Genomic DNA, 53,883 nt, shown 5'->3' with positions numbered 1-53,883 from the left:
TTCTGGTTGCCGCTGGCAAGGACGGTGTAGACAGTGGCCGCCGTTCCCAGTGCGCTCGCCCACGCCTCGCTCTGCGCGGCGAGGACGGCGGCCACCACTGCCAGGATCAGCGCGGACAGAGAGGGCCGGTCGCCTCCTCCGGGCATGAGCGGGTCGTTGACGTTCATCGGCTGGGCTTCCTTCCCTGGGGCGGCCTCCTGCCGGGCACCCCGGCAGGGCAGACGCGTACATCCGGGACCCCGGGGTCGGCCTGCACACCTATCTCGCCACACCTCGTCCGGCGAAATGAGGGAAACCTCGCGGGGTACCGGCTCCCCGAACTGGGAGAAGCGGGGCCCGCTGTGCTGTAGGTCCTCGTATTCCTGGGCCTCGGGTGGGTGATCCCGGGTGTCAGGCCGTGACGTACCTGTGCCGGGTCGGTTCTTCGAATATGAACAGATTCATGACGATGATGGCCGTGCTCGGGGTGACCCTGCTTGCGGGGGCCTGCGTGGCGCCGGAGGCCTCGGCCAGCGCGCTCGCGCCTCCCGGACCGGTTGCTGCGGGCAAGGCACCGAGGTGTACGACGAAGTGGGAGGTGACGGCCGGGAGGGTGGCCGTGCGCAGGCCTGCGTGGAATGACGGGCCGGCGGCCAAGCCCGGTTCTCCCGTCGATCACTGGCTTCGTCGTAGGGACGTCGTCACCTCGTGCGTTGTGGCGGTCGGCCGGACGGAGAGCGGCAACGCGTACCAGGAGTGCAGCGGTGGGCACTTGTGGCGCGTGGTCCGCGGTGGTCAGGTTCCCCAGGGCTGCATGGGGAGGGTCTGACGTGCGCGGACGGATTCTGACGGCGGCTGTTACGGCTGCCTTGCTGGCTGCCGGGCCTGTCGCGCATGCGTCGGGCGGCGGAGACGACGGCCCTGTACACATCGGTGTAATTGGGCAGGGCCTACGCGTGAAGGAGGTCCGCGCGATGCTCGACGGCCAGGAGGCGGGCGCCAGGGCTCGCGTCTCGCTGTGGCAGAAACGCGATGGCGAGTGGATGTGGACGCGTCAGGTTCAAGGCTGGAAGTACACCGATGCCCGTGACGTGCAGGGATACAAGTTCGAGTACGCGTCGTGGAGGGTGAACCGCTCGTTCCCGCACGGGGCCCGGCTCTGTGTGGAGTTCGACGGCTACAAGGACCGGTTGGCCTGCGCAACGATTCACCGGTGATCGTGCAACGGCACCCCGCCACAGGGGGGTGCGGGGTGCCGTCGGTCGTGGCCGGGGCTACGGCCCGGAGATCACGAACAGTACCGTCACGCGGCCGGGGCTGTCGGGACCCTCGGGGTCGGTCACCCGGTAGAGGACGGTGATCCGGTCGCCGGTGTCCGGGGCGGGCGGTCGGGTGGTATCCGCCGACGGTCCCTGACCTCAATGTGGCCTTTTCGAGGGCGGTCTCGGCCTCTCGGAGTTGGCATTTCGCGTCGAGATCGCTGTCGGCTCGGCGTCCCGATTCCCGGGACCCGATGCCGGTCACGCCGTGTCCGGCCCCCCTGCGCGGGCGGACGGGGTCCGCGCAAGGGGGCTGGGGTCCTACAGCTGGTCACGGTCCAGGAGTCCCGTCACCAGCTTGGGGTGTCCCTCCATGGGCGGGTAGATGGCCGTGACTTTGTCATGTCGTGAACTGCCTTTTCCTGTAGGGGTGTTGGTGTGCGGGACGAGGTGGTGCCCGCCCGGGAGAACGTGGGCCGGGCACCGTCCGCAGGGTCTAGGTCGCCTGCGGAGTCTGCGAATGTGGTCCCGGCCCCCGCGGGTACCACCCGCGGAGACCGGGACGGGGTCCGGACCCGTCAGGAATTCAGACCCCCCCGGCCGGATCAGAGGCCGGGAGCTGGACCCTTGCTCCCCGCGCCGCCGTCCGGTGCAGGGAACAAGGGCGTTCAACCCTCCGCCGACGGGGGAAAAATCTCCCGGCGGCAGAGAGATCAGCGAATTCCGCGAAGCCGTTCCGTGTCGGTGACGTGACGGCGATGCCATTCGAGCTCGGTGTGTGCGGCATGGGCGTAGTGCTCCACGACGTTCTTGCCGAGCAGGCTGGTCGCGGCGGGGCTGTGTTCGAAGTGCTGGAGTGCTTCGGCCAGGTCGGCGTGGACGGGAATCGCGCTGGTGTCCTGGTAGGCGTCGCCTTCGCAGGCCGGCTGCAGCGGCAGCCTCTTCTCGATGCCGTGGGTCATCGCAGCGATGTAGGCGGTGAGGGCGAGGTAGGCGTTGGCATCGGCGCCAGCGAGGCGGACCTCCAGGTGGGCGCCCTTGCCGTCACCGGTGACGCGGACGGCGCAGCCGCGGTGATCGATGCCCCAGTTGTAGCGGGTGGGGGCGAAGCTGTGCGGCTGGAGGCGCTTGTAGGAGTTGGGGTTGGGCCAGTACAGCGGGGCCAGGTTCGGCAGAACGGTGATGAGGCCCGCGATGGCGTGCGTCATCAGCGGCGGCAGGTCGTCCCCGCGGTGGTGGGCGAATCCCGGATCGTCGTGGTCGGTCCACAGCGACAGGTGCAGGTGGAGTCCGCTGCCGATACCGGTGTGCGGGGCTGCCATGAAGGCCGGGACCAGGCCGTCCCGCCGGGCGACATCACGGGTGATCAGCTGGAAGACGGTGTAGTCGTCGCAGGCTTCAAGGGCATCGCCGTATTCGAACGTGACCTCGGCCTGTCCCGGCGCCCCCTCCGTCTTGAACGCCTCGTAGAGGACGGCGTCGGCCATGGCGTCGGTGAGATGCCGGGCGAAGCCGCCGACGACGGGCGGGAAATCCAGGGCGTAGTCGAGGTTCTCGCTCCACGCCGGCACCAGGCCCGATCCGCCGTCCGCGAGGAGGACGAATTCGCTCTCCACACCGGCCTTCACCTCGTATCCCAGCTCACGCATCCGGTCGAGCTGGGCACAGAGCATGTGACGGGGGCTCACCTGGACCGGTGTGCCGTCGTGGTGGAAAGGAGAGCCGATCACGACGGCGGTACGGGGCCGGGTGGAGAGCATCCGGCCGGCGTGCGTGCGCAGGTCCGGCTTGACGAGAAAATCACCGAATCCCTGTTCCCAGCCGGTGAGTTCGAACCCCTCCAAGGGGGTCATCAAGATGTCGGTCGCCAGGACGTAAGAGCACGTCTCCACCCCTCCTGTCATCTGTTCCAGGAACACCGGCGCCTTGAAGACCTTGCCCTTCAGGCGTCCCCGCATGTCCGGTGTACCGAGCAAGATCTCGGTGATACGCCCGTCGTCGACGGCGTCCCGAAGCCCCTTCCCGTCGACCGCCCCGGACAGCCAGGGCCCGCTGGGACGGACGATTTTCCCCGTGGTCATCAGAAACCCCCCTCGGCGAACGTTGCCTCTTCCCCGCGGAGGGCGGTGCCTGCGGCGGCGAGCTGGTAGTCCCGCTTGCCGCGGGTCATCCAGGTGACCGTGGCGAACAGCAGCGCGACCAGCAGGGTCACGCCGGCGTAGTTGAAGGACTCCGTGGTGATGGGTTTCGACTGCGGCAGGCAGAAAACGACGGTGATGGTGATCACGTAGACGACGGCGATCACGCCGACCGGCCGCCGCCAGCGCCCCAGCGTCCAGGGACCGGGCTGGTAGTCGCGTCCCTTGCGCAGGGCCAGGAAGACGGGGATGCCGTAGGCGGGAATCATGCCGACCGCGTTGATCGCTGTGATCGCGCCGTAGGCGGCGGGCGACCACAGGGCAGGCAGGGCGAGCACGAATGGGACGACGACGGCGAACCACACGGCCCGCGTGGGTGTCTTGGTCCGGGAGTTGACGCGCCGCCAGCTCTTCCAGCCGGGCAGGGCACGGCTGCGGGAGAACGCGTAGATCATGCGGCTGGCCGCGGCGACCTCGGCGTTGCCGCAGAACAGCATCGCCACGATGACGATCAGCAGCAACGCTTTGGCCCCGGAGGCACCCAGGACGTCGAGGAAGATCTGTGCGGGGGCCACCCCTGTCGGCGTGTTCTGGGTGGCCGTGTAGTCCTGCATGGCAAACAGCAGACCGGCGAGGAGCACGAACCCGGCCAGCAGGGACACCCAGATGGAGCGGACCATGCCCGTCGGCGCGGAGATCTGCGCGTCCTTGGTCTCCTCGGCCACGTGCGCGGAGGCGTCATAGCCGCAGAAGGTGTAGCCGGGGAGGAGGCAGCCGATGAGTACGACGTAGAAGGGGGAGGAGAAGCCGGTGTCGTTGTGGAAGTGCGTGAACACGAAACTGGCCGACTGGTGCTGGGCCGGGGCGAAGGTGAGCGTGCCGACGATGATGGCGACACCTAGGAGCTGCCACCACACCGAGACCGAGTTCAGGATGGTGACCAGGCGCACGCCCGCGGAGTTGATCAGCCCGTGCAGCAGCAGAATGGCGCCGAATATCAGCATGGTGGCGGCCGGCGTGGGGGCGATGTCCCACTGGAGCTGTGCGAAGGCGCCGATGAACGTGGCGGCGCCGTAGTCGATGCCCGCGATGGCGCCGAGCAGGCCGAGCAGGTTCAGCCAGCCGGTGGTCCAGCCCGCGAGCTTGCCGCCGAGCTTCTCGGCCATGAAGTACGGCCCGCCGGAGGTCGGGTAGGCGGAGACCACGTCGGCCAGCGACATGCCGACCAGCAGCGTCAGGCCGCCGATCACGACCCAGCTGCCGAGCATGACGACGGGTCCGCCATGACCGAGGCCGAACCCGAACAGGGACATGCCGCCGGCCAGGACACAGATGACCGTGAGGCTGATCGCGTAGTTCCCGGACGTGCCCATTTTGCGGGACAGTTCGGGCTTGATCCCGAGGGCTTGCAGGACGGCATCGTCATCCGGCGACGTCGGTGTGACGGTTCTGTGGGACACGTAATCCACTTTCAGGAGAGGCGAAGGCGCGGGGACGGTGGAAGAGAGGCGCAGGCGCAGGCGCACGGCGCGGAGGGCGGGGCGCGGGCGTTCACCGGGCGGGCCCTACTTCAGGACGGCGGCACGGATGCGGAGGAATTCGTCCGTCCAGTGCTGGCTACGGCCGAGGCTGGTGTTGACGTCCTTCCACGGCTGAGGCGTGACATAGGGGCCCAGAGCGTGGAACACCTGCCGGGCCGGGCCGTTCTCGCCGCAGGACACCAGGGCGTGCGCCAGATGGTTCAGGTCCCAGGGCGAGAGCCATCGGTGCTCGGCGACGGGAACCTGGGCGAGCCACTCCGTGTAGGCCCGCATCGCGACGTGGTGTGCCTGTTCCGTCTGCCAGAACCCGAGAGCGCCGCTCTGACCGCGGCCGTGCCGTTCCCGGTACACGTCCATGCGGGCGTACAGCGGCAGCAGCTGTAGTTCGGGATTCGGCCGACGGGCCGAGACTGTCCACTGCGAGTACTGGAGGGAAGCAACAGCCCCGCCGTGCTGCAGGAAATATTCGCGCATCCGGTGGTGCGCATCCCGGCTGCCGGGGTGACGCCGGTTCGCCTCGGCCAGCAGGGGCCACGGCCCGGGGAAATGCATGTCGACGGACTTCAGCCGGTCCCACGGCGCTTCGCGGATTCGCCAGTTGGGGTCGAGGAGCTTCGGATCGTACGGAAGCCGGGCCAGCTGAAGACGGCCGTTCCACGGCTCCGGAGACCCCGGCCACAGGGATCCCGCCCGGTTCCACTCCGCGTGGGCCATCTCCCCGGCACGGCGCACCACCTTGTCAGCCCTGCCCTCATGGTGGAGCTGCAGCGCCCCCTGGGTCAGGGCCCGAGCCCACAGCAGGGACGCGTGATGGCTGTGCGGTTCTTCATCCCGCCACATCCTGATGGCACCGCGTACGCCGGGGTCGGACACGAGCAACTGGCAACGGCGCCCGAGCAGGGCCCAGTTCACCCCCGTCCGGACGAGCAGGTCGCGGGCAGCTAAGTAGCGCCCCATTTTCAGGTCTTCCAGCGCGGCCCGCAGGTCAGAGTCGGGACCGACAGGACTGACGATCAGGTCCATGCCATCGGGGGGAGTCGCGGGGCCTCCGCGGCGGACACTGCGGGTGGCACCGGTCAATGATGAATAGGACATGACGGCCTCAGGATTGGGGGTGGGGGCAAGGTGCGGCGGCAGTCCCTGCTGGGGGGGGCAGGTGGCCGACCCGGTTCCGGCAGCCTCTGCTCAGAACCTCAAGGCAGGCGGGATAAACCCCGGTCCCGCATTCGCGAAATGGGCACAGAGCACCACGTAGTCCGATATCGCCAATGGATGTTGTCGTGCTGCGTGGTGTCACAGAGTGTGGAGGTGGCGCAGATCGGCCTGCATCGCTCCGGCGATATCGCTACAGCGATATCGATCTGTCATAGCCTGTATTGAGGCGTGAGTTCGGACTAACCCAGACGGCAGGTGCTGCCATGAAGATGCCGGTCCGCGCGTGCGGCGAGTGCGGAAGCACGCTGAGCAAGTACAACCCCGATCCCGTGTGCGCACTCTGCTCACGCACCGGCACCGCGCCCGTGATCCCCGACCGCGCATGGCGCGACGAGCGGATACAACGGGCCCTGGCCGCTTGGGACTTCGGGGAGCTGATTCGCTTACTGCGCCGCCGGTCTGGGTTGTCCCAGATGGGCATACGCGCCCTCACCGGGCTCACACAGTCGCATATTTCGGACCTTGAGAACGGGCGCAAGCAGCTCGGCGGCCGGGAATCCATCGTCGATCTCCTCAACGGCCTGGGCATTCCTTCGGACTTGCGACCGCTCCTCCTTACTCCGCTCGCGGACCGGGACGAGATGGTTGTTTTGGACACGCTCGACCCCGCGATGCCGTGGACAGCGGACCGTATGGTGACGTCACTTGAAGTTGCTGTCGGAGGTTCAGGTCCTATGAAGCGTCGAAGCGTGATGACCTTGAGTGGAGTCGGCGTCGCCCAATACGTCCTGCAGTCGGCCATCGCCCCCACCGAGGCACTGGCCGCGGACCGCAGAGACGGGACCCGGGTGACCGCCCCGCTGCTCACCTCCCTGCAGACCACCACAGACGCGCTGCGGCACCTGGACGCGACCAGCGGCAGCGGAACCCTGGCCGGCACGGCCCGGCTGCACCTGAGGGTCCTGCTCGGGCTGCTGAAGAGCGGGACCTACGACGAGCGAACGGGTCGGCACCTCGCGGCGGTCACCGCAGACACCGCCATCCAAACCGGGTGGTACACGTTCGACAGCGGCAGGCACGAAGAGGCCCAGCGGCTGCTCGTGGGCGCGCTGCGCGCAGCTCACGCATCAGCGGACTCCCGCCTCCGCGCGGGCGCCCTGTCCTTCCTGGCCATCCACGGATACTCGGTCGGCGACCCCCGCCAGGCCGTCACCGCCGCCAGGACCGCGCGCCAGAGCATCCACGACCAGGACGCGCCCGCGCTGCACGCCATGCTCCTCACCCGGCAGGCCCGAGGCCATGCCCGGCTCCGCGAGGAACGGCACGCGCTGGCAGCCCTCGACGAAGCGGAAGCGCTGTGCGCCGACGGCCCCGGCGAGAACGATCCGCACTGGCTGTACTGGATCAACCCCGGCGAGATCCTCGGCCAACGGGGCAGTTGTTTCCTCGACCTGGACCGCCCGGCCGAAGCCGCCGCCGCCTTCGCCGACGCCAGGGCCACATTGAGCCACCAGGAAACGCGCACGAAGGCCCAGTTCCTCTCCCGCGCGGCAACAGCACAGATGCGGGCGGGTGACGCCGATGCAGGCTTCGCCACCGCACAGGACGTACTCACCATGGTGAACGGCATCCAGTCCGCCCGCCTCGACGAACACCTCCGGGCGATGCTGGCCGAGGCCCGCCAGTTCCACCGCGCCGCGCCCGCCCGCCCGCTCCTCGACCGCGGCGAGGCGGTCCTCGAAGAGCGGGCCCTCACATGATCCTGGTCCTCTGGGACATCGACCGGACGCTGCTGTACGCCGGAGAGACCGACCGCCAGGTGTACCGCGAGGTGTTCCGCGACGTCGTCGGACGCGAGGCACAGCAGCTTCCCGCCCGAGGGACCGGCGTCACGATGCCGCTCGCTGTGCGCGAACTCCTCTCGGCCAACGGCGTCCCCGGGACGCAGACCGACGACCTCGCACGCCTCATGGTCGACCGCCTGCCCGGACAGCTGTACCGGCACCGCGAGGCAGTGCGCCGCGACGGTCACCTGATGCCCGGCGCCGTCGAGGCCCTGTCAGCAGTCCGCGAGTCCCCGCTCCTTGTCCCGACGATCGTCACCGGCAATCTCAGAGCAAGCGCCGAGATCAAACTGTCCGCGTTCTCCCTCACGAAGTACGTCGACACGACGGTCGGCGGCTACGCCTCCGACGACTCCCACCGCCCCGCCCTGGTACGGATCGCCCAGAACAGAGCCACGACGGCATACGGCCATACGTTCACCTGCGAGAACACCGTCATCGTCGGCGACTCGCTCCAGGACGTGAGAACCGGCCAGGAGGGAGGCGCGCAAGTCGTCGGCGTCGCCTCGGGAACCACGTCGGCGGAGCGTCTGGCATCCGCAGGAGCCGATCACGTCATACCGGACCTCACCGACCCACGACACATAGTGGAGCTGATCCACAAGGCCGCGCGCAACTGCCCTTAGCGGGAAACTCACCTCGGATGCTCACCGTGACCGGCGCGCTCCTGCTGGGACATGTCGCGGCGCCATTCTCGACAGCCGGTTCCCCGGCACGGCGGGCGGTGTGCCAGGCCTTTTTCGTTGCCCCGGTATCCACTGGCCGTGCTGCACTGAGGGTGGTCCTGTCCCAGCACGCACAGGGACCATCCGGCCTCGTCCAGCTCCTCGGCGAACTCGGCGTCCCAGTTCGCGCGGCCGTAGACCTGGTGCAGCGTCACCCTGGCCTCCTCCGCCGCCTCGGCAACGGACGTCTGTGCCTCGACCAAATCCAAGACGCGCTTGCGTTGTTCGGCGGTGAATGCTTCTTCGGCAAGGGCCCGCCGACGCTCCAGGCTCTCGGCGCTGTGGGCGGCCACGCACGCGTGGCAGCGGCAGCCGACCCGGTACAGGGTCGCCGGGGCGAACCTCTCGTGGTCGTATTGCACGCGCACGGGCCGCTTGGCGATGCGGAGCAGCTGGGTGCCAGTCCAGACATGCTGACGGCCCCCGCGGGCGTGGGGGCGCATCCTGCTGCCGGGCAGGAGGCCGTAAGTCGCCATGCCGCTGACGCCGGCGCGTGCCATGCCCAGTAGGGCTGCGATCCCGCGGACCGTATAGACCCCCTGAGGATCAATCCGGTTGGCGTACGGGGCCAAGGGATGGGGCTGAGTGGGTGTGCGGGACACGTCGGCTCACCTTTCGAGTCGCCCCCGCAGGCGCGGGGAGCACACAAGATCGTCACTGCCGTTGAGGCACGGTGGATCCTCCCTGCGCGGCAGGGAGCAGACGGCACTTCAGCCCCGCAGCGGCGGGGAGCACTTCCCCGTGGGGAAGGTTCTGCACGTCTTTGAAGGACCACCCCCGCGTCGGCGGGGACAAAGGTGCGTTCGACCTACGCGACTGAACGATCACGGGCCCATCTCCGCTCGCGCGGAGAGCACGCGCCCACTGTAGCGAAAGGGAACGGTCGCCGTTATCCGTTCCCAGAACGGATAACGCACCCTCGGGCGCGGGGGCCTGCGTGGCGCCGGATGCCTCGGCCGACTCGTTCGCGCCTCCCGAGACGGTCGCTGCGGGCAAAGCGCCGGGGTGTACGACGCATTGGAAGGTGGCGGCCCGGAAGGTGGCCGTGCGTAGGCCTGCGGGGGATGACGGGCCGGTGGCCAAGCCCGGTTCTCCCGTCGATCGCTGGCTTCGTCGCGGCGATGTCGTCACCTCGTGCGTTGTGGCGGTCGGCCGGACGGAGAGCGGCAACGCGTACCAGGAGTGCGGAGGTGGGCACTTGTGGCGTGTGGTCCGCGGTGGTCAGGTTCCCCAGGGCTGCATGAGGAGGGTCTGACGTGCGCGGACGCATTCTGACGGCGGCCGTAACGGCTGTTCTCCTGGCTGCCGGGCCTGTCGCGCATGCGACGGGCGGCGGAGACGACGGCCCTGTGCACATCGGTGTGATTGGGGAGGGCCTGCGCGTGAAGGAAGTGCGGGCGATCCTCGACGGCCAGGAGGCGGGCGCCAAAGCTCGGGTCTCGCTGTGGCAGAGGCACGATGGCGAGTGGATGTGGACGCGTCAGGTACGGGGCTGGAAGTTCACCAATACCCGTGACGTGCAGGGATACAAGTTCGAGTACGCGTCGTGGAGGGTGAACCGGTCGTTCCCGAATGGGAGTCGGCTCTGTGTGGAGTTCGACGGCTACAAGGACCGGTTGGCCTGCGCGACAATTCACCGGTGATCATGCAACGGCGCCCCGCCCTGGCGCGTACGGCGGGCGCGGAGGGCGACCGTACCGGCCTGCTCGGTGCGCTCGCGGTCACCTACATGGTGAGCCCGGCGACTGAGCCGCCCGTGATCACGGTTACGACCATCCGGCCGCCCAAGAGCGCGTAGCAACGTCCGGCCCGCGGGTGTTGGTGCCCGGCACCGCACAGGAACAGCGGTTCACGGGGCAAGCTGCGGTCAGGCGGCGAGCACGGTGTGCGCGCGGTCGATGAAGTCGCGTGCGGCCGGGGTGGTGCGGTGGGTTCCGAGCCGGTCGGCGAGATCGAGCAGGGGCGCGGTCGTGCGGTGTGAGCTGATGGTCTCGGTGAGGTCCAGCGCGGTGCCGGCCGTGGAACAGGCGCGCTCCAACTCGCCCTGGGCGTACTGGGCGTCAGCCATCCGGCACAGGTAGACGGCGTGGGTGCGGACGGTGGTGGGTCCGAACAGCTCGTCGGCCTGGACGAACGCGGCCTCTGCGCGGTCGTGCTGGCCCATGTCGCGGTGGCTGGAGGCGCGGGCGCCAAGGATCTCCGCGCGGTCGAACCAGTACGCCCATTGGGGCGCCTGGTCCTGCTGCTTGTCGGCCCGGGTCAGGAGGGTTTCCGCGCGGTCGAAATCCGCCCAGCACCGGGCGTCGCCGAGGTGGGCGCGGGCGCGGCCCCGGCGGCTGTGCATCATCGCCTCGACGCGGGGGTTGCTACGGCCACGGACGGCGGCGAGTGCGGCGGTGGCCATGTGCTCGGCGTCGTGGAGGCGGCCCGTGTTGTAGGCGGAGACGCACCAGAACGACAGAACGTTGGCGCCGAGGGCGTCGTCCTGGGCGACGCGGGCCGCGCGCAGGGCGGTCATGAACGTGTCGTCGGCGCAGTCGCCCCGGGTGTCGAACAGGGCGGCGGCGCGCTGGCGGGCAAGGTCGGCGGCTGCCGCGTACAGGCGGGCGCCGTGCGCGTCGCTGTAGGTGCGGTGGTGAATGATGCCGTTGACCAGGGCCAGGGCGCTGGACGCCTCGGCGAGTACGGAGCCGCCGCCGTCCTCGTCGTCGGTCTCGCGGAGCATCTGGGCGCGGGCCTCGATCTTGGCCACCCCCGCTTCGCCGATGCGCCGGCCGGTGGTGAGCTGCCCGGCGGCGACCGGATCGGCCGTGAGCCAGTTCAACAGGGCGGCGGTCAGGGTGCCGCCGGAGATCAGAACGAGTTCTCGACGCGTGACGCCCATGGCACCCCTTGCGAGTTCGGTCAGGGACTGGGAGGCGCCGAGAAGCGTCCACGGCAGCGGAGTTGGCCGCTGGGCGGGGTCCTCGGACAACCACTCAGGCCATGGTCGCTCATCGACCGCAGTGGGCGGAACACCGAGCACGGACGCGATGACGAGTTGGGTGGGGTGGTCCGGCTCGCGGTCGTGTTCCCAGTGACAGACGCCGTCGCGGCCGGTCTGGATCGGGTGGCCGAGTTCGCGGCTGCGTTCGCGTAAGCGGCGGGCCGTCTCCGTCTGGCTCCACCCTCGCGCTTTCCGGGCCCGGGTCAGGAGGTGGCCGCGGTGGCGGCTGCCGGCCGGGGGACGGCGTGTGTGGGCCATCGCACCTCCGCTGTGTGCATCTCCGAACACGGGCGGTCAGCGCACTGTAACGGCGGCGGCGCGGGGGCGGTAGCCGCCTCGGTGTTGCTCCCTGTTGCTCGTGGCCGCAACCCGGAGCAACAGGGCAGACGCTTCCGGCACGGCTCCGGGTCGGCCAGCGTGGACACCCGGCCGCCGCGCCCGCCCACCCCGTTGAACTGCCCGTTCGTGGCTTCGGCGTGCCCCGATCCCTGCAACTGCCCTGGAAGAGAGGCCCTGTTGTGGAGTTCCTGAAGGTCCACGGAGCCGGGAACGACTTCGTGCTGCTCACCGATCCCCAGCCGTCCCGGGACTGGCGCGCGGAGGCGCCCCGGCTGTGCGCGCGGCGTACCGGCGTCGGTGCTGACGGCCTGGTCCTGAGCACGCTGGTGGACAAAGATCCGGCCCCCGTGCTGGACGTGATCTGCATCAACGCGGACGGGTCGCTCGCGACCATGTGCGGCAACGCGCTGCGCTGCGTCGCCTGGACGGCGGCCGAGGCCCACGGGTTCACCGCCATGAGTCTGATGATGGCCGGTGTCCGTCATGAGGCGACCGTGCACAACGGGCATGTGCGGGTCACCGCCGAGGCCGGGGAGGTGGCGCCGGGGCGGGTGGAAACCCGCTGGCAGGATGCGCGCTGGAGCTTCGACGCCGTACACACCGGCACCGAACACGTGGTCGCCCTGGTGGACGACGTGGACGCCGTGGACGTCGAAGGGCTCGGCCGCCTGGTGCGCCATCACCCGGACCTCGCGCCGGTCGGGACGAACGTGAACTTCGTCCACCCGGTGGACCCGCACGCGGTGCGCATCCGCACCTATGAGCGCGGGGTGGAGGCCGAGACGCTGTCGTGCGGCTCGGGGGCGGTGGCCGCTGCGGTGATCGCCGCCCGTCACGGGGTGGTCACCCCGGGGCCGGTGACCGTGCACAACCGGGCCGGAACGCCGCTGACGGTCTCGCAGAACCCGGAGCGGCCCGGGTCCTATTGGGTCGGCGGCCCCGTCGTCCATTCCTTCCGCGGAGAGTTGGAGCTGCTGTGACCACGACGTTCATCGATGCCGGCGACCGGGAAGCGGTGGACCGGGAGATCAGCGGCCTGCGCGAGTGGAGCCCCCGCGGTCTGGATGTGGCCGTGGCGTACGGGGGGCTGTCGGCCGAAGACCGGCTCTACCTGGCCAAGAGCCCCGTGGATCAGTTGTCCGTGACCGCGCTGCGGGAGGCCCTGACCGCGCTGGGCGCGAGGGTGCGGGTCCTCGACCCGACGGCACCCGGGTTCGTGGCGCAGCTCGCCGGGCCCGGGGTGGATGTGGTGCTGCCCAACCTGCACGGCCCGTTCGGGGAGGACGGCCGCCTGCAAGGGCTCCTCGACTACCTCCGTGTGCCGTACTGCGGCAGCGGTGTGCCGGCGTGCGCGGTGGCCGCCGACAAGATCCTGTGCAAGGAGTACATGCGCGGGCTGGGGGTGCCCACCCCCGACTGGCGGGAGTGGACGGGCCAGGCGCTCGGCTGGCACGGCCCGGTCATGGTCAAACCACCGCTCGGCGGCTCCAGCGTCGGCATGAACCTGGTGCGCGAAGAGGACGACTTCGCCCGCGCCCTCGCGGAGGCCGCGGAGACCGACCCGTCCCCGGCCCCCCGGGTCCTGGTGGAGGAGATCGTCACCGGCACCCCGGTGACGGTCGGTCTGCTGGAGCTGCCGGGCGGGGTGCTCGTCTTCCCGCCGCTGGCGACCGAGGTGGGCGCCGGGCAGTGGTACGACGCAGAGACCAAGCTCGACGCGGCCGGGGACGGCGACATGGTGTCGGTGTCTGCGGCCGATCTGCCTGCGCGGACGGTCACGGCGCTGACCGCCCACGCGCGCGTGCTGTGGGAACGGCTGGGCTGCCGGGGCATGGCCCGGGTCGATTTCATGGTCGACGGCGACGGGCACCCTTTCGGGCTGGAGGTCAACCCGACCCCGGGCATGTCGGCGGGCTCGAACTTCGCCGCCGGGGCCGAACTGTGCGGGATCAGCCACGCCGAGACCGTGCGGGCCGTCCTGCATGAGGCCATGACCCGGCACACATACGATGTGCCTCTCAGCCCCGATCCGCTGCTCATCGCCGGGTGAGCGAGCGTGAGGAGTCGGCCCGCATGCCGTGTCTGCACCCCGTGCCGATGTGCCGTCAGCTCATCACCGAACACGAGTGGGAGCGCGAGGGCGGCGCCGAACTCGGCGACCGGATCGAGTGGTCCAACCGGGCCTGCGGCATGGCCGGTCTGCGGATGATCCTCCTCGCCTACGGCAAACCGGCGCCGACCGTCACGGAACTGCTGAAGCTCGGCGTCGCCCACGGGGCGCTCACCGAACGGGGCTGGCTCCATGCCGGTCTCGCCGAGATCGCCGAACAGCTCGGCGTCCCGGGCCGCGCGGAACCCGTACCGGCCGCTGACCTCCTCGACCGGCTGACGGCCGCGCCGCTGATCGTCTCCGTCACGGAGAAGTTCCCCGACGACGGACGCCGCGGCGGCCACCTCGTCATCGCCCACGGCCACACCGACCCCGCCACCGGTCCGGGCGGGCCGGACGTCTTCATCCGCGACCCCTCCCGGTGGGGCCAGGACCACGACTGCGTACCGCTGTCCCGCCTGGCCGCGTCCTACACCGGACGGGCCGTCACCTTCCCCGCCCTGCACCCGTGACCCGCCCCGCCGACCGGCCGGGCCTCGTCGCCCGGCCGTACGGCACCCCCTTGCCCGCTTCCGTGCTCTGCACCCCGTCACCCTTGGAGATCCGTTGATTCCGCTGACCTTGCAGGAGATCGCCGACGCGACCGGCGGCCGTCTCGCCGACGCGCACCCGGAGACGGTCGTGTCGGGCCCGCTGTCCTTCGACAGCCGCGCCGTCCACCCGGGCGGCCTGTTCGCCTGTCTGCCCGGCACCCGTACCGATGGCCACGCCTTCGCCGCCGGGGCCGTCGCGGACGGCGCCGTTGCCGTCCTGGCCTCCTCGCCGGTCACGGTGCCCGCCGTGATGGTCCCCGACGTGACCGCCGCGCTCGGCGACATCGCCCGCGCGGTCGCCGACCGGTACACCGGCCTCGTCCTGGCGCTCACCGGCTCGGCCGGGAAGACCAGCACGAAAGACCTGCTGCTTCACGTTCTCCAGCTCGACGGGCCCACCGTCGCCAACGTGCGCTCGTTCAACAACGAGATCGGGTTCCCGACCACCATCCTGCGCACCGAGAAGTACACGCGGTACCTGGTCCTGGAGATGGGCGCCCGCGGGAAGGGGCACATCAGCTACCTGACCGGCATCGCCCGTCCCCGGGTCAGTGCGGTGCTGAACGTGGGCACCGCCCACCTGGGCGAGTTCGGCAGCCGCGAGGGCATCGCCGAGGCCAAGGCGGAGATCGTCGCCGCGCTCCCGCCGGCGGCCGAGGGCGGCATCGCGGTCCTCAACGGTGACGATCCGCTGGTGCGGGCCATGGCCGACAAGACGTCCGCCTCGGTGCTGCTCTTCGGCACCACGCCGGACTGCGACGTACGCGCCGAGGACATCACCCTGAACGGCGCCGGCCGGCTCGCCTTCACCCTGCACGCCCAAGGACAGTCCGCGACGGTGAGCCCCGACGTGTTCGGCGGCCACCACATCACCAACGCCCTGGCCGCCGCCGCGCTCGCCCTGGCCGCCGGGGTGCCCTTCGAGACGGTAGCCCGGGGGCTGGACGGGGCCCGGATCGTCTCCGGCGCCCGGATGGAGGTCACCGACCGGCCCGACGGAGTGACCATCGTCAACGACGCCTTCAATGCCTCCCCGGAGGCGACGCGGGCCGCGCTGGACAGCCTCGCCCACCTCGCCGGAGACCGGCCCGTGATCGCGGTCCTGGGCGAGATGGCGGAACTCGGCGACCAGGCCGAGGAGATCCACCGCGAAGTGGGCGCGCTCGCCGCGGCCCGCGGCGTCGGCCGCCTGATCACCGTGGGCGGCCCGAACGCCGCCACCCTGGCCGCCGCCGCCCGCGAAGCCGGTGTGAGCACCGTGGACCACGTCACCGGCCGGGACGACGTCCTCCCGCTCCTCGACGGCCCCCTGCCCCCCAAGGCGCTGATCCTGGTCAAGGGCGCGCACTCCCTCGCCCTGGACGAGATCGCCGCCGCCCTCGCCACCGCCGGGGAGTGACGCCCACCGTGCAGACCTCCGAAATCACCGCCCTCGCCCAACAGGCCTGCGAACAGGCCCGGTTACCCGCCGCCGGAATCGCACCGATCCGGTTACGCGACAACCTCATGCTGCGCGCCGCCGGGGGAACCGTGATCCGTATCCACCCGCCGGGCACCTACGACGTCGCCGTACGCGAACTGCGCGTCGCGGACTGGCTTCGCTCCCACCGCATCCCCACCGCCGAACCGCTCGTACCCGACCCGGTCACGATCGCCGGACGGCCGGTCACCTTCTGGGAAGACCTCGGGGAACAGGTGCCGGCCGAACCCGCGCACACCGCCCGCGCGCTCCTGCGGCTGCACTCCACCCGCGTCCCCTCCCACCTCGCGCTACCCCGCTTCGCCCTGCCCGACTACCCCAAGCGCATCCGCGAGGCCCAAACCTCCGACAGCGCCCGGCAGTGGCTCACCCGTCACGCCGAACAGCTCGTCGCCCGCTGGAACGCCGTGCAGTGGCCGGACGAGTGGTGCGTGATCCACGCCGACCCGAGTCCGCACAACACCATGCGGACCGCCGAGGGCACCTACCTGGTGGACCTGGAAGGCGTCGCGGTCGGGCCGCGCCAGTGGGACCAGGCCACCATCGCGTTCCAGAGCGACACCCTCGCCGAACCGCCCTCCTACTGGGAGGAGTTCCGCGACGCCTACGGCACCGACGTGACCGCCTGGGACGGATACGGACTGATCAGGGACATCAGGTCACTCGGGCTCGCCCTGTTCGCGCTCCGCCACGCCGACACCAGCGAGCACGCCCGCAGTCAGGCCGACTACCGGTTGGCGTGCCTGATGGGGCGCCACGGCGAACGCCCCTGGAAGTGGGTCGCGCCGTAACGGACGCCCCCTAGGCACTCAGCGGGTAGCAACAGGTCCCGGCACCTCTCGGTGCCGGGACCTGTGGTCGTGCGTCTTCCAGCACCTTCTTATGCCCGGATGGGCCGAAGGGCTGGAGCGCTACCAGACCCTCATGAACACGCTCCTGCCCCAGCCAGTCACCGTGTGACCGCTGTGACTGAGCGCTTCAGTTGGCCATTCTGTGCGTCATGGTTGGCCATGCTGCCTGGCCGGACAGAGTGGTTACGGGTGAACAGCCGGGGGCGTCAGTGCTGGCGCGTAGTGGCGCGTGAGGCGGGCGGCGGCATCGGCAACGCTCAAGGCGAGATTGCCCTCGTACCCAACGGGCGTGTCCGGCACCGGTTCGAGGTAGATGTCGACGGGCTGCTCCGGGTCGTCCATGACCAGGGCGACGGTGACCGGGGACCACGGCGGGCCACTTTGGCGCTCGGGGACGACGCCGTAGTTGCGCAAGACATCACCGTCCGGACCAACCACGTACACCGCGGTGGCGCTCATTCCTGGGGTGCGACGAAGCTGCACGCCGCTCCCGAGACCTCGTGTCAGCAGGGCAACGAGTTCGGCGGCATGCGGTGCAAGCGTCACGCCCTCGGAACCCCGAGGGCGTGGTGAGAGCCTGCCGGCCTCCAACGCAAGCTCCTGACGGCGACCACGCACGCGGACGGTCAGCCCCATGAAGTGCTCCTTCGTTGTCGATGCCCCTTGCAGAGACGAGTCTTCCAGGGATCGGGGGCGGGTACGCCCTTCTCGGCGGTCTGTCCGCTCGGCCAACTGAAGTGCTCAGTGGCCAACTGAAGTGCTCAGTCACAACCGCTGCCGGGCCCGGCTCCCGGGGCCTGGCCTCCAATTCGAACACGTGTTTCAATCGCCACATGGTGCAGCACACGACGTTTCCGCGCGATCTGATCCAGACCCAGCGCCAGCGGACCCGCACATACGCGGCCCTGGAGCACCACCCCTTCGAAACGGCTGCGCTGCGACAGCAGTTGCGGCGTCTCGACATCAGGCTCGCCACCCACCCGTTCTGGCAGACGGCGGCCGGGCGCTCGCCGTCGGCCAAAGTCGAGCTGCGCGACCTGGTCCGGGAGATCGAGAAGACCGAGGAACGCCTCACGGAGCAGCAGCGGCGCATCCTGACGTGCATCAGGAAATGGGCCGCCGAGCACGACGGCGAGACCCCCTCCGTACGGGAGATCGGCCGGAGCGTGGAACTGTCCAGTACCAGCAGCGTCGCGCACCAGCTCGGGCAGATGGAGCAGCTCGGCGTCCTCGACCGCAGCGTCAGCCGCGGCAAGGGCAAGGGGATCGCCCTGCCCTGGTGACCGGGACCTGCGACCCCCGGGCCGGTCAGGCCTCTTCCGGCACTGCCGTGTCGGCGAGCGCGGTCAGGTCCTCGCCGAGACCGGGGCCCGTCCGTACCGGGCCTGTCGCCGTCCGGGCCGGGACCCGTCGATGCGTTCCAGCGTGATCGTTGCATCGAGCACGGGCGCCTCGTCGGAGGTGTCGCCCGGCGTGCGGTTGATCTTCGACCTGAGGCCGCTCAGCCCGCTCTTGACGTACGGCGCGGCCTTCATCGCGGCGAAGCACACCACGAAGCCCAGCGCGACGCACACCGCACGCTCCATGACCCTGTTGTCGTGCGGGTGGTGTCCGGCGGTACGTCGCCGATCCAGTAGTAGGCCTCGGTCGACTCCCCCGTGATCTCGCTGGACATCCCGGGGAGGTGGACGGTGACGCTGCGTACCGGGTGCGTGCCGCTGTTGCGGACGAGCAGCGTGTGCGGGTGGTACGGCTGCCACTCCTCCCGCTCGCGGAACTCCCGGATGAACTCGCAGTCCACGTGATCGCCCGCCCAGGCCGTCACCTGCTCGGCCTGGAGGTGCTGCCTCCGGGTCAGGGCGTACAGCCACGCGAGCAGCGCCGGCGGGCTCAGGTTCCACACGCTCCGGGCTACGCCCACGGGATCGCGCGGGAGGTCGGGAAGATGCACGGAGCGAGCGTAAGCGAAGGCCTATCGGTCCAGGCCGCTATACGGGGGCCCTGGCGGCTGAGCCCGGCGTCCAAGACCACCGGCCGTCAACGTACTGGTCAGGAACACGGGGACCACGGGCCCGCACGACCCGTCGGGGGCATAGTCCCGGCGCCCGCCGAGCGTGCCCGCCTCGGTACGGGTGAGGTCGATACCGAGGTAGTCGGCCCAGATCCCGGCGTCCTCGTCGCTGTCGACCACGCCGCGCAGGCATGCCCCGTCATCCACGGTCCACTCAGCCCCGGGGAACTCCTCGGCGGTCGCCGTGTCGACGACCCACACCCGGAGGAGTCCCCGGGCGGCTGCCACCCGTTCTTCGACGCTGCTTGCGCCACTGTCCGTCACGACTCCGAGGCTACCGAGCCCCGCAGAGACCGGAGTTCGGAACAGGCACCCGGACGAGGGCGGGTTCACCGATGGGCCACACTCCCTCCCTTAAAGGTGTCACAATAGTTGTGACACCTTTAAGGGAGGTTCTCATGCCCGTGGTCGATGCCACCGACATCCCGGAGACCGCGACCCGCATCCGTATGCGCGGTACGTACCTGGACGCCGCCTCTGCCCGCGCCGCGCTGGAGCGCTATCCCCATCTGCGCGAGGAGGAGATCACGGTGGACTGCGGGCCGGTCCCCCTGCACATGCGGCCCGGCCCGGCGCGGTCCGTTCGCTGGACCGCATGGTCTGACGGGCTGATCATCCACGGCCCCGTGAGCCCGATTCCCGCAGACCTGCCCGTCCGGCTGTCTGCGGCCGAGGGCCTGATGCGGCACATCATCCGTGAGGCGCGTTTCGGGCAGGAGGGTGGGCGCACCGTGCCGCCCGGGATGTGGCTGCGTTGGCTGGACGCAACCGGGACGATCACCGAGGAGGTGGCCGGGAGCGTGGACGAGCGCGCCGTCGGCCCCGACCGGATCGCTACACGCATCGTGGCCCTCACCCGGCACACCGTGCACTGCGCCGACGGCAGGGACGACGCCGTATGGGTCCTGCGTGAACAGGTGCAGCTACCCGAGATGCCGGGTGCCCCCCTCCGTACGTTCGGAACCGGCGCGTTGGCCGCCGTCACCCGCGTCATGGACGACGAGGCGGCGGCCCGTGCCGCCTTCGCCGCCCGGGACGACCACCGCCCGCCCGTGGTCACCAGCACGGAGGCCGCCGCCGCTCTCGGAGCCTCGCCCGACGCTCTACGCCAGGCGATCTCTCGTGCGCGCCGGAACTCCTGGCGTCCCTTCTCCCGGAATGTGGGCCGCACGACCTGGTACGTCATGGATCACATCGCCGAGATGTGGAACGCACGCCCCGGCCACGGACCCGGACGCGGACACACCCGGCCAGCCGGATGACCAGGGTCAGGGGGCCTGTTCCCGTTTCGCCCCGGCCACCGCGCGTTCGGGCGCCTGCGGGAGCTTCACAGCGGCCGGGCGGGGTCTACAGGCTGTGGCAGTCGAGGACTCCCGCGACCAACTCGGGGTGACCCTCCGCCGGAGGGTAGATGGCCGTCACCTTGGAGTGGTCGGTAGGCGGGCGCAGCAGGGTGTGCCGTGCGGGGTCCAGCGCGGGGTGGAGCGCGGTCAGCTCCTTCGGGGTGCGCATCCGGCCCCATCTGCCGTCCGCCACACCGTCCATGGTGCGGGTGATCAGGCGTGCGGAGACCTGGGTACGTCGTCCCACGTCATGTGGTCCTCCAGCATGGGCCACTCGCCGAACGGGATGGGGGCCATGGTCAGAGTGTCCCTCACCGCCTCGTCCACGGAGCATGGTCCGCAGATCGTCACGTTCCGTTCGGTGGCGATCCGGGAGGCTCCGCCGATATCGCCCTCGAACTGGGCGAGCGGGCCGTGGCACCGGGGGCAGCGTGCGGCGGGGGTCTGCTGGTTCATGGATCGGGGCTCGCTTCTCGTGGCTGGTGCTTGTTGCTGGTTCGGCCAGCCCGCATCTGTGGTACCCGCGAGCGCCGCCACGGCGGCGGCCTGGTCGTGCTGCTCGAATGCGCGGTACAGGGTCGACCGCTTGATGCCGAGTGCTGCCGCGATGGCGGGCACGGGCTCCTCGCGGTCCCGGCGGGCGAGTGCTGCGGCGAGCTGGTCGGCGCTGACCGCTCGGGGGCGGCCTCCCCGGCGGCCCTTCGCGTGGGCGGTCTCCAATCCGTCCATGGTCCGCTCGTGGATGAACTCGCGCTCGATCTCGGCGAACATCGCGACCACGACGAACAGGATCTTCCCGGGGCCCTGGGGGTCGTAGATGCCGGCGAGAGGTCCGCTCAGGATCTCCAGCCGGTTGCCGAGGTGCTGGATGTCCTGCGCGGAGACGATCAGCTCGATCATGTTGCGGCCGATGCGGTCTAGCCGCTGGACCGTGAGGATGTCGTTCGTCCGGAGGGAGTCCCGGGCCTGTACGTACTCGGGCCGGGTCGGCTGCCGGATGCTGATCACCTCGTCGAAGATCCTCACGCACCCGGCCGCGCGGAGCGCGGTCACCTGGGCCGTGAGGTCTTGGCCGCGTCGGTTGGCCCGCGCGTACCCGATACGGTCGCCGGTCCGCTCGGCCACGGCCTCCGTGATCTCCGGGGCCGGTCCGGGCTGCCACGGCTGCCCCGGGCGCCGGTCGACGGGCACCCGGACCGCCGGGCCGGACCGCAGCTTGGGGAGTCCCGCGTACCGGCCGGTGTGGTAGACCGAGGAGACAAGCCCGGTGTGGGTCCGGCACGGCGAGCCGGCCAGTACTTCGCATCGCGGACAGGGCTGACGCTCGATCAGCTCGGCCGGTGTCACCTCGACCGGGGCGTCACTCATCGCGGCCCCATTAGCTGCCGATCCGCCAGGTAGCGACCCGATTCGGTGTAACCGAGGCGTTCCAGCTCCCACACCGTCCAGTCTCGGCGGGGTTCCCGACGCTCGGCCATTCCCGTGAAGATCATCATTTCCAGGCGGCTCAGAACATCGCCGACGTGAATGCCGGAGGCGTCCGCGCTGAACGTCAACATGCTCGCAAGCGCGTACGGGGTGAGCCTGCTGGTATGCGGGTTGACGTCCCCGGGACTGTTCGGCTGTTCCATCCGCCAGATTGCGCGTAGCGCCGCCTCACGCAACCCGGCCAGCATCGCAGCGTCTTGCGTCACCTTGACCCGTCCGTACCTGCGGACGTCCGCGCGCCGCGCCACGGCCAGGGGGTCGGTCGAGTCTTCTTTGCCCAAGCGCCAGAACATTCCGGGTCCTTCCGATAGGAACTTGGGGCCATCCCAAAAACGTATCCCATTCCGTGCGGGGCGGAGGGAGTTTTGGGACATGTTTCGGGACGGATATCGGCGAGTTCCGGCACCACTCGGCCAGCGTCCCGAAACCGACCGTTTCCGGAACGTCTTAGCGTGTACACGCTAAGCCGCTCTGTTCGTGCCTTCCCCCCGGGCGATTCGTTGTCCGGGGGTGATCACGAAAAAGGACGCGACCTTGGCGGTTGCGTGGGTGCAGTGCAGCGGGTGCCAGGGCTCGACCCAAGCCGTACTGATGGACGCTCCGGTGGCGCCGATCATGGATGCCGGTGCGGTGCACGTCCGCGAGGCGCACCCCGGCAAGAGTGCCCTCAAGCTCCTCGGGTTCATGACCGGTCGCGCCGCTCTTGTCGACGGCGCCTCGCCGGATGACCCCGCTGGCTGGCTGAGGCTGTGGAACTCGTCCTACCCGCCTGACTTCGGGCCCGGGACGTCCCCCACTGCGGCTGTGTAAGCCACGATTCCCGACCGTCAGGCGCTCGGCGGGTGCAACTTCTCAGCGGCTTCGATGCCGTGGATGCCCTGTGGTCGGGTTGGTGGATGGCTTCGGCTCGGGGGCCCGTGACGGCGGAGGCGTGCGAGATGTGACCGTGGTGGAACGGCTAAGAGCGGCCTGCACCCGGGCGGCCTGGCGGGGGACGGTCCCGTTGTCCGCTCGGCGTACGAAGCTGTCGAGCAGTTCGGCTAGCGCGGGATCGGCTGGGCGGCCGGCGAGCCATTCATGGATCTGGGGGCGCAGGACCGCGGCTCGGTCAGTGAGGGTGGCGTACCACATATCAGGGGAGTCGGCGCGTGCCTGGCGGATCTCGATCGCGCTGGTGGCCACGGTGGTGGAGATGGCGGCCAGGACGGCCTGACGGACGTAGGGGTCGCTGTAACGGGACGCGACGCGCGCCGGGTTGATCCCCGCGAGTGCGGGGGTCTGCTGGGCCAGGGCATTGATCGGGACGTCCACCCCGCGCGTGAGGTCTTCGACGGCAACGATCGCGTCGTGGTGGGCGAAGGTCAGGGCGGGGTCGTCCACGAACCTGTCCCTGATCGCACGGCCGTTGAGCGGGTTGGGCTGGCCGAGGTGAAGCGCGTAGCCCTGTTTGCGGTCGGCGTTGCGGTCGGTGTCGGAGGCGCAGAAAAAGAGGTAGTGGCCGTGGAAGCGGGTGTCCGGGTAGGCGGCGGTCAGCATCTCTTGGACGCTGCCTTTGAAGCCGGTGTCCACGAGGGCGAATTCGGCGTCGGCACGGTCGAGATAGAGGTTGCTGTCCTCGGCGTACTCGACCAGGTCACTCCAGCCTGGTGACGGCTGGTCACGGTGCGGGCCTGGCTTGCGGAAGCCGTCCGCTCCCGGCACGCTCCACGGCTGTGCTTCTTCCAAAACGGAGTCAGCGAGCACGCGCGGGATGTGGAGTTCAGCGCTGTAGCGGTTGTGGAAGACGGGATCGAGTTGGCGGATGACGTTGCCAAAGGAGTAGCCGTCACGGCCGAGGTAGATGACGCGGGCTCTGGGGTTCTCGGCGACCATGCCGTAGAGGTCGCCGAGCATGTCCACCCCGGCTTTCGCGATGAAGGGGGCAAGGTACTGGTGGGCGACGGCTGCGGCGTTTTCCACGGTCCGTAGTTTGGCGGGGGTGTCCAGATGCATCACCGAGCAGAACAGGCGGAAGTCCGCGTCCGTCATGTGTAGTGGGTTGGCCACGGGGACCACCCTTCCATGGCCGGACGCGGGCGCAGGTGGGGCCAGCTACAAACTGGCGGGATGGTCGGTCATAGCGACACGACGAGGGTCAAGACTGCCCCGATGAGCGCGATGCCCAGATGCAGTGACGTCCACAGCACGTACAGCCGTACCCGGTACATCGCGCGGTGCGTGCGCTGGTGGTCGGTCCGGGCAGTCCGCCGGTCTTCTTCGAGTCCGAGGTCGGGGTAGAGGGCATCAAGGCGCCGGCGCATCAGTTTCGCCTCGCGCATGTGCAGCGCGAACCGCTCGCGGTATTTGGCACTGCTGAGCGCGCCGTACAGCCCCAGGACCGTCAGCCCCGTGGTGACGGGCAGGTTCCCCGAGTCCGTGATGCCCTGCCGCACCACGAACCCGACCGCGGCAGCGGCCACGATCAGGACGATATTCGTCATGGCGGCCCGCTGGTTCTCCGACTGGCGGGCCTGATCACGCTGCTCGCGCCAGAACTGCAACAGCACATCGTGCTCAGTCATCGCTTCTCCTCCCCCAGATGCAGTGCATTCGTTCCGAGACGAACGCCCTTCCTGAGGAGATACCCGGTGCCTGGCCCGCACGCCCGCACGTCGACCAGGACAGGCACCCGGGCCGTACGGAGTGCCTGCCGCTGCCGAGTCGTCCCGCGTAGTCTGATAACGCACCGAACCCGGAGGCCCACATGTCCGCTGCACCCCTCGACCACTCCCCGGGGTCGATCGACCGGCCCCGCACGGTCGGCGCGATCCGCCGCGCGCTCCCGCCGGAACTGCGCGACCGCTTCCAGGGGGCCCTGGACGATGCCGCCCCCGAGGACCTGTTCGCGCTGGTCGCGCTGTGGGGGGCCGTCGCACAGACGACCGACGACGCAGGCGCGGACGCGGCGGCCGACGCCGTCCGGGCCGGAACCGCGGCCACACACGAGATCGGCGACGTTTTCCTCGCGCTGGCCGGGACCCTGTGAGCCGCAGCTATCGGGTGGTCTTCACGGACGCTGCCCGGGAGGCCCTGCTGGAGCTGGACGGCGCGGAGCGGCTGACAGCCATCGCCCCCGGCGCCCTGTCGCGGGATGCCCTGCGCGCTCTGCTCGCCGGCACCACTCTGGGCACCCTGCTGGAGGACCTTGAGACGCTGACGGCCGACCCCTACGGCGGGCCGACCCTGGCGCGTACGGCGGGCGCGGAGGACGACCGTACCGGCCTGCTCGGTGCGCTGGCGGTCACCTACATGGTCAGCCCCGCGGAACCGCCCGTGATCACGGTGACCACCATTCGCCCCCCAAAGGGCCTGTAGCAGCGTCCGGCACGCCGTTGCCCCGTCCGCAAGGCCGGTTCTACTGATCCTCGCAACACCCTGGAGTTCAGGGAGTTGCGGGGATCGTGGATTTTGAGGTGCTGAAGGCGGGGTTCTTCGAGGCACTGGACCGGGAGAAGGGCAGCGTCACCGCTGCCGCTCGCGCAGTCGGGGTGAACCGCAACACGGCGTTCACATGGGCACGTAAGGCCGGTGTCCGCGGTCGCGGCAAGCCTGGCACGTCCGGGCATCCCGGCCGGGCGGAGTACGAGCGGCTCCGTGCGGCCGGAGTGCGACGCCGTGATGCCGCCGCGCAGGCCGGCGTCCACGAGCGCACCGCCCACGACTGGGACCGCGGCATCCGGCAGATCGGCCATTCGCGACTGCGCTCTGACGGCCACTTGATCATCTATAAGACCGGTGTGACCATCATCAGGCCGTCCCTCGCGGCAGTCGACGCGCCGCTGCATCCCCGGTTCCTGAGCGTGACCGAGCGGGAGACGATCGCTGACATGCACCGGGCCGGGCACTCGCTGCGGGCGATCGGACGGGCTCTGGGGCGGCCGGCGTCCACGGTCAAGCGGGAGATCGACGCGCGGTCGGCCGACGGGCTCTACCGCCCGCACCGGGCCCAGCGGGCCTGGGCCGAGAGCCGGGCACGGCCCAGGGCCTCCAAGCTCGCTGCGGACGGGCCGCTGCGTCGATACGTTGAGGACAGGCTGCGCGAACGCTGGTCCCCTGAGCAGATCAGTCACGCTGTGGTCATCGAGTTCCCCGACGACGAGAGCATGCGGGTGAGTCCGGAGACGATCTACCAGGCCATCTACGTCCAGGCCCGGGGCGGCCTGCGCCGCCAGGTCGCGGACGCGTTGCGCACCGGTCGCACCCGCCGCAATCCCCACCGCAGCCCCGAGCAACGAACGTCCCGGTTCGTCGACGAGATGGTGATGATCTCCGAGCGGCCACCGGAGGTCGAGGACCGGGCGGTTCCCGGCCACTGGGAAGGAGATCTGATCGTCGGCCCCCGCAGCGACAGCGCGATCGTGACCCTGGTCGAGCGCTCCACCCGCTACGTCCTGCTCGGACATCTGCCCGGCGGACACACCGCCGAGGAGGTCCGCGACGTGCTGGTGCCGCTGGTCCAGACCCTGCCTGAGCACCTGCGCGGCTCGCTGACCTGGGACCAGGGCTGCGAGATGGCCGCCCACAAGCAGTTCACCGTGGCCACGGGAGTGCCGGTCTACTTCTGCGATCCGCACTCCCCATGGCAACGCGGGTCGAACGAGAACACCAACGGCCTGCTGCGGCAGTACTTCCCGAAAGGCACCGACCTGTCCACGCACACTCCCGCAGACCTCGAACACGTCGCCCAGCAGCTCAACGGCCGGCCACGCAAAACACTCGGCTGGAAAACCCCAGCCGAGCGTCTGCGTGATCTACTGACGGCCGCGTAAACCATCAGGTGTTGCGAGGACTGCGAGAATCCGCCCAACCGGGCGGGGCAACGGCGTTCGACGGCCGGACCGGCTACCGGCTACGGCCCGGACTTCTGTCCTGGCCGTCCGTGTGCGTCGGCCTCGGTCTGTCCGCTGCCGTGGACGGCGAGGCTGAAAGGCTCGTGTCCTGGGCAACGGTGGTTGACCTGCTCACAGCGGCGTTCGCGACGCTCTGCCGCTGTCCCGTACCGCCGAGCATGGGGGCGGCCAGGCGGTCGACGCTCGCCAGTCGCTCGGCCCATTCGGCGCCGGTCAGGGTGGGCCGGATCTCGTCGCGGCGGCGCGTGAAGTCTGCGCGTGTCTCGCGGTCCCATGGGCGCGAGCGGTGGTCCTCGACGGCCTGCCGGATGTCGACGGGCGGGGCCCATGTGCCGTCCGGCTGGCGTCTGGTGCTGAGGACGATGCCTGTCCGGTCGGAGACGTGCAGCGCCTCCACCCGGTTCTCGCGCTGGGCCTGAGCCATGATCAGCGGTGTGTTCTCGTAGATGCGCTGTTGCAGCTCCAGGGGCACCGCGAACGAGTAGTCGATGCCGTCGGCCAAGGCCTGGTGGTGCCGGTGCAGGACACCGAGTTGGGATCGGGCCGGGTGAACCGCCATGTAGGCGGCCTCGGGCCGGTAGCCGACGGCCGTGAACTCGGCGATGCGGCCGAACGTCGCGTTGGGGTCCGTGTACGGGCCCACGAGGATCGTGTCCCGCCGCAGGTCCCGCAGCTCTTCCAGGGTCATCCGCACAAGTTCTGTGTAGTCCTGCCCGGTCCGCTGGTAGGCCTCCATGACGCCATGGTCCCGAGCGATCGGCTCGAACTGGGGGTGCACCCGGAGGATGTCGTCACCCTCGAAGCGAAAGGCCTGGGGCATGTCGAGTTGTTGCGCGATGAGCGGCAGGGCGGATGTCTTCCCGCTGCCCTGCGAGCCGCCGAGGATGAGCACTCGCGGTTCATCGTGCGCCGGTCCGGCCAGGGTCGGGCGTATGTCGGCGTCGAAGATCTCGCGCAACTGGTCATCACTCAGCAGACGAGGGGGGCGTTCGTCAGTCACTCGGCGTCCTCCCGCACCGCGACGAGCAGAACGGGGAACCCTGCGATGATCTCGCGCACCCGGTCCCGGTCCCGCGGGTCGAGTGTCTGCTGTTCGGCCAGCAGAGGGGCCCGGCGCCCGCGCAGTTCGGCGGCCTGCTCGGCGTCGGCTGCGCCGATCCGGGCGCTGTACGCGGCAATGACAGCGGACAGTAGTTGCCGGGCACGCTCGTAAGAGTTGAGATCGTCCAAGCTGGGCACGTCGTCCACCGGTTCCGTGCCGGACGAGTTCATGATTTCTGGCATGCCCCGACCTTCTCACTTCACCAAGTCATCCAAGGTGGACGGTAGTTGCTCCTAGACTTGGCGCACTTGAGACGCGCGTGCGGCCGGCAAGCGGACGCATCGCACAACGGGAGGCTTCCAAGTGGAAAACGGGCTGCCGCTCACCGGATGGCGCAAGAGTTCGCGCTGTGGTGAGTACGACAACGCGTGTGTGGAGGTAGCTCGTCGCCGCGGTGGCGTTGCGGTACGGGACTCCAAGGAACTCACCCGTACTCCGTTGGCTGTGGGTCCCCACGCCTGGACTGCGTTCGTCAACTCGACCCGGCAGAGCTGAAGGCTTGCGCGGGCGCGATCCGTCAGGTGAAGCGTCCATTACGAAAGACAAGCGCCCGCCCGGGGAGAACACTGGGCGGGCGCCCTGCGGGCTCTTTCCCGCAGGTCTAGGGGATACCTCGGCGTCCTATGGCTGGCCGGTGACGATCAGCGCGGTTGCGAGCTGGGGATCATCAGTGTCCGTACAGATCAGCCCTGAACTCAGCTTGGGATGAAGGCACTTGACCTCTTTGGGGGTACGCAGTCGTCCCCAGATTCCGGGGGCGGCCCGGTGTATGACCCTGCCGATCCGGTCGGCCCGCTCGGCATCCGCGCACACCGACGTTGTGACGACAAGGACGCTCCCGGGCGCGAGGGCTGACAGGTCGCTCAGGAGCCGGGCGGCGGCCTCGTCGGTGAGGTGTTCCAGCAGACCGGAGGCGAGCACCACGACCGGCTCGCCCGTCACGTTGAAATGACTCTGCACGACGGGGTGGTCAAGTAGACCCGGCCCGCCCGGGTCGACGTCGATCATGCGCACCCCAGGGGCCTCCTCCATCATCATCTGTCCGTGGGCGAGCACCATCGGATCGGCCGCGCAGTACACGATCCGGGCCAGGGGCTGACGCCGCATGAGAATCCGGTGCCAGTGGGGGCGCCAGGACGGCAGTCCGCAGCGCAGGTCGAGAAGCTGGTGGGCGCCGTCGCGGGCGAGCTGGTGCAAGGTGCCCCGCACGAACTCGTGGGCGGCGATGGCCCGTTCAGCGGCGGTGGGGTCGACCCGCAGCAACATGTCAGCGGCCTGCCGGTCGGCGGGGTAGTTGTCGTAGCCCCCTATCAAGTAGTTCTCGATACGGGCGCTCGTGGGCCGGGTGGCATCGATCATCGGGTGCCCCCGGCATCGGCACCCTGCGTGATGTCCGGAATCGCCGGGCCGCCGCACCGAACCAGCGCTTTGGGGGCCCTGAGCGGCGCGTGAACAACATCGGCGAGTGCTTGCAGCGGGTTAAGACCCACGCCCGTGCGGCGCATGACCTGTTGTTGCCACTCGACAGGCAGTTTGGACAGGAGACTGCACATGGTGCCGATCGTCCGGGGCGGCGTCACCTGCGGGTCCTCACCGGCGTCGGCTCGCTCCTCGGCGTCGGACAGAACGGTCTCCAGCCGGGTGCCGGTGTCCGGCTCGGGGGCCGGCGGGACGAACTCGGGCAGCGCGCTCAGCAATCGGTTCGTCGTCGTCTGGGGCGGAGTGAGCCGCATCAGCACTGCCGTCTGCCACTGCGTGGTGAGCTGCTGGTAGCGGGTGAGGTGGGCAGCGGCCTGGGTGACGGCGCGGGCCCGGTCGGAGGGCGCGGGGCACTGTCCGGGCTCGGCGAGAGCGGCGAAGTGCGCGGACTCGCTCAGGATTGGAGCGATACGGGGGCCGCCGTCCGTCTTCAGGGCGGCCGGACCGTACCGGGCGAGCGTGTCGCCCATGAGCGCCAGTGTGCACAGGTCGGCCCGGTCGAGCGGGCTCAGCAACAACCACCGTCCGGCCAGGGCGCGGTAGAGGTGCGCGGGCACGTCCTGGGCCGCGTCGAGTACGGCGGCAGCGGGGTGCTGCTCCCACGCACTCAGGATGCGCATGGCCTCCCAGGCGTCCCGCATCGGGTCGGCGGCGGCGGTGTCCATGACGGTCTCCAGTTGATCGGCAAGAGAGGGCTGTGCCCCCGCCCGACCAGAGAAGGGGAGCCGGGCGGGGGGCACGTCGCAGGCCTGCGACAGGGGGGCGCGGGCCTGCGGTCTAAAGGCCGTAGCGTGAGACAAGGAACGGCCGTCTGACCGTCCAGCCCTCGCCCAGTACGGCCAAGTCGGCGCAGAGACAGCGAGACGGCCCGGCCGCGCCTTCGGGTCCGGGCGTGCTGCGCAGGACGGCGGCGGCAGTGAAGGCGTCGATGGCGTCCACCGGGTGGGAACGGCAGGCCAGAGAGACCGCGTGAACGGTCACCTGACCTTCAGCGAGCACAGCAACAACGGCGATACGGTCACCGCCATACGACTGGATCGCCTCGGCGACCAAGGTTCGGGTTCGCGTGGTCAGTAGCTCGGCGGCCTCCTCGGGCACAGCCCACGCGGCGAGCGTCACGCCCACATTCCACGCCGCGCGATGTGGTGCGTCGGGGTCTGCCGTGGCGTAGTGGCGCGTGGCCCGCTGCTGGGCAGGCGCAGGCGTGCGCTGCATCGTAGGCATCACCGCGGCTGGCCGTGATGGGTGCTCCCGCCGTACTCGGCGGTCTGAGGGTCGCGCGAACTGACCGTCAGAATCACGTGCCACTCCCACATGCCATCGACCGACCCGGGCACCTTGGCCAGGTTCACGGCCTGAATCTCCAGTGTGGGGGCTTCTTTCGCCAGGTCGGCGGCGGCTTGCAGCGCGTCAGCCGCTGTATCGCCCGCGCATACGAGCACGGTGTGTGCGCTCACCGTGATGTCACTCGCCGGGTTGAGTGCCGAGACGACCTGTACCGCTGATCCGGCCGCCTGGATCGTCCGCACCAAGTCACCGGCGAATGGGGGCGTCGGCTGTCGGGTCTTCTCGACGGCCGCCCCCGACTGCCCGCCGGGGAGGGCGGGCAGGTTCCCATGCCCGTGGCTGGGCAACTGGCCGCTCTGGTCATCCATGGGGTTCCTCGTGGTGGTCTCGGTCATGTCCTGGATCCCTGCTCGTGCTCCTGGTGCTGGTCGACGGCTGACGACGGCAGCACGCGAACGGTGTGTATGCCGTCAACCGTCTCGACCTTCACGCCGTACCCGCGTCCCGTCTCCAGCGCGGCTACGGCCTCGGCGTAGACCGGTGCAAAGCCCTCCGCGAGCGGAGCAACGGCGGCCGGGTCCAACAACCACGTGGCGATGCCGTACATGCGTCCGAGCAACCAGCACGCGGCTGCATGGGGGACCCCGGTCAAGTACTCGTTGGCCAGCAAGATCGGATCGTCACGGCCGTGTGCGGTGATCGCGTGCTCACAGCGGTACCGGTGGACCGCCAGGCCTCTCCCCCGGGCCAGTTCTCGGGGCTTTTCCGGGCACATCAGCACGTCCGTTCCTCCCCCTGAGCGGGCAGACGCACGGCGGCGTACACCGCGTTGATGCCACGGTGGGCGTACTGGCCCCACTCGTCGGCCAGGGCCTCGATCAAGGCGAGCCCGCGGCCCCCCTCTTCGTCGGGGTCGGCCGTGTGAGAGGCAAGCGGCTGGTACCGCCCGCTGTCCAGAACGGTGATGACCACTCGGCCCGCCGTGATGGTGACGATCAACCTGAACGACCGTCCGGGGGAGTGCCGCACGGCGTTGGTGGCCAACTCCGAGACGATGTGCTCAACGGTTGCGATCTGGTCCCCGGGCACTCCCCACTTGGCAAGGTGCCCGCTGGTGTAGTGGCGGGCGGTGGCCGGGGACCTCAGGGACTCCGCAGAAAACGAGGCTGCCTGACGGCGGCCCGCGTCGCCGCAACGATCGGCGGCATGTGCCGTATCTGGGCCGTTCCCCTGGGGAGGAACCACAGACAGGCCACTGTGGTGGTCGCGGGGGTGGTGCGTCATGCCCGGCCTCCTCGGCGGCGCTGAGGGACCAACGGCAAGGCCGCCGGGACTTGCACGACGGCGGACGCAGGCGGCACCGCGGCTAAGACAGTGCTGACCAGGTTCGTTCCGGTGATCTTGTGTCCTGTCAGCGGCATGGGCGCACTCCAGTCCCACGCGTGGCGCCCTGCTCAGGGACTGCTACAGCGCGTGTCTATGGGACTCTAGAGTCTCCCATAGAATTCCATGGCGCAATACTATGACGGAATTCCATGGACATGCTCGGCTGCTAGCGAGAGGGCAAACCACCATGTCCGCACGCCCCCAGCCCAATAGGGCAGACTGGTCGCAGGCAATTCCACGACTAGGACGGCGGAGGGGAAGGCGACAGAGGATGACCACGGACGGCCCCACTACGCTGCGCAAGCGCCTTGGCGCCGACCTGCGGAAGCTGCGCGAGCGAGCCGACATGGACCAGAGCCAAGCGGCCACGCACCTCGACTGCGCGGTGTCCAAGATCAGCAGGATTGAGCAAGGGCACGGAAAGTCGGTCGTACGGGAGCGCGACGTACTTGATCTCCTTGAGCTGTACGGCGTGACCGATATGGACGTGCGTAAGCAGATGCTGGAGATCCGTCGCCTGGCCTCCTCCCCCGGCTGGTGGGAGCAGAGCGACGTCGAGAGGGCTCTTCCTGTCGGCCTCGGCCCGTACGTTGGTCTTGAGGCTGATGCCCGCAAGGTGCAGACGTGGGAGTCCACGTACGTTCCGGGGCTGCTGCAAATCACGGAGTACGCACGCGCGGTTCTGTCCAGCGGGGGTGACCGTTCGGCAAAGGAAGTGGACCACCTGGTGGCAGTCCGCGAGAAGCGGCAACACCGCCTGAACGACGCTGGGTTCGAGCTTTGGGCCGTCGTGGATGAATCGGCGTTGCGCCGGCCAGTAGGCGGGCCGGAAGTCATGCGCGAACAGATCGATCACCTCAGGGCCACCTCTGACCGGGCGAATGTCACTGTCCAGATCATTCCGATTTCCAAGGGCGCTCATCCCGGTATGCGGGGGTCCTTCACGCTACTGGAGTTCGGCGCGGGTGACCCGAAAATCGCCTACGTGGACGGCATGGGCGGGAATCTCCTTATGGAGAAGGAAGCGCAGGTTAGACCACTCGCTCAGGTCTTCGACCGCTTGATGGCGGTCGCACTAGATCCCACGGAGTCCGCGGCACTCCTGTCACATCTCGCCGCCAAGGAGCCGACCCCATGAACACGCCAACTCCGCCTCGTGTAGACGTCACGGGGCTGCAATGGATAAAGGCGCGAGCCAGCAGCGACAACGGCGCCTGCGTGGAACTCGCCTCCGCCCCGGACGGATGGGTGGCCCTGCGCGACAGTAAGGATCCCGAGGGCGGCATCTTGATGTTCACCCGGGAGGAAATCGCCGCGTTCGTCTCTGGCGCGGGCGCCGGGGAATTCGACCATCTGACCTGACACAGCCTGAAACGCGATGGAGGGGCCGACTCGGAAGAGTCGGCCCCTCATGGCTTCTCACCCTCCTAGAACCGGGCCAATTCTGGCGTGCACACGCTAATCCGGTGATCTCGACACCCTGCGGTCAGCACACGAGAGGGGGCACCCGTGCGGGACACTGTTGAGATAAGCCCTGGCCCTAGCTTGACGCCGGTCTTGGCCACTTGGTTTCAGTGGTCAAGACCGGCGTTCTGTATGTGTATGAGGGGTTCGGGGGTTCGGTGTCGTTGAAGGCGGTGGGTCTTGGGGCGATCCCGGCGGAGACCGTGCGGGTCGCGCGGGCCGTGTGTCCGCAGGGCTCGTTGGCGATGAGGCTGCGGGACGAGTTCGGCGAGGTGTTCTCCGGGGAGGGGCTGGCCTCGCTGTATCTGGACCGGGGACGTCCGGTGATCCCGCCGGGGATGCTGGCGCTGGTGACGGTGCTGCAGTTCGCCGCCCGAGGACGGCCCCTTCAGCGTGCTCGGCTCTGCTCGCTTCTCGGTAGAGACTGCTCGGCCGCGGCGGTCAGCTCGCCATTGCGTGCTCGGCCTCCGCGGGATGACGCTCGGCTGTCCTCTGCGGCCAGAGACCGATCGTCGTGGCGTGCTCGGCTTCACTCGGCTTACTGTGTTCGCCTGCTCGGTTCAACCGGTCCTGCGCTCGCTTGATCGTCTCTGCAGCGATCACCTTCGGGTGGAGTGCTCGGAAGTTCACCAGCCAGTCACGCGCACGGGACTCCGTGACGCCGCCGATTGTGGCGAGACTGGCCGCGCTCGGCTCGCCCTCTCCGTGGCCCGCTCGGTGGCGGCGGAACTCCATCCAGGCACGTTCCTTGCCCTCGCTCTTCGGGAACAGTGACTGCCCGGGAAGCGGGAGCGCCACGGGCTCCTCATCCTCAGCCTCGACGTAGGCGGCCACCTGGCTGGCCGTAGCCGCTAGAGCAGCCCGCGCCTCGCGTTCCAGGACCAGAATGTTCCACGCCTCGTTCGCAGCCTCTACTTCGGCTTTCGCCGCCGCCTCGCGCCGCTCCTCGGCCTCCCGTACCGCTTCAGCCTTGATCAGGTACTGCTGTTCCGCCTGCTCCACAGCGAGACTGAGGCCGGTTAGGCTCTGCTCTGCAGCCCGGATTGACTCGGCGAGATCCTCCAACTTCCCCTCACGGGCGCGTTGGTCGTCCGTCACCCGCACGGTACGGTCCCGGAGTTCGGCGAGCTTCTGCCCTTCTTCCTGGCGCTGCCGCTGGGCACGGTCGGCCGCCTCCTGAGCGTTGGCGAGTTCCTCCCGAGCAGCCTCCGTACGCTCCTGCAAACCGGTGACCTCCCCCCGAGCGGCGGCCGCGTCCTCCCGAGCGCGCTCGGCGTCGTCCCGGGCTGCCTCGGCCTCCTGCTGAGCAATAGCCGCGCGTTCCTTCGCCGCGAGTGCCTGACTGCGAGCCTGCTCGGCCTCGTCCTCGATGGTGGCGAGCGTCTGCCGAGCGGCCTCGGTCTTCGCGGTCTCTGTTTCCGAGCGGCGACGGGCCTCCACGGCCTGCTGGTCGGCTTCCTTCCGAGCGGCCTCGCTCGTCTTCCGAGCGTGCTCGATCTCCAGCAGAGCGGCACGAGCGGCAGCGGTGCGCTCCTCGATGCTCACCAGTTCGTGGGTCTCAGCGACGTCGAGCCGGTCGAGGAGGGAGAGCGTGCCGTCCCGGTCTGTCCAATCGTGGTCGGCAAGATGCGCGTCCGATGAAAGCCATGCCATCTGGCGCACGAACGAAAGTTTCTGTGCGTCGTCGTCGGCGATGCCAGCCACAATGCGGGCCTCCAGGGCACGGGCGCCGAGCCGTTTGGCGGTCTTCCGGGCCTTCTTGCCCGCTCGGCCTGGTTGCACCTGGTCCTTGCGGGCTTTGCCGTGCTGGTAGGTGAGTTCGGCGGCCCGCCGCACCTGGGCCCGGCGGGCGCCGGCCGAACTGCTCGCGGTCACGTCAAGGCCGAACTGGGCGAAGATCCATCCCCAGGATTTCGCCCACAGCATGGTCAGCAGGCGGATCGGTCCCGGCTGGGCGTCCTCGTCCTCCTGGTCACCGCGGTTGTCAGCGAGGATCTGCCGCAGGCGCGAGTCGATCAGGATGGCTGCGACGATCGGCAGCGCGCCCATGGCAACCTTGGCCTGCCACGTGTGCGCCTCGGCCACCTGCGCGGCCGATGACAACAGCGCGAGCCCCCACGCCAGTCGGTGAGCGTGTCGCATGGCTGGGGTGAGCTTCTTGGCGCCTACCCGGACACCCAGATACAAGCCGAGGAACAGCCCGAACTCGGTGCCGTCGAGGACGGCGACGAACGTGAACTGCAGGTACCAGGGCAGTTCGGCCTGATCCTTGGCGAAGTGGAACAAGCCCCACATGCTCGCGGTCATGCCCATGAATCCGCCGAGCATGGCCCACTGGTCGACCAGCTTCTGAAGCCCCGGCCGCTGAACTGCGGTCTGCCCGGCATTCTCCAGTTGGCGGCGCCGGGCGAGACGGCTACGGACACGGTTCCGCCACAGGGCCCGCCCCACCCGACTAAGGGCCACGTAGGCGGCAGCGACGACGGCCAGGGCAACGCAGCAGAGCACCACGGCGACCAACCACCCCGGCACTTCGCTCAGCTTCCGAGTGATCTCGTTCCTCATCGACCCTCCCCCGCGACGTGGGTAGTCACCGGTCGTGTGGTGTCGTTTCTGCCCTGGTGAGCCTTAATCTGGTGGCGCATGGGGAGTTCTCTTTCTCCTCGTTCGGTAGGCCCCGGGGACGCGCTTCTTGGAGGTTGGGCGTTCTCGGGGTCAGCTGTTTTCCCAGTTCAGACGTACTAGCGCGCAAGCTCGCTTTCTAGCTAGCTCGCAAGCTCTCTTGCTAGGTATCTAGCTCGCGCGCTATGTAGCGTGCGAGCTAGGTACCTAGCTCGCTCGCTCTCTCGCGCGCTAGAAGCCTCCTGTACTCAGCGGGGTACGCCTTTTTCAGCGCGGTCTCGATGACCTCCCGCTTACTGAGCCCGTGCTCCTCGACCACAAGCGTCACAAGGTCGTCGAGCAAGGGCAGAACGCGAGTATTGAGCTGCACTGTGGCCTGGCTCCGCCGGGGCCGTCCTCGCCCAGGAGAGGACGGCAAGGGGTCGGCGGGAGGGGTACGGCTCGGGCGGGCAGGATCGTCCGAGCCTTCTACTGGCGGGGCGGGACGCAGGCGGGGCGTCGGCCGTTCGTCGCTCATCGGGCAATCACCCTGTCCAAGGTCACCGTTCGGTACGCTTTGGCGACGCTTGCCCCCTTGGGGTACTTGCCGTACCACTCTCCGGCGGCGCGGCTCTCCTTGACGATCACCAGAGACTCGACATACGGCTTCAGCAGCATGCCGGGCGACGTCCGCTCGAACTCTTCAACGGCTCGGAGAGCGTCACGTGTCCAGACAGCGCCGGTGTAAGCGGCTCCCAGGATGATCCCAATCTCGTGCGGGGTCCTGGGCAGGTTCATCTCGTCCCGGTAGTCGTGGAATTTGCGCACGGTCTCCTTCGCCCCGTCGACCCCGTCCAAACCGTCCTCGTCCGGCTTTGCCGCGTAGACGATGTGGGTGCAGGCAGTGAGACCGTTCTGAGTGAGCATGCCTCCCTGCCGGTTGGGGAAGTCGAACACGCCGAACGCGGCGCGGGTGCCGGCGAGACTCCGCTTTAGTCGCATCTCTGCGTGGTCCTGGCGCAAGCTCTCCTGCATCGCCTGCTTACGGAAGCCTGAGGGGATCACCCGTAGGTTCCGGGGCCATCCCTTGGCCGGGTCCAGCGACACAGCCAGGTCGTCCGCCCACCCTTTAACGTCGTCCTGGCCGAGGATCGCCGACATATCGAGACCAGCCCCAACGGGCCGAGCGCCAGTCCACTTGGTGGTGGCTCCCCTGGGGTCGAGATCCCCCAGAAGCACGATCTCGTCGGGGTACTCCTCGGCAACGGAAACCGCTATACCAACCGCAGTCGCGGTCTTGGTCACACCACCCGTCTCCGAGTAGCTGCCTACGATCTGGGGTTCATCCATGGCGAGCATGCTAGCTCGCTCGCTTCCACGCTTTCTAGCTAACACGCTCCCTAGCGTGCTAGCTAGCTAGCAAAAAATCAACTACGGTGAGACACCAATCGAGGGGTCGGGCGGCAACCCGACCCCTCGTCTTCACCCACTCGGCCTGTGGGCGCGGATTGCGTCTCGTCGTCCGCAGGCCTCGATCCTGGAGGATCTGGCATGACTGTACGTGGTGGATCAACGCTCGCGGCTGACCTGACGAAGCAGGATGCGGCTAGCAAGGCGGACGGGGCGTCGGTCGTACCGGCGGGCGGCTGGGCGATCCTGCCCCCGCTGAGGACGGACGATCTGGTGGCGCTGGTCGACGCGATCAATGTCCCCGGGTTGCCAGCCTTCTTCGTGGACTGGACGGCGGCCACGCTGCACTGACCCCGGCCCGGCTCCTCGGGAACAGGAATCGGCCCTACACCCACCGCCGGGTGCAGGGCCGATTCCTTGTTTGCCTACTCGTAGTCGCCTTCCCAGCCGTTCTCATCCCCGTCAGGGAACAGGAAGTCGCGCGTCATGGGCTCGCCGCAGTAGCACTCACCTTCCGGGCATCCGCGCGTGCACCCCTCGAACTCTGGCAGCGGGGAGAGCGGTCCGGGCCGCTTGGGCTTCGAGATCGCAACCACCGCAGCGGCGATCTCCCCGCCCGTCCCCAAGACCGTGGTCTCCCGGTACTCGTACTCATCGCTGCTGTCCATGATGGTTTGCCTCCCGTTTCGGGGTCCAAGCGGCGAGCCGGCCGCTGCGGTGACGGGTCGGTACGTGTTCCTTCGTACGCACAGGCGGGGTCAAGGTCAGCGCGAACACCCCTCTTGGCTGTAGGTTCTCGTTCGATCTTGCAGCCGGGTCCGCTTTGACCAGCGGCAACGGCAGCCGTCTCACTGAGGTTGCGCCCGTCGCGTCTCGCAGACTTTGCGCTTCCTTCGGCGACCGCAGCGCGTACGCGTCGACCGAATTGAACGTCACCGCGCCACCTGCGGGTTTCTCGCCGACCTTGCGCGCGGCGCAGGGTCGGCGCAAAGCCGGTGAGAAAGCGCAGACTGGCGCGAGAACCTACATTGGCATGTACACGCTAAGAAGGTCGGGTGGCGCCGACCAGTCCGCCCGACCGGTACAGCTTGACAATCTGCACGTTCTTGCCGGTCCTGGGTGCCTCGATGATCATGCCGCCCCCGTAGTACATGGCGACGTGGTACGCGTCGCTGCCGCTGCCGGTGTGCGAGTAGAAGATCAAGTCACCGACTTGCAGGTCATCCATGCTGACGGGGTGTGAGGCAGTCGCGGTGTACTGGTCGGCGGCGGTGCGGGGGAGGTGGGTGGTCGACCACCACGCGTTCTGTGTGAGGCTGGAACAGTCGAATCCGGAGTGGTTCGCCGCGAAGCAACTCCCGTTCAAATAACCGTTGTTGCCGGAACAAAAGCCAACCGAGGGCCCTTCGGGGGTTCCGCCTCCCCACACGTACGGCAGTCCCAAGTAGGTGGAGGCCTTCCGGGCGGCGTCGGCGCCGGAACCGCTGCCCGCGACGGCCGGCGCGATGGTGTCCGCCCACGCGGCGGCCCGGTCGATGATGTCGTGCACGTATTCGTAGGTCTCGCCGTGCGAGAACGACGGCGGCGGGACCCCCTGGTAGTGGTCAACCCACAGCCATCCGGCGTTGTAGCCGGCCAGGGCCAGCGCCACGGAGCCGCCCGGGTACCCGCTCCCTTTGGCCTCCTCGATGAGGGCGCACATATAGCGGCCCTCGGCCATGACGGCGTCCCCGATGTCGAACGGGCTGGCGGTGCCGCTGCCGTCGTCATCGTCCCCCCACATCCCCCACGAGGAATCGACGAACTGGGCCGGACCCTTGGCAGTGCCGCTCTTGGTCTTCGGTCCCACAGCGGCGGCGTTGAAATGGCTCTCCTGTTCGATCTGGGCGGCGATGAGCGCGGGCGACTCGTCAGCGCACAGGGCCCCGGCTTTCATCACCCACGGAAGAAATGCGGCGGGGACTTTCCCGGCCTTGATGCCGGTCGAACTGGCCGCCGAGGCGGACGATCCCCCCACCACGGCCGCGGTGCCGATCACGCCCGCGAGGATCAGCCCTCCGACTGCTGCGACGGCTCCGGCTGCAAGCTTGGCTGCCACTCGGTCCCTTCCCTTCCCCTTCGTCGTGTTCGCCGCGGCTTGCTCTTGATCTCCTTGCGCCGTGCCTCCCTGCCGGCCTCCCACGCGGCCGTCCACTCTGGGGGAGTCACCTGATAGGCGGACGCCCACGGTGCCCGGTCGCGCACCCCGTACACCCCCGCCTCAACTCGGCTCACCATCTGGCCGCTTACACCGATGACTTCGGCGGTCTCCCGCTGTGTCCGTCCGGTGCGCTGCCGAAGCTGTTTGAGCGTCGGCGTCGCCTTCCCGACCGGAGAGAGCCGGTCGACCGGGACGGCCAGGGCCTCGGCCACGGCGTGCAGTACCCGGGCCGAGGGGACCCGCTTCCCGGTCTCGGCCGCCCGCACAGTCTCCGGGCTGATCCTGGCGAGCAACGCCAGTTCCGCACGGCTCAGTTGGGCTCGTTTTCGCAGGTCTGCGAGTACGTCGGGCCGGAAGACCCCGGCGGCTTTTGGGCTCATCGATCGCCAACTTTTATAAGTAGTTTCAGCTAGTAACTTCTGATAGCCTCTCAGTGATGATCCGTATTGCGCAAGTGAACGAGGGGGATGTGATGGCGCGTCGTACTCCCGCCCCACCAACCGCTCCACAGCACGGACTTGCCGTGATGGGAGCGCACGGAGGGGCGGGAACGTCTACAGTCGTGTGTTTGCTCGACCCCCAAAGCCAAGGCTGGGCAGTCGAGTTGCACCACGGGCAACATCTGCCCCACAACTACATCCCAGTTGTGGTGACACGCTCAACCGCTTATGGGTTGCACAGGACACAGGAACTTCTGAACCGGTGGCACCCCGGCACCCCCAGGCCGTACCTGGTCGTCATCCGTGACGCCCCGCTGCGGCTCCCGCTGCCGGTCCGCTACCGACTGCGGACCGTGGCCCCGAAAACCCTGGGCATCGCTCACGTCCCGTATCTCTACCGGCTCCGGCTGGTCGACGGCACCGCCGAGGCCTTGACGGACGCTCCGGTGTCCAGAGCCGCCCGTGAGCTGCGGGCCGCCCTCGGCTTCTCCGACTGATGGAAGGAATCCCGTTGATTTTCGATCCGCACAACCTGACGGTCCTGGCGGACAACCTCCCCAACCCCGGCCCGCAGGCGCCTCCCGGAATGGGCAAAACCTTCTCGGACTGGATTTCCTGGGGCAAATACATCGGGATGTTTGCCGGGGTGATGGGGCTCATCACCTGCGGCATCATGATGATGGTCGGCCGCCGCAACCGCTCCCACCTGAGCGCGGAGGGCGCCGGCGGCCTCGTCTGGGTGATCGCGGGCGGCAGCGTCGTGACGCTCTCGGTGGGCATCGTCACCGCGCTGATGGGCGGCTGATCCGGTGACCCTCGACCTGCAACGTGCGGCGGCCCGGCGTATGCGCCGACTGCTGTTCGCCGCTGGCGGCGTGATCGTGGTTCTGGCGGTCGCCGTGATCGCCCTCGTGGTCAACAACGGCGGCGGTTCCCCGTCCGCTGCCCCCGGCCCGTCCTCGTCGGCGGCGCCCTCGTCGTCCTCCTCGGCCTCGCCGCTGCCCACACAGTCGTCGGACGGCGGATACGTCGCCCCGACGAAGTGGGCGAACCTGCCGACCGGGCGGAGCAAAAAGGACGGGCTACCCGTCCAGTTCGGGCACACCCCCGAGGGTGCGGCGGCGGCGGCCGTGGCCAGTGTCCGCTACGGCTGGAGCTGGGACCCGGACGCCGCCGCGACGGCCGCCACCGTGTACGCCGTACCGGCCGAGGCCTCCGACGTGGAGAAGGCGGCACGGCAGTCCACCGCAAGCTCGCGGCTGAGCGCCGGAGTTCCCGGAACGGGCGACCTCCCCTCGGGCGCCCACATGAACGTCTTCGTCATCGGGGTGCAGTGGACGGCCGACACAGCCGACTCGGTGAAAGTCTCCGTCCTCGCCCGGGTCGTCTACACCCCCGGCAGCGGGACGGCGGAAAAGACGCAGCTCCTCGGCAGCACGACCACCTACGTGTGGACCGCGAACGACTGGCACTCGAAGACGGGCGCCCCGCAGACCAGTCCCGACCCGTCCGACTTGGGCACTGCCGGTTTCAACTCCGCCGGCTGGTCCGCGATCCAGGAAGGGGATACCCGATGAGAACCCTCCTGCGGGGCCTGTTCGTCGTCGTGGTCCTGGCGCTGCTGGTGCCTGCCGCTGCCCCGGCCATGGCCGCAACTCCCGCCGCTGTCAAGCCTGTTGTGGCGCCCGCCGCCGCTCCGGCCGTGGCGGACGCTGTACCGGCGTCCCTTCCCGCCGGGCCGCCCGCGATCGATGGGTGGTGGGACGTGGCGTGCAACTTGCTGCTGACTCCGTCTCTCGGCGCTGCCGGGGCCACGGCCTGTGTCGCCGGAAAGATCATCGCGCCAAAGGCCGGAAAAGCGATCTCTGAGGCCCTGGCAAACACTGTCGTGAAACCGATGGCTGACGGCATGACGGAATTCGTGACGCAGATGCTCAAAGTCGGCCTTACCTGGTGGCTGACGACTCCGAGCATTCAGGTAAAGAACTCCGGAGTCATGGACTCCCAGACGGGGAAAATGCCAGACGGATCGACAGTCACTTTCTCACTGCAAGCAATCATGCTCGGAGTCGGCCAGATGATCGCCATCATTCTGGTGATCTTGCAGGGCATCCGGGCCATGATACAACGCAAAGGGAAACCGCTGTCCGACGCGCTACAGGGCATGGTCGTCAATGTCCTGGTGTGCGCGCTGGGCGTCACCGTCATTGACTCTCTGTTGGTCGCATCGGACCAGCTCACGGCGGCAATCATCAACGTCGCTTTCCACGGTGACGAAAAACTGACTGAGCGCGTGGTGCTCATGCTCCTGCCGACCGGATTCAATCCCATGGCCATTCTGGTCATCGCGTCCATCGTCTTCCTGATCGGTGGCGTTCAGTTCATCATGAACTTTCTCCGGCAGGCGTCAATCCCTATTCAAGCTCTGCTGCTGCCGATTGCAGGCGCGGGACAGATCGGCGGAGAAAAGACCAAACAATGGCTCCCGAGGCTCTACACAAGTATCGCCGTCGTGATCGTCTATAAACCGACGGTCGCGCTCATCATTTCGGCGGGATTCGTTGAGGTCGCCAACGGCAGTGAATTCATTGACTGGTTCCGGGGGATCGTCACCCTATTCCTGTCCATCGTCGCGCTGAAGAGTCTGCTGGGACTGTTCGCGCCGCTGGGTGCGTCCGTGGCCGGAGCGACGGGCGGCGGTTTCTCCAGCGCCCTGTCTGCGGCCGGTGGTGTAGCCAGCCTGGCCAGCAAGTTCGGCGGCGGCGGGGACGGCGGCGGGGGCTCCCCGACGTCCGCCGCGAGCCACGCACAGGCCATGGACAAGGCCGGGGCCGCTGGCGGAGCCGCTGCCGGGGCTGCCGGAGCACACCCCGCCATGGCGGCGGCGCAGGTGGCCAAGGGGGCCGTGGACTCGGCCGGCTCGACCATGGGCGGCCAGGGCGGCGGGCAAGAGGGTGGCATTCCGCAGCAGGGCAAAGCCGACCAGCAATCCGCGGGCGCCAACGGTCAGGGCCAGGGCGGCGGTTCGGCCGGTACCGGTGCGAGCGGGGGCGGCGGCTCGACGGCCGGTGCAGCGAACAACTCGGGCGCCGGTAGCGGCGTGACGATCGCCCACCGCGCGGCCGAGGCCAACAACGGGCCACAGGGGCCCACGACCAACGGAGGGCAGTAAGCCATGTCGACCACGGAACAGCCTCCCCGCCTCTACGGCGGCTGGCGCCGGTCCCGCTCCCTCGGGATCGGCCTCCTCAACGGCGGACAGACAGTCGTCGTCGTCTCCGCCATCCTCGTCCCGATCGGCGCCGCCAACGTGCTGGGCCTACGCACCCTCCTGGTGTCGGTACCGCTCGCCCTGGTGGTCATCGTGCTCGCCTGCTGGCAGCGGCACGGGATGCCGCTGCTGGACCTGGCCGTGGGCCGGGTGCGCTGGCAGTGGGCGGCCTGGCGGGGAGAGACCAGCTACCGGGGCCTGTACCTGCCCCACCCCAAGGCGCTGGACCTGCCGGGTGTCCTCGCACCGACCAGGCTCCTGGGGGTGGAGGACTCCAGCGCGGGGCGGGCCGGACTGGTGTGGAACCAGGCAACCGGCCAGATGGCGTCAACGCTGCTGCTGTCGCCGGGCGGCGCGCTGCTGGCCAACCGCGCGCAGGTGAATCAGAACGTGGCGAGCTGGGGGACCACGCTGGCCGCACTCGCCAATGAGGACAGCGTGGACGCCGCCACGGTGACGCTCCAGATCACCCCGGCGTCCGGTGCGGCCCTGGGCGATCACGTACGGGGGAGGGTCGACAGCCAGGCGCCGGACCTGGCCAGGGCGACGGTGACCGAACTCGTCAAGACCTCCCCGCGTGCCAGTGCCCAGCTCATGGCCTGGCTCACCCTCGTCACCTCGCCGGGCCGGGCAAGCGACCGCCCCGGCTCCCCGGAAGAGGCGGCGGCCGAGACGCTGCGGCGCCTCGATGGCGTCGACCTGACCGGAGTGGGCGCGGACGTGCTCCGGCGGGCCACGGACACAGACCTCGTCCGTCTCGTGCGGGGAGCTTTCCATCCCGAGGACGCCGACGCCGCCGAAGAGGAGATGGCGGCGCTGACCTGGGACCAGGCGGGGCCGACCGCTGCCGAGGAAGGGTGGACGGACTACAGGCACGACGGCGCCATGTCCGTGTCGTGGGTGCTGCGGGAGGCTCCCCGCAAGCCGGTGACCTTCGATGTTCTGTTGCCCTTGATGGCGCCGGGCCGGTTCGTACGGCGGATCACCATCGGATACCGCATCCTCCCCACCGAGGAAGCTGCCGCCGTCGTGGAACGCGAGCTGAACGCGAGCGACGCACGGGCCGAGTACCGCCGTCGCTCCCAGCGCACCACCACCCGCCGCGAGCGGGCCGACGCCGAGGCCGCCGACCGCAACGCGGAACAAGAGGCCTACGGCGCCGGACTCGCACAGTGGACGATCTACATCACCACGACCGTGACCAACCCGGCGGACATGCCCGCTGCACAGCGGGAGGTCGAGCAGATCGCGAAGCGGGCCGGCGGCCTGCGCTTCCGGTACGCCTACGGCGGCCAGAGCGCTGCATTCGTCGCGGGCCTGCCGGTCGGCGTGCACCCGCTCGCCTGACCCCGACCCCACACGAAAGGAACCGATGAACAGGCGAAAGAGCCGTGCAGCGGACGACGCACAGCGGTCCCGGCGTTATGAGGACGCCGGGACCGCCGAGGCGGAGCCTACCGCTTGGCGGCTGAACACACGGGTGGTCGCTCCGCGCCGGGGCTGGCGCGGAGCCGGCTCCGGACGGAGCCCCCACGCCGACCGTGGCGCGGTCTACCTCGGCACCACGTCAGAGGTCGCCGGCCTGTATCCGTTCGTCCTGGGGGCCCCGCTGCCCCCCGAGGGCGTGCCCATCGGCACCGACCTGCTGACCCGCGAAATGGTGTGCTTTGACCCTCAGGGCTGGGTGGGGCGCCTCGTCCAGAACCCCGGCGTATGGATCATGGCGCAACCCGGCGCCGGAAAGAGCGCCATCGCAAAGCGGATTTCACTGGTCTACTCGTCGTACGGCTCCATGATCGTCGTCCCCGGCGACGTCAAGGGCGAGTACGCGCCCCTCGTGAAAGGGCTCGGCGGCCAGGTCGTGCGCATCGGCCGAGGCCTCGACCGGCTCAACCCCCTCGACTCCGGCCCGCTGCGGCGCAAGCTCCACACGATGCCGGCCGACCGCCAACGCGTTCTTCAGGCGGAGATCAACGGACGGCGCTCCGACCTGCTCCACGCGCTCCTCGCCACCCCGCACGGCCTCGGCCGCCGCGCCACGGCACCCGAGGCCAACGTGGTGGGCGCGGCCGTGGAACGGGTGTCGGAGTCCCTGACCGATGACCCGGTGATCCCGGACGTGGTCCGGGTCCTGCGCGAGGGGCCCAAAGAGCTGTGGAACAAGTTGCTCGTGGACAACGTGGACGACTACCGGTCGCTGGTCAGGGAGGTCACTCTGGCGCTGGAGAACCTGTGCCAGGGGCCTTTGTCCGGTCTCTTCGACGGTCCGACCACACAGCCGCTCGACCTCGACGCCCCGGCCGTGAGCGTCGACCTGTCCGCGATCCTGACGGCCGGTGATCAGGTGGTGGCCTCCGGCCTCCTGGCCACCTGGAGCTTTGCGTACGGCGCGATCGACTCGGCCAGGGCGCTGGGGATGATGAACCGCCCGGCGGTCCTGGTGCTCGATGAGATGTGGAGGGCGCTGCGGGCCGGTCCGGGGATGGTCGACGCCATGGACGGCATGACCCGCCTCAACCGGTCCAAGGGGGAGGTCACCCTCCTGATCACGCACTCGCTCCGCGACCCGGAAAGCCTCCCGACTCCGGAAGACCGGGCCAAGGCCTTGGGCCTGATGGACCGGTGCGACTCCCTCATTCTGGGCGCGCTGTCGGCGGGCGAGCTGGAACGCGTCAACCTGCAACGGCCCCTGACCACCGAGGAACAGGGCCTCGTGGCCTCCTGGTCCGCGCCGAGCATCACGGGCGTGGACGGCACGAACCAGAAGCACCCCGGCCGGGGCAAGTACCTGATCAAGATCGGTACCCGGGCCGGTGCCCCGGCCCGCCTCGACCTGACCGAGGCGGAAACCCAGCTGTACGACACGGACGCGGCGATGCGGCGGAAGGTGGCCAGCGAGTGAACGACAACGGCACGGGGTCCGGGGGCGGCATCGCCGCCCCCGCGGCCATTCTCGGCGCGATCTTCGGCGGGGGAGGGCTGTACCTGGCCGGCTGCCTCGGCGGGACGCTCGGCGTCGCCGTCGTCGGCGGCGGCTGGGCCTGGCCGGACTCCTCGGTGAAGGGGGTGTTCCGCCTCCTGGGCGACGGCCCCGGCGCCCTGTGGCCGGGGCACGCGACGGCCGCCACGGTCGGCATGGTCGTCCTCCTGGTCCTGGTGCTCGCGCTCCTCGGCGTCGGCGGCTGGTACGTCTGGCGCCGGTGGTTCTCCCACCGGCCCGGCCTCGCAGGCCTGCGGGAGATGGCGCCCCTCGCACCCAAGGTCATGACCGCCCGCGCCCGCGAGCTGCGGCCCTCCCTGGACGGCGTGACGGAAGTGGCGGCCGACGAGACGGGGGTGTTGCTCGGCAACCTCGACCCGCACGGCCCCGAACTCCGCGCGTCGTTCGAGGACGTGATGTTGGCGATCATGGCCCCGCGATCCGGCAAGTCCACGGCGCTGGCGATCCCCGCCATCCAACGGGCCCCGGGTGCGGTCCTCTTCACGTCGAACAAGATCGGCGAAAGGGAGGTCTACAACGTCACCAAACGCGACCGCGAGCGGGTGGGAACGGTGTGGACGATCGACCCCCAGGGCATCACGCACACCGAGCGCTCGATGTGGTGGAACATGCTGGCGGGCGCCCGCACCATCGAGGGCGCCGGCCGGCTCGCCTCCCACTTCATCGCCGCGACCACCGACGAAAAAAGCCGCGGCGACTTCTGGATGGGAGCCGCAAAGAACCTGCTCACGGCCCTTTTCCACGCGGCGGCCGTCTCCAACGGCTCAGTGGCGGACGTTCTGGCGTGGCTGTCCACCCCCTCGGACCGAGGGCCGGTGAGCGCACTCAAAGCGGCCGGGAAAGAGGCCCTGGCCCAGCAGCTCGCCAGCACCGTGGCGGGCGCGGCGGACACCCGCGACGGCATCTATGAGACCGCCCGCCAGTGCGTCGCCTGCCTCCTCGACCCCGAGACTCTGGCGTGGGTCACCCCGGACCCCCGGGCGCGGGAGTTCCGGCCGATGGACTTCGTAGGCACCCGGGACACCCTCTATCTGCTGTCCAAGGATGGGGGCGGGTCGGCGGCCGGCGTCATCGCCGCTGCTGCTGACGCCGTGCTCCGGGCCGCGATGGCCTCCGCCGAACGGGCCGGGGGCCGCCTCGACGCCCCGTTGGTCGCGGTGCTCGATGAGGCTGCGAACGTATGCCGGATCGAAGATCTCCCCGACCTGTACTCACACTTGGGCTCCCGCGGCATCGTCCCCATCACCATCCTCCAGAGCTACCGCCAGGGCGTCCGGGTGTGGGGTGAGGCAGGCATGGATGCACTCTGGTCGGCCGCCACGGTCAAGGCCCTGGGCGCCGGGTTGGACGACGCGGACTTCGCCGAGGACATCAGCCGACTCGTGGGTGACCACAAGGTCCGCGAGACCTCGGTGAGCCACGGCTCCTCGGGCCGCAGCGTCAGCACCTCCCGCCGCCGCGAGCGGATCATGGAAGCCGCCGAAATCCGGGCGATGCCCAAGGGAACGGCCCTGCTTCTGGCCACGGGCGTACGGGTCGCCATGATCCGGCTGCGGCCCTGGTACCTGGAGCCGGGCGCGGCCGAGCGGACAGCGGCGGCCAAGGCCGAAACGAAGCTGATCGCGGAGCGGGCCTCTCGGAAGGTGATCGAAGCATGAGCGAGGAGACGCCGACCCTCGACGGCATCGCCGAGGACGTGGCAGACCTGCGGGCCGTGGTGGAGGGCTTCGCCACGCAACTGGAGCACAACACCAAGGCCGTGGAGCAACTGAGCGCCGCTGCCTCCGGCGACGGGGAGGGGGAGGGGAAGGACGGCCAGGGCGACGGCAAGGCCAAAAAGCCCGAGACTCCGCCGTTCATCCTGCGCCTGACCGGCGACAAGTACGACACCGAGTTGGCCGCCCTCGCCGACTGGGTGGCCGACCTGCTGGTGCCCACGTACCTCTCTGAGGTCTCCTCGTCCGCGACCTGGTGCGCGAGCTGGTGGGCTCACCCGGCAGCAATCGCCCGCCTCCACGCCACGTGGCTGGCCTGGCAGGAACTGACCGACCCGGAGACGGGCGGCCGTACCGGTCCGTCCGTCTGGCACCGTGACCACCTGGACCCGATGGTGACCCAACTCCGTGACGCGTCAGGGCCGTTCGCGGCCTGCATGACCAACCCGGACCGGGCACAGCACACCGCCCTGTTGACGCCTCCGGTGGAGCCACTGCCAGGTTACGGAGTGTCCGCAGAGGCGGCGCCGGAGCCCGTGGGCACCTAGACCTAGCGTGTACACGCCAAGGGCCGGAGGGGAATCCCCTCCGGCCCTTGGCGTTGTTCGGGTCCTACGGGATGCGACGCGGCGCCGAGGTGGCGGCCGGCGGCGTGCTCTGGCCTCGGTTCTGTCCCGCCGCTGCGGGACCGGCCTTACGCCCTCCCTGCGCGGGCGCGGACACAGTGGTGGACGTCGCCGTGGCCGCTGCCGCGCGGGCGTCGATGTCCGCCGTGGTGGCCTCGTGCGCGGCCCTCCCGTCCAGTCCTGCGGCGTCGCTCCACTCGGCCCCCGCCGTACCGAGGTCACCCCGGGCTGCGGCCTCGCCCGCACGTCCTCGGGCGGCGTCGGCCTCACCGAGAGCGTCGTCAGCACGAGCTGTGTGGACTGTGCTGCTGCGACTGAGCGCTGCCGCCAGGCGCAGCCCTTCCGGGTCGTCCGCGCCAGATTCTCCCGCCGGACCGGGACGGTGCTGCGGCTTACGTGCGGACTCCTGATCGCCCGCCGACTGGGGGGTACGAGACTGCTGGTTCATCGTGGTTTCTCCTCCTCTGCCTGAGCCTTAGCGGGTGTGGCCCCGGCCCTGCGTCGGGCCCTGGGCCGGGCGGGTCGGAGCCGCTTGCGGCCCGGGGGCCGGACTGGATCCGGGGGCGGCCGTGGTCGACTGGGCGGTAGCCGCTGCCGCCCGGGAGGGCGCAACCGCCGGGGCCACGCGCGGGGCCTCGCCGATCCGACGGGGTGGGGGCTGAGCTGCTGCCCCTGCCGCCTTCTCGGCCGCACTCTTCGGAACTGGACGAGGTGCTTTCGGAGCTGCCGCCGGAACCGCGCGCGCTGGCGCCGAGGGAGCCGACTGAGCAGCTGCCGGGGCGGTGCTGGCGGGTGCTGGCGCTGCGGGAGTGCGGGCCAGGGCGGGCGCCTTCGCCTGCTCGTTGAGCAATCCGCGGGCGGCCTCGGCCGGGCTGAGGCTAATGCCCGCGTCGGTTGCCTGCTTCATCCGCAGGGGCACACCCGCCAAGGCCTCGCGCGGGTCGTGCCCGGCCGCCTGAGCGGCCTTCATCTGCGCCGCGATACCCGGCCACTCACGGGACGCGACCAACGAGCCGAGCACGTTCTCATCGGCCATCGCCTCCCGTGCCGTGATCACGGCCCGGGCATTCTCCTGCGGGCTGACACCGTTCTTGGCGAGATCCTTTTCCCAACCGTCGAGTACGGATTTCTCACCGCGTCCGGTGAGCTTCTGGAACCACTCCTTGACGGCCTCGATCGCCCTTTTCATCCACTCGATGAACCGCTCGACCACCCCGGGGCCCTCGCGCTCGGGGCGAGTGTCGCTGACCGGTGCTGCGAACGGATTGGGCGGCGTGCTGGCCGTCGCCGAAGCAATGACGCCGGGGGTGGGTGAGCCGGTGCGCATGTCGGCGTCCACACGCGCGATCAGGGGCGCGGCGTCGCCGATGAACGTTGCCACGTTCACTCCCGCCCTCTCCAGCCGGCGGAGCTCGTCCGCGACCTGGGGCCACTGCGGGGAAGTCACCATGGCCACGGCGACGGCGGACGGCTCCACGCTGTCCCTGACCATCTGGGCGTACCGGTCCCGGTCCGGATCACGCTCCGGCTCCGGGCGCGGCGCATCCTTCGCCTCGGGCGCGGGGGGCGGCGCGGCGGCTGCGCGGGCTGCCTCGCGCTTCTGGTGCTCAAGGAGTGCCTGGGCGGCCATGACGAGAACCTGAAGGGCCATAGCGGCCGTCTGCCCGGCCTGCCCGGCGGCCTGCTCCATCGCTGTGGTGTCGCTCATGCGGTTGCCTCGCTCGGTGTCGTCACCATGTCCTCATTTCGCGTCGCTGTCGTCTCGATGAAGCTAGCGTTCAGCCTCGCTCGGCACGCGGCCTTCTCCGCTGCCGGACTCTCGCGGGGTGTCCCGCTCTACCTCCCTCGTCCGCGCTGTTCGCTGCGGCGTTGCGCCGCCTCGGTGGCGGCCCGATCGGCCGCTGTGCGCTCGCCCGAGGCAGTCGGCGCCACCGGTGCGGGCGCCGCGCTCGTCCCGGTGGACCGGGCAAGGGCGGCAGCGGCCTGTCCCGCCCGCGTCATGCGCCCCTGTACCCGCCAAGCGAGCACCTGGGCCACGCTGTCGGCGTCGGCCAGGTCGCGGGCCCCGGCCACCTCCGCCAGTAGCTCCGCCGGGGGATGACCTGCCCTGGCCGCCCTGATGAGGTAGTCGGCCAGGGTCGCCGAGGCCGGGTCGGTAAGCACAGCGGTCGCGTGGGCGGGAACGGCCTGGCGCACGGCCTCGCCGAACGTCGGTGTGTCGGGGCCGCCGAGGGGAGTGGATTCGGCGGCCGGTCCTCGACCGACCACAGGCGGCGGGGCGGTCGGTGCGGCGGGAGTTTCCTCGCCGCCCTCGTCCTCCGGTTCCCGCGACGGTGCGGGCGTACGGGGATCCCCGGTGCCGCCGGTCGTGTCGGTGGGCGCCGCCGGATTCCGGGGTGCGGTCTGCGGCTTCTCGGTGGAGGCCTTGCGGGTGTCGCTGTCCATCCGCCGTTGCAAGCGCCACACCAGGACCTCGGCCGTGCTCTCGGCGTCGCCGAGGCCGCGGGCTGCCGTGACTTCAGCGAGCACTCGGGCCGGGCTGTATCCGGCGTTTTCTGCCTGCCGGAGGGTCGCGGCCAGGGCGGGCCACGCGGCCTCGCCAAGGACAGTTTCCGCCAGATGCGGAATCGCTTCCCGGACAACGGGCGCGTAGGCCTCGACCAGGGCGGAGCCGTCCGGCTGCATCGTGGTGTGTTCCCAGGTAGCCCGGCGTCCCGCGCGGGTGCCGGCACTCGCGCCGTAGGCCATTTCGGTGGCGGCCCACAGGTGTCGACCTGCTTGGGCGGCGGCGCGTTCCTGTGCCTGGTGCTGGGCAGCCTGGTGCCACCTCATCGCGGCGGCGACGGCCAGGGCGACGGCGACCATCACCGCGATGGCGGCGGCGCTCTCTCCCCCGCTGGCCACGACGGCGGCACCCATGGCGAGTAGCTGGGTCGCGGCCCGCAGGTGGGCGGTCGCCTCACTGTCCATGCGACGCCCGGTGGGTGCGCGTCCGGCCCGCTCGAACGCGCGGGCCGCGTCCCGCAGTTCGCCCCTGACAGCGGCGGGGGCCTGGGCCGCGTACGTCGTCAGGAAGTCCGCCAGGGCCACCATTTCGCCAGCGCCCGCCTCGTTCCCGGCCTGACCGAGGACGGCGGCGGCCTGGTGCACCTGCTCGGCCGCGAGTTGCCACGCGGCGGCCCGGCTACCGATCGGCCCGGCGCCGGCGACCAGCGCTGAGGGAGGTGTGCCGGTCCAGCGTTCACGGACACGCGGCAGCGACAGATCGGGCGCGAGTCGACTGCCGGAAAACCACACGGCCCTCCCTCCCGCCGTGCGGTCGCCGGGGAGCGCGACCGAATAGCCGGTGACCGCTCCGTCCGGTGCTGTGCGCGTATTCAGCCGCAGCCCGGAACCCTTGATGGCAGCGAAGAAATCGTCATCCGAGTGGGCCCGCCCGGCGGCCTCGCGGACCTTCGCTTGCAGCGTCACCCGGGGTGGCTCTTCTCGGTGCTTCCGCTTGCGTTTTTCCTCCTCGGCCGTTGTCGGCCACCGGTTCGCTGTCTTGTCTCCGCTCGTCAGTCGCCGCAGGCCGTAACGGACCTCCAACTCACGCGCGCGAGCCTGCATCTTCACGTAATCCCGTCGTACGTCGGGGGCGCGTCCGTCCTGTCGCGCGAGCGTCGCCACGATGTGAATATGGTCGTCGGCGTGCCGTACGGCCACCCATCGGGCGCCCATCGGATCGCCCTTTCTGGCGATGCCCGCAGCGTCCATAATCTCGTGCGCGACCTCGCGCCACTCCGCATCCGACAGCATCCGGTCATCCGGGTCCAGCCGTACCGGGACGTGGTAGACGTGCTGGTCCGGCACCTTGCCCTCAAGGGCGGCAAGCGGCGCGTCCAGCAGCATGGCCAGACGGGGAATCGTCGCCCCGGAACTCCGGGCGGGGTCAAGTACTCCACTGTCCCACGCGGCCACCATGTGGGGGTCGGTGTGCTCGTTCGCCTTACCCGGCCCGTACAGGTAGTACAGGAGTCCGGCGGTGCGGGCGCCGGACTTCGCCTTCTTCGGGATCACGCTCGGCCCTCCATCACCGCGATGGTGGCCTCGTCCAGTGTCCGCACCGTCTTCTCCACACGTTCCAGAACGGCCAAAAGTCGCTCGGGGACCTGCACACCGTCCGAATTGAAAACGGCTGCAATCTGATTCAGGTTGGTTCCGATTCGGTTCACAGAGACCCGGGAATCCCCTAGCGCTCGCAACCGTTCCTTCACGTCCACGGGTACGGGGGAGACCTCTTCTTTGGCAACGGCGAGCGCGGCCCGCGCGGCGTACGCGGCGGGCTTGAGGCCGGCCACGGAAGCGGCCGTAAGGATGATCGCTAGCTCAGCGTCGTTGTAGGCCAGGTTCACGCGGTGCGTGCGCGGGTTATCGGACCGACGTTCACGACGTCGGGCGCGTGGTGCGTCGCTGGTCATTTCCCCTGTTCCCGTTCGAGGGACAGCCTCAACCATCGGTCCGTGCCCGGACCGAAAAGGCGGCCCCGATCAGCCGAGCATAGCGAGGCAGGGGCCGCCCTGCTTGGTTATTGGAACAATAACCACTAACTTGCTCCGACGTAGTTGGCCGCTGGGGGTGGGTGCCGGGGTAGGGCGGCACTGCACCGTGAGGTGCAGGAAGGGGGTTCGGGGGAACGTCCCCCGAGAACTCGGCCGCAAGGCGGCTGCCGTCACGCGACCTCGTGTGCACGGCGGCTGTCGGCCGCTACCATGGCGGCCATGACCACACCTGCCGATGACACCAAGTCGACCATGCTGGCCTCCGCCGAAACCATGCTGGCCTCACGTCTGGAAGTGATCAAACCCCTGGCCGAACTCGTCGCCGAACGCAAGCGGCTCCAAACCCTCCTCGACGCCACCGAAAAGCCGTACGGATCCGCATACGCCGAGGCCTCCGCTGCGGGCTGGAGCGGGGATGAACTCAGCCGCATGGGCGCCGAGGAACCCGCTCGCCGCCCTCAAGGTCGACCCAAGGGATCACGCACCCGAAACCGATCCACCGGTACAGGGACCACTCCGGGAACCTCGTCCTCCTCGTCCTAGTCGCTCCCTTTCTAGCGTCTCTGCCG

Annotated in this window: 61 protein-coding genes and 1 pseudogene (1 of these 62 only partly in view); 29 read left to right on the top strand and 33 right to left on the bottom strand. The window is 69.5% G+C overall.

Annotated features, from left to right (window positions below; translation table 11 throughout):
- Positions 1-167: the 5' portion of a hypothetical protein gene (locus tag ACWIHT_RS45185; RefSeq protein ID WP_456174497.1), read on the bottom strand. The gene continues 13 nt to the left of window position 1, outside the view; 167 of the gene's 180 nt are visible here — the first part of the coding sequence; the start codon lies at positions 165-167; its stop codon lies beyond the left edge, outside the window.
- Between the two features lie 223 nt (positions 168-390).
- Complete coding sequence (locus tag ACWIHT_RS45180) at positions 391-636, bottom strand: hypothetical protein (protein ID WP_456174496.1); 246 nt, start codon at positions 634-636, stop codon at positions 391-393.
- Between the two features lie 317 nt (positions 637-953).
- Between ACWIHT_RS45180 and ACWIHT_RS45175 the strand changes: the two genes are divergently transcribed.
- The gene (locus ACWIHT_RS45175; protein ID WP_456174495.1) at positions 954-1,196 is read left to right on the top strand and encodes a hypothetical protein; all 243 of its coding nucleotides are present in this window, start codon (positions 954-956) and stop codon (positions 1,194-1,196) included.
- Between the two features lie 755 nt (positions 1,197-1,951).
- On the opposite strand, the gene ACWIHT_RS45170 is transcribed toward ACWIHT_RS45175, so the two are convergent.
- From ACWIHT_RS45170 to ACWIHT_RS45160, 3 genes are all read right to left on the bottom strand, one after another.
- The gene (locus tag ACWIHT_RS45170; protein WP_456174494.1) at positions 1,952-3,319 is read right to left on the bottom strand and encodes a glutamine synthetase family protein; all 1,368 of its coding nucleotides are present in this window, start codon (positions 3,317-3,319) and stop codon (positions 1,952-1,954) included.
- Positions 3,319-4,836, bottom strand: a complete 1,518-nt coding sequence (locus tag ACWIHT_RS45165; RefSeq protein ID WP_456174493.1) for an amino acid permease — start codon at positions 4,834-4,836, stop codon at positions 3,319-3,321. The genes ACWIHT_RS45170 and ACWIHT_RS45165 overlap by 1 nt, the downstream gene beginning before the upstream one ends.
- 105 nt (positions 4,837-4,941) lie before the next feature.
- Complete coding sequence (locus tag ACWIHT_RS45160; RefSeq protein WP_456174492.1) at positions 4,942-5,940, bottom strand: hypothetical protein; 999 nt, start codon at positions 5,938-5,940, stop codon at positions 4,942-4,944.
- A 395-nt stretch (positions 5,941-6,335) separates the two neighbouring features.
- On the opposite strand from ACWIHT_RS45160, the pseudogene ACWIHT_RS45155 reads away from it, so the two are divergent.
- The 3 genes and pseudogenes from ACWIHT_RS45155 to ACWIHT_RS45145 all read left to right on the top strand — a co-directional run.
- Positions 6,336-6,674 (top strand): annotated as a pseudogene (locus ACWIHT_RS45155) (helix-turn-helix domain-containing protein); the annotation flags it as partial.
- A gap of 156 nt (positions 6,675-6,830) precedes the next feature.
- On the top strand, positions 6,831-7,832 hold the full coding sequence (locus ACWIHT_RS45150) for a helix-turn-helix domain-containing protein (RefSeq protein ID WP_456174502.1): 1,002 nt from the start codon (positions 6,831-6,833) through the stop codon (positions 7,830-7,832).
- Entirely contained in the window at positions 7,829-8,542 is a 714-nt protein-coding gene (locus tag ACWIHT_RS45145) for an HAD family hydrolase (RefSeq protein ID WP_456174491.1), read from the top strand. Before ACWIHT_RS45150 ends, ACWIHT_RS45145 begins: the two co-directional genes overlap by 4 nt.
- An 8-nt stretch (positions 8,543-8,550) precedes the next feature.
- Here the strand turns inward: ACWIHT_RS45145 and ACWIHT_RS45140 are convergent, their stop codons facing one another.
- The gene (locus tag ACWIHT_RS45140; RefSeq protein WP_456174490.1) at positions 8,551-9,141 is read right to left on the bottom strand and encodes a hypothetical protein; all 591 of its coding nucleotides are present in this window, start codon (positions 9,139-9,141) and stop codon (positions 8,551-8,553) included.
- A gap of 756 nt (positions 9,142-9,897) precedes the next feature.
- On the opposite strand from ACWIHT_RS45140, the gene ACWIHT_RS45135 reads away from it, so the two are divergent.
- Both ACWIHT_RS45135 and ACWIHT_RS45130 read left to right on the top strand, forming a co-directional pair.
- Complete coding sequence (locus ACWIHT_RS45135) at positions 9,898-10,284, top strand: hypothetical protein (protein ID WP_456174489.1); 387 nt, start codon at positions 9,898-9,900, stop codon at positions 10,282-10,284.
- Entirely contained in the window at positions 10,281-10,439 is a 159-nt protein-coding gene (locus ACWIHT_RS45130; protein ID WP_456174488.1) for a hypothetical protein, read from the top strand. Before ACWIHT_RS45135 ends, ACWIHT_RS45130 begins: the two co-directional genes overlap by 4 nt.
- Positions 10,440-10,508: 69 nt before the next feature.
- Here the strand turns inward: ACWIHT_RS45130 and ACWIHT_RS45125 are convergent, their stop codons facing one another.
- On the bottom strand, positions 10,509-11,885 hold the full coding sequence (locus ACWIHT_RS45125; RefSeq protein WP_456174487.1) for a transcriptional regulator: 1,377 nt from the start codon (positions 11,883-11,885) through the stop codon (positions 10,509-10,511).
- 260 nt (positions 11,886-12,145) lie between these two features.
- Between ACWIHT_RS45125 and dapF the strand changes: the two genes are divergently transcribed.
- From dapF to ACWIHT_RS45100, 5 genes are all read left to right on the top strand, one after another.
- Positions 12,146-12,946: a diaminopimelate epimerase gene (gene dapF / locus ACWIHT_RS45120; protein ID WP_456174486.1), complete on the top strand. Its 801-nt coding sequence runs from the start codon at positions 12,146-12,148 to the stop codon at positions 12,944-12,946.
- Entirely contained in the window at positions 12,943-14,016 is a 1,074-nt protein-coding gene (locus ACWIHT_RS45115) for a D-alanine--D-alanine ligase family protein (RefSeq protein WP_456174485.1), read from the top strand. The genes dapF and ACWIHT_RS45115 overlap by 4 nt, the downstream gene beginning before the upstream one ends.
- Positions 14,013-14,588: a hypothetical protein gene (locus ACWIHT_RS45110; protein WP_456174484.1), complete on the top strand. Its 576-nt coding sequence runs from the start codon at positions 14,013-14,015 to the stop codon at positions 14,586-14,588. The genes ACWIHT_RS45115 and ACWIHT_RS45110 overlap by 4 nt, the downstream gene beginning before the upstream one ends.
- Positions 14,589-14,682: 94 nt before the next feature.
- Positions 14,683-16,068: a UDP-N-acetylmuramoyl-tripeptide--D-alanyl-D-alanine ligase gene (locus ACWIHT_RS45105; RefSeq protein WP_456174483.1), complete on the top strand. Its 1,386-nt coding sequence runs from the start codon at positions 14,683-14,685 to the stop codon at positions 16,066-16,068.
- An 8-nt stretch (positions 16,069-16,076) separates the two neighbouring features.
- Positions 16,077-16,940, top strand: a complete 864-nt coding sequence (locus tag ACWIHT_RS45100; RefSeq protein WP_456174482.1) for a phosphotransferase family protein — start codon at positions 16,077-16,079, stop codon at positions 16,938-16,940.
- 243 nt (positions 16,941-17,183) lie between these two features.
- Here the strand turns inward: ACWIHT_RS45100 and ACWIHT_RS45095 are convergent, their stop codons facing one another.
- Positions 17,184-17,636 carry a hypothetical protein gene (locus ACWIHT_RS45095; RefSeq protein WP_456174481.1) on the bottom strand — a complete coding sequence of 151 codons (453 nt, stop codon included), beginning with the start codon at positions 17,634-17,636 and terminating at the stop codon, positions 17,184-17,186.
- Positions 17,637-17,833: 197 nt separating this feature from the next.
- On the opposite strand from ACWIHT_RS45095, the gene ACWIHT_RS45090 reads away from it, so the two are divergent.
- The gene (locus ACWIHT_RS45090) at positions 17,834-18,283 is read left to right on the top strand and encodes a LexA family protein (RefSeq protein ID WP_456174480.1); all 450 of its coding nucleotides are present in this window, start codon (positions 17,834-17,836) and stop codon (positions 18,281-18,283) included.
- 63 nt (positions 18,284-18,346) lie between these two features.
- Here the strand turns inward: ACWIHT_RS45090 and ACWIHT_RS45085 are convergent, their stop codons facing one another.
- From ACWIHT_RS45085 to ACWIHT_RS45075, 3 genes are read right to left on the bottom strand one after another with little or no spacing between them, the layout of a single operon-like run.
- Positions 18,347-18,574, bottom strand: a complete 228-nt coding sequence (locus tag ACWIHT_RS45085; RefSeq protein WP_456174479.1) for a hypothetical protein — start codon at positions 18,572-18,574, stop codon at positions 18,347-18,349.
- The gene (locus tag ACWIHT_RS45080) at positions 18,532-18,951 is read right to left on the bottom strand and encodes a hypothetical protein (protein ID WP_456174478.1); all 420 of its coding nucleotides are present in this window, start codon (positions 18,949-18,951) and stop codon (positions 18,532-18,534) included. The genes ACWIHT_RS45085 and ACWIHT_RS45080 overlap by 43 nt, the downstream gene beginning before the upstream one ends.
- 21 nt (positions 18,952-18,972) lie before the next feature.
- Entirely contained in the window at positions 18,973-19,335 is a 363-nt protein-coding gene (locus ACWIHT_RS45075) for a hypothetical protein (protein WP_456174477.1), read from the bottom strand.
- Positions 19,336-19,469: 134 nt separating this feature from the next.
- Here ACWIHT_RS45075 and ACWIHT_RS45070 point away from each other — a divergent pair, with 134 nt between their 5' ends.
- The gene (locus ACWIHT_RS45070; protein ID WP_456174476.1) at positions 19,470-20,333 is read left to right on the top strand and encodes a hypothetical protein; all 864 of its coding nucleotides are present in this window, start codon (positions 19,470-19,472) and stop codon (positions 20,331-20,333) included.
- 85 nt (positions 20,334-20,418) lie between these two features.
- Here the strand turns inward: ACWIHT_RS45070 and ACWIHT_RS45065 are convergent, their stop codons facing one another.
- From ACWIHT_RS45065 to ACWIHT_RS45045, 5 genes are all read right to left on the bottom strand, one after another.
- Positions 20,419-20,661: a hypothetical protein gene (locus ACWIHT_RS45065; protein ID WP_456174475.1), complete on the bottom strand. Its 243-nt coding sequence runs from the start codon at positions 20,659-20,661 to the stop codon at positions 20,419-20,421.
- Positions 20,628-21,782: a recombinase family protein gene (locus ACWIHT_RS45060; protein WP_456174474.1), complete on the bottom strand. Its 1,155-nt coding sequence runs from the start codon at positions 21,780-21,782 to the stop codon at positions 20,628-20,630. The genes ACWIHT_RS45065 and ACWIHT_RS45060 overlap by 34 nt, the downstream gene beginning before the upstream one ends.
- Positions 21,779-22,195 carry a hypothetical protein gene (locus ACWIHT_RS45055; RefSeq protein WP_456174473.1) on the bottom strand — a complete coding sequence of 139 codons (417 nt, stop codon included), beginning with the start codon at positions 22,193-22,195 and terminating at the stop codon, positions 21,779-21,781. Before ACWIHT_RS45055 ends, ACWIHT_RS45060 begins: the two co-directional genes overlap by 4 nt.
- Before the next feature lie 559 nt (positions 22,196-22,754).
- Positions 22,755-23,948 (bottom strand): hypothetical protein, encoded by a 1,194-nt coding sequence (locus tag ACWIHT_RS45050; RefSeq protein ID WP_456174472.1) that lies wholly within the window; start codon positions 23,946-23,948, stop codon positions 22,755-22,757.
- A 68-nt stretch (positions 23,949-24,016) separates the two neighbouring features.
- Positions 24,017-24,463, bottom strand: coding sequence for a hypothetical protein (locus ACWIHT_RS45045; RefSeq protein WP_456174471.1), 447 nt, complete (start codon positions 24,461-24,463; stop codon positions 24,017-24,019).
- Positions 24,464-24,645: 182 nt separating this feature from the next.
- Between ACWIHT_RS45045 and ACWIHT_RS45040 the strand changes: the two genes are divergently transcribed.
- The 3 genes from ACWIHT_RS45040 to ACWIHT_RS45030 all read left to right on the top strand — a co-directional run bounded on the left by ACWIHT_RS45040 (position 24,646) and on the right by ACWIHT_RS45030 (position 26,710).
- Positions 24,646-24,927 (top strand): hypothetical protein, encoded by a 282-nt coding sequence (locus ACWIHT_RS45040; RefSeq protein ID WP_456174470.1) that lies wholly within the window; start codon positions 24,646-24,648, stop codon positions 24,925-24,927.
- The gene (locus ACWIHT_RS45035) at positions 24,924-25,256 is read left to right on the top strand and encodes a hypothetical protein (RefSeq protein ID WP_456174469.1); all 333 of its coding nucleotides are present in this window, start codon (positions 24,924-24,926) and stop codon (positions 25,254-25,256) included. Before ACWIHT_RS45040 ends, ACWIHT_RS45035 begins: the two co-directional genes overlap by 4 nt.
- Positions 25,257-25,546: 290 nt before the next feature.
- Positions 25,547-26,710, top strand: coding sequence for an IS30 family transposase (locus ACWIHT_RS45030; protein ID WP_456174501.1), 1,164 nt, complete (start codon positions 25,547-25,549; stop codon positions 26,708-26,710).
- 73 nt (positions 26,711-26,783) lie between these two features.
- Here the strand turns inward: ACWIHT_RS45030 and ACWIHT_RS45025 are convergent, their stop codons facing one another.
- Both ACWIHT_RS45025 and ACWIHT_RS45020 read right to left on the bottom strand, forming a co-directional pair.
- The gene (locus ACWIHT_RS45025; RefSeq protein ID WP_456174468.1) at positions 26,784-27,791 is read right to left on the bottom strand and encodes a zeta toxin family protein; all 1,008 of its coding nucleotides are present in this window, start codon (positions 27,789-27,791) and stop codon (positions 26,784-26,786) included.
- Entirely contained in the window at positions 27,788-28,075 is a 288-nt protein-coding gene (locus tag ACWIHT_RS45020) for a hypothetical protein (protein ID WP_456174467.1), read from the bottom strand. The genes ACWIHT_RS45025 and ACWIHT_RS45020 overlap by 4 nt, the downstream gene beginning before the upstream one ends.
- 121 nt (positions 28,076-28,196) lie before the next feature.
- On the opposite strand from ACWIHT_RS45020, the gene ACWIHT_RS45015 reads away from it, so the two are divergent.
- Positions 28,197-28,388: a DUF397 domain-containing protein gene (locus ACWIHT_RS45015; protein WP_456174466.1), complete on the top strand. Its 192-nt coding sequence runs from the start codon at positions 28,197-28,199 to the stop codon at positions 28,386-28,388.
- A gap of 126 nt (positions 28,389-28,514) precedes the next feature.
- On the opposite strand, the gene ACWIHT_RS45010 is transcribed toward ACWIHT_RS45015, so the two are convergent.
- The 6 genes from ACWIHT_RS45010 to ACWIHT_RS44985 form a co-directional block, all read right to left on the bottom strand.
- Positions 28,515-29,252, bottom strand: a complete 738-nt coding sequence (locus tag ACWIHT_RS45010; protein ID WP_456174465.1) for an SAM-dependent methyltransferase — start codon at positions 29,250-29,252, stop codon at positions 28,515-28,517.
- Positions 29,249-30,037 (bottom strand): hypothetical protein, encoded by a 789-nt coding sequence (locus tag ACWIHT_RS45005; RefSeq protein ID WP_456174464.1) that lies wholly within the window; start codon positions 30,035-30,037, stop codon positions 29,249-29,251. Before ACWIHT_RS45005 ends, ACWIHT_RS45010 begins: the two co-directional genes overlap by 4 nt.
- Before the next feature lie 112 nt (positions 30,038-30,149).
- Complete coding sequence (locus ACWIHT_RS45000; protein ID WP_456174463.1) at positions 30,150-30,491, bottom strand: hypothetical protein; 342 nt, start codon at positions 30,489-30,491, stop codon at positions 30,150-30,152.
- Positions 30,492-30,595: 104 nt separating this feature from the next.
- Positions 30,596-31,054, bottom strand: coding sequence for a hypothetical protein (locus tag ACWIHT_RS44995; protein WP_456174462.1), 459 nt, complete (start codon positions 31,052-31,054; stop codon positions 30,596-30,598).
- Positions 31,051-31,440 (bottom strand): hypothetical protein, encoded by a 390-nt coding sequence (locus ACWIHT_RS44990; RefSeq protein WP_456174461.1) that lies wholly within the window; start codon positions 31,438-31,440, stop codon positions 31,051-31,053. Before ACWIHT_RS44990 ends, ACWIHT_RS44995 begins: the two co-directional genes overlap by 4 nt.
- A complete protein-coding gene (locus tag ACWIHT_RS44985) occupies positions 31,434-31,943 on the bottom strand; it encodes an ATP-binding protein (RefSeq protein ID WP_456174460.1) in 510 nt (169 codons plus the stop codon). Before ACWIHT_RS44985 ends, ACWIHT_RS44990 begins: the two co-directional genes overlap by 7 nt.
- A 373-nt stretch (positions 31,944-32,316) precedes the next feature.
- Between ACWIHT_RS44985 and ACWIHT_RS44980 the strand changes: the two genes are divergently transcribed.
- Both ACWIHT_RS44980 and ACWIHT_RS44975 read left to right on the top strand, forming a co-directional pair.
- Positions 32,317-33,183 (top strand): helix-turn-helix domain-containing protein, encoded by an 867-nt coding sequence (locus ACWIHT_RS44980; protein ID WP_456174459.1) that lies wholly within the window; start codon positions 32,317-32,319, stop codon positions 33,181-33,183.
- A complete protein-coding gene (locus tag ACWIHT_RS44975; RefSeq protein ID WP_456174458.1) occupies positions 33,180-33,407 on the top strand; it encodes a DUF397 domain-containing protein in 228 nt (75 codons plus the stop codon). Before ACWIHT_RS44980 ends, ACWIHT_RS44975 begins: the two co-directional genes overlap by 4 nt.
- 543 nt (positions 33,408-33,950) lie before the next feature.
- Here ACWIHT_RS44975 and ACWIHT_RS44970 read toward each other — a convergent pair.
- Positions 33,951-36,074, bottom strand: coding sequence for a hypothetical protein (locus ACWIHT_RS44970; protein WP_456174457.1), 2,124 nt, complete (start codon positions 36,072-36,074; stop codon positions 33,951-33,953).
- A 570-nt stretch (positions 36,075-36,644) separates the two neighbouring features.
- Positions 36,645-37,460: a ParA family protein gene (locus ACWIHT_RS44965; RefSeq protein WP_456174456.1), complete on the bottom strand. Its 816-nt coding sequence runs from the start codon at positions 37,458-37,460 to the stop codon at positions 36,645-36,647.
- A gap of 201 nt (positions 37,461-37,661) precedes the next feature.
- Between ACWIHT_RS44965 and ACWIHT_RS44960 the strand changes: the two genes are divergently transcribed.
- A complete protein-coding gene (locus ACWIHT_RS44960) occupies positions 37,662-37,871 on the top strand; it encodes a hypothetical protein (protein WP_456174455.1) in 210 nt (69 codons plus the stop codon).
- A gap of 74 nt (positions 37,872-37,945) precedes the next feature.
- Here the strand turns inward: ACWIHT_RS44960 and ACWIHT_RS44955 are convergent, their stop codons facing one another.
- The 3 genes from ACWIHT_RS44955 to ACWIHT_RS44945 all read right to left on the bottom strand — a co-directional run bounded on the left by ACWIHT_RS44955 (position 37,946) and on the right by ACWIHT_RS44945 (position 40,100).
- Positions 37,946-38,188, bottom strand: coding sequence for a hypothetical protein (locus tag ACWIHT_RS44955; RefSeq protein ID WP_456174454.1), 243 nt, complete (start codon positions 38,186-38,188; stop codon positions 37,946-37,948).
- A gap of 374 nt (positions 38,189-38,562) precedes the next feature.
- A complete protein-coding gene (locus tag ACWIHT_RS44950; protein ID WP_456174453.1) occupies positions 38,563-39,618 on the bottom strand; it encodes a C40 family peptidase in 1,056 nt (351 codons plus the stop codon).
- The gene (locus tag ACWIHT_RS44945) at positions 39,570-40,100 is read right to left on the bottom strand and encodes a helix-turn-helix transcriptional regulator (RefSeq protein ID WP_456174452.1); all 531 of its coding nucleotides are present in this window, start codon (positions 40,098-40,100) and stop codon (positions 39,570-39,572) included. The genes ACWIHT_RS44950 and ACWIHT_RS44945 overlap by 49 nt, the downstream gene beginning before the upstream one ends.
- A 293-nt stretch (positions 40,101-40,393) precedes the next feature.
- Between ACWIHT_RS44945 and ACWIHT_RS44940 the strand changes: the two genes are divergently transcribed.
- Genes ACWIHT_RS44940 through ACWIHT_RS44905 form a run of 8 tightly spaced genes read left to right on the top strand, consistent with a single transcriptional unit; the run spans position 40,394 to position 48,695 of the window.
- On the top strand, positions 40,394-40,657 hold the full coding sequence (locus tag ACWIHT_RS44940) for a hypothetical protein (protein WP_456174451.1): 264 nt from the start codon (positions 40,394-40,396) through the stop codon (positions 40,655-40,657).
- Positions 40,658-40,671: 14 nt separating this feature from the next.
- Positions 40,672-40,965 carry a hypothetical protein gene (locus ACWIHT_RS44935; RefSeq protein ID WP_456174450.1) on the top strand — a complete coding sequence of 98 codons (294 nt, stop codon included), beginning with the start codon at positions 40,672-40,674 and terminating at the stop codon, positions 40,963-40,965.
- Positions 40,966-40,969: 4 nt separating this feature from the next.
- On the top strand, positions 40,970-41,737 hold the full coding sequence (locus tag ACWIHT_RS44930; RefSeq protein ID WP_456174449.1) for a hypothetical protein: 768 nt from the start codon (positions 40,970-40,972) through the stop codon (positions 41,735-41,737).
- A complete protein-coding gene (locus ACWIHT_RS44925) occupies positions 41,734-43,332 on the top strand; it encodes a hypothetical protein (protein WP_456174448.1) in 1,599 nt (532 codons plus the stop codon). The genes ACWIHT_RS44930 and ACWIHT_RS44925 overlap by 4 nt, the downstream gene beginning before the upstream one ends.
- Before the next feature lie 3 nt (positions 43,333-43,335).
- A complete protein-coding gene (locus tag ACWIHT_RS44920) occupies positions 43,336-44,778 on the top strand; it encodes an SCO6880 family protein (RefSeq protein WP_456174447.1) in 1,443 nt (480 codons plus the stop codon).
- Between the two features lie 25 nt (positions 44,779-44,803).
- A complete protein-coding gene (locus ACWIHT_RS44915; RefSeq protein ID WP_456174446.1) occupies positions 44,804-46,333 on the top strand; it encodes an ATP-binding protein in 1,530 nt (509 codons plus the stop codon).
- Positions 46,330-48,090 carry a type IV secretory system conjugative DNA transfer family protein gene (locus tag ACWIHT_RS44910; protein WP_456174445.1) on the top strand — a complete coding sequence of 587 codons (1,761 nt, stop codon included), beginning with the start codon at positions 46,330-46,332 and terminating at the stop codon, positions 48,088-48,090. Before ACWIHT_RS44915 ends, ACWIHT_RS44910 begins: the two co-directional genes overlap by 4 nt.
- Positions 48,087-48,695 carry a DUF4913 domain-containing protein gene (locus ACWIHT_RS44905; protein WP_456174444.1) on the top strand — a complete coding sequence of 203 codons (609 nt, stop codon included), beginning with the start codon at positions 48,087-48,089 and terminating at the stop codon, positions 48,693-48,695. The genes ACWIHT_RS44910 and ACWIHT_RS44905 overlap by 4 nt, the downstream gene beginning before the upstream one ends.
- A 64-nt stretch (positions 48,696-48,759) precedes the next feature.
- Here ACWIHT_RS44905 and ACWIHT_RS44900 read toward each other — a convergent pair whose 3' ends face one another.
- The 4 genes from ACWIHT_RS44900 to mobC form a co-directional block, all read right to left on the bottom strand.
- Entirely contained in the window at positions 48,760-49,221 is a 462-nt protein-coding gene (locus ACWIHT_RS44900; protein WP_456174443.1) for a hypothetical protein, read from the bottom strand.
- Positions 49,222-49,248: 27 nt separating this feature from the next.
- Entirely contained in the window at positions 49,249-50,481 is a 1,233-nt protein-coding gene (locus ACWIHT_RS44895; RefSeq protein ID WP_456174442.1) for a hypothetical protein, read from the bottom strand.
- A gap of 128 nt (positions 50,482-50,609) precedes the next feature.
- Positions 50,610-52,832 (bottom strand): relaxase/mobilization nuclease domain-containing protein, encoded by a 2,223-nt coding sequence (locus tag ACWIHT_RS44890; protein WP_456174441.1) that lies wholly within the window; start codon positions 52,830-52,832, stop codon positions 50,610-50,612.
- Entirely contained in the window at positions 52,829-53,233 is a 405-nt protein-coding gene (gene mobC, locus ACWIHT_RS44885) for a plasmid mobilization relaxosome protein MobC (protein ID WP_456174440.1), read from the bottom strand. The genes ACWIHT_RS44890 and mobC overlap by 4 nt, the downstream gene beginning before the upstream one ends.
- Before the next feature lie 300 nt (positions 53,234-53,533).
- On the opposite strand from mobC, the gene ACWIHT_RS44880 reads away from it, so the two are divergent.
- The gene (locus ACWIHT_RS44880) at positions 53,534-53,857 is read left to right on the top strand and encodes a hypothetical protein (protein WP_456174439.1); all 324 of its coding nucleotides are present in this window, start codon (positions 53,534-53,536) and stop codon (positions 53,855-53,857) included.
- Positions 53,858-53,883 lie beyond the last annotated feature (26 nt).

The sequence above is a fragment of the Streptomyces sp. NPDC002276 genome (assembly GCF_053891435.1).
The sequence above is the reverse complement of the archived record's forward strand: the minus strand, read 5'-3'. Positions and strand labels throughout refer to the sequence as shown.

Excerpts from the sequence above, each read along its gene's own strand:
- ACWIHT_RS45175 (WP_456174495.1), top strand. The coding sequence starts at position 954 with ATGCTCGACGGCCAGGAGGCGGGCGCCAGGGCTCGCGTCTCGCTGTGG.
- ACWIHT_RS45170 (WP_456174494.1), bottom strand. The coding sequence starts at position 3,319 with ATGACCACGGGGAAAATCGTCCGTCCCAGCGGGCCCTGGCTGTCCGGG.
- ACWIHT_RS45160 (WP_456174492.1), bottom strand. The coding sequence starts at position 5,940 with ATGGACCTGATCGTCAGTCCTGTCGGTCCCGACTCTGACCTGCGGGCC.
- ACWIHT_RS45145 (WP_456174491.1), top strand. The coding sequence starts at position 7,829 with ATGATCCTGGTCCTCTGGGACATCGACCGGACGCTGCTGTACGCCGGA.
- ACWIHT_RS45140 (WP_456174490.1), bottom strand. The coding sequence starts at position 9,141 with ATGGCACGCGCCGGCGTCAGCGGCATGGCGACTTACGGCCTCCTGCCC.
- ACWIHT_RS45125 (WP_456174487.1), bottom strand. The coding sequence starts at position 11,885 with ATGGCCCACACACGCCGTCCCCCGGCCGGCAGCCGCCACCGCGGCCAC.
- ACWIHT_RS45095 (WP_456174481.1), bottom strand. The coding sequence starts at position 17,636 with ATGGGGCTGACCGTCCGCGTGCGTGGTCGCCGTCAGGAGCTTGCGTTG.
- ACWIHT_RS45090 (WP_456174480.1), top strand. The coding sequence starts at position 17,834 with ATGGTGCAGCACACGACGTTTCCGCGCGATCTGATCCAGACCCAGCGC.
- ACWIHT_RS45070 (WP_456174476.1), top strand. The coding sequence starts at position 19,470 with ATGCCCGTGGTCGATGCCACCGACATCCCGGAGACCGCGACCCGCATC.
- ACWIHT_RS45060 (WP_456174474.1), bottom strand. The coding sequence starts at position 21,782 with ATGAGTGACGCCCCGGTCGAGGTGACACCGGCCGAGCTGATCGAGCGT.
- ACWIHT_RS45055 (WP_456174473.1), bottom strand. The coding sequence starts at position 22,195 with ATGTTCTGGCGCTTGGGCAAAGAAGACTCGACCGACCCCCTGGCCGTG.
- ACWIHT_RS45045 (WP_456174471.1), bottom strand. The coding sequence starts at position 24,463 with ATGACTGAGCACGATGTGCTGTTGCAGTTCTGGCGCGAGCAGCGTGAT.
- ACWIHT_RS45040 (WP_456174470.1), top strand. The coding sequence starts at position 24,646 with ATGTCCGCTGCACCCCTCGACCACTCCCCGGGGTCGATCGACCGGCCC.
- ACWIHT_RS45020 (WP_456174467.1), bottom strand. The coding sequence starts at position 28,075 with ATGCCAGAAATCATGAACTCGTCCGGCACGGAACCGGTGGACGACGTG.
- ACWIHT_RS45010 (WP_456174465.1), bottom strand. The coding sequence starts at position 29,252 with ATGATCGATGCCACCCGGCCCACGAGCGCCCGTATCGAGAACTACTTG.
- ACWIHT_RS45005 (WP_456174464.1), bottom strand. The coding sequence starts at position 30,037 with ATGGACACCGCCGCCGCCGACCCGATGCGGGACGCCTGGGAGGCCATG.
- ACWIHT_RS44995 (WP_456174462.1), bottom strand. The coding sequence starts at position 31,054 with ATGACCGAGACCACCACGAGGAACCCCATGGATGACCAGAGCGGCCAG.
- ACWIHT_RS44985 (WP_456174460.1), bottom strand. The coding sequence starts at position 31,943 with ATGACGCACCACCCCCGCGACCACCACAGTGGCCTGTCTGTGGTTCCT.
- ACWIHT_RS44980 (WP_456174459.1), top strand. The coding sequence starts at position 32,317 with ATGACCACGGACGGCCCCACTACGCTGCGCAAGCGCCTTGGCGCCGAC.
- ACWIHT_RS44975 (WP_456174458.1), top strand. The coding sequence starts at position 33,180 with ATGAACACGCCAACTCCGCCTCGTGTAGACGTCACGGGGCTGCAATGG.
- ACWIHT_RS44970 (WP_456174457.1), bottom strand. The coding sequence starts at position 36,074 with ATGAGGAACGAGATCACTCGGAAGCTGAGCGAAGTGCCGGGGTGGTTG.
- ACWIHT_RS44965 (WP_456174456.1), bottom strand. The coding sequence starts at position 37,460 with ATGGATGAACCCCAGATCGTAGGCAGCTACTCGGAGACGGGTGGTGTG.
- ACWIHT_RS44960 (WP_456174455.1), top strand. The coding sequence starts at position 37,662 with ATGACTGTACGTGGTGGATCAACGCTCGCGGCTGACCTGACGAAGCAG.
- ACWIHT_RS44955 (WP_456174454.1), bottom strand. The coding sequence starts at position 38,188 with ATGGACAGCAGCGATGAGTACGAGTACCGGGAGACCACGGTCTTGGGG.
- ACWIHT_RS44945 (WP_456174452.1), bottom strand. The coding sequence starts at position 40,100 with ATGAGCCCAAAAGCCGCCGGGGTCTTCCGGCCCGACGTACTCGCAGAC.
- ACWIHT_RS44925 (WP_456174448.1), top strand. The coding sequence starts at position 41,734 with ATGAGAACCCTCCTGCGGGGCCTGTTCGTCGTCGTGGTCCTGGCGCTG.
- ACWIHT_RS44920 (WP_456174447.1), top strand. The coding sequence starts at position 43,336 with ATGTCGACCACGGAACAGCCTCCCCGCCTCTACGGCGGCTGGCGCCGG.
- ACWIHT_RS44915 (WP_456174446.1), top strand. The coding sequence starts at position 44,804 with ATGAACAGGCGAAAGAGCCGTGCAGCGGACGACGCACAGCGGTCCCGG.
- ACWIHT_RS44905 (WP_456174444.1), top strand. The coding sequence starts at position 48,087 with ATGAGCGAGGAGACGCCGACCCTCGACGGCATCGCCGAGGACGTGGCA.
- ACWIHT_RS44900 (WP_456174443.1), bottom strand. The coding sequence starts at position 49,221 with ATGAACCAGCAGTCTCGTACCCCCCAGTCGGCGGGCGATCAGGAGTCC.
- ACWIHT_RS44895 (WP_456174442.1), bottom strand. The coding sequence starts at position 50,481 with ATGAGCGACACCACAGCGATGGAGCAGGCCGCCGGGCAGGCCGGGCAG.
- mobC (WP_456174440.1), bottom strand. The coding sequence starts at position 53,233 with ATGACCAGCGACGCACCACGCGCCCGACGTCGTGAACGTCGGTCCGAT.
- ACWIHT_RS44880 (WP_456174439.1), top strand. The coding sequence starts at position 53,534 with ATGACCACACCTGCCGATGACACCAAGTCGACCATGCTGGCCTCCGCC.